General features: G+C 32.8%; 42 protein-coding genes, 1 pseudogene and 1 riboswitch (1 of these 44 only partly in view). Of the genes and pseudogenes, 7 read left to right on the top strand and 36 right to left on the bottom strand.

Annotation, left to right across the window (positions count from 1 at the left end; translation table 11 throughout):
* Positions 1–442 precede the first annotated feature (442 nt).
* The 3 genes from X926_RS02480 to X926_RS02470 all read right to left on the bottom strand — a co-directional run bounded on the left by X926_RS02480 (position 443) and on the right by X926_RS02470 (position 4,586).
* Positions 443–1,495, bottom strand: coding sequence for a glycosyltransferase family 4 protein (locus X926_RS02480; protein WP_103064849.1), 1,053 nt, complete (start codon positions 1,493–1,495; stop codon positions 443–445).
* A complete protein-coding gene (locus tag X926_RS02475) occupies positions 1,476–3,020 on the bottom strand; it encodes a radical SAM protein (RefSeq protein ID WP_255408795.1) in 1,545 nt (514 codons plus the stop codon). Before X926_RS02475 ends, X926_RS02480 begins: the two co-directional genes overlap by 20 nt.
* Before the next feature lie 66 nt (positions 3,021–3,086).
* The gene (locus X926_RS02470) at positions 3,087–4,586 is read right to left on the bottom strand and encodes a radical SAM protein (protein ID WP_123821463.1); all 1,500 of its coding nucleotides are present in this window, start codon (positions 4,584–4,586) and stop codon (positions 3,087–3,089) included.
* A gap of 351 nt (positions 4,587–4,937) precedes the next feature.
* On the opposite strand from X926_RS02470, the gene X926_RS02465 reads away from it, so the two are divergent.
* Positions 4,938–5,270, top strand: a complete 333-nt coding sequence (locus X926_RS02465; RefSeq protein WP_158245177.1) for a transposase — start codon at positions 4,938–4,940, stop codon at positions 5,268–5,270.
* Between the two features lie 253 nt (positions 5,271–5,523).
* On the opposite strand, the gene X926_RS02460 is transcribed toward X926_RS02465, so the two are convergent.
* Together X926_RS02460 and X926_RS02455 are read right to left on the bottom strand one after the other, a co-directional pair.
* Positions 5,524–5,736, bottom strand: a complete 213-nt coding sequence (locus X926_RS02460) for a hypothetical protein (protein ID WP_103064845.1) — start codon at positions 5,734–5,736, stop codon at positions 5,524–5,526.
* 648 nt (positions 5,737–6,384) lie between these two features.
* Positions 6,385–6,813 (bottom strand): annotated as a pseudogene (locus tag X926_RS02455) (transposase); the annotation flags it as partial.
* A gap of 142 nt (positions 6,814–6,955) precedes the next feature.
* On the opposite strand from X926_RS02455, the gene X926_RS02450 reads away from it, so the two are divergent.
* Both X926_RS02450 and X926_RS02445 read left to right on the top strand, forming a co-directional pair.
* Entirely contained in the window at positions 6,956–7,285 is a 330-nt protein-coding gene (locus tag X926_RS02450; RefSeq protein ID WP_103064844.1) for a transposase, read from the top strand.
* Between the two features lie 210 nt (positions 7,286–7,495).
* Positions 7,496–8,266: a transposase gene (locus tag X926_RS02445; protein ID WP_123821461.1), complete on the top strand. Its 771-nt coding sequence runs from the start codon at positions 7,496–7,498 to the stop codon at positions 8,264–8,266.
* Between the two features lie 147 nt (positions 8,267–8,413).
* Here the strand turns inward: X926_RS02445 and X926_RS02440 are convergent, their stop codons facing one another.
* Positions 8,414–9,631: a hypothetical protein gene (locus X926_RS02440; RefSeq protein WP_103064842.1), complete on the bottom strand. Its 1,218-nt coding sequence runs from the start codon at positions 9,629–9,631 to the stop codon at positions 8,414–8,416.
* Between the two features lie 512 nt (positions 9,632–10,143).
* On the opposite strand from X926_RS02440, the gene X926_RS02435 reads away from it, so the two are divergent.
* Genes X926_RS02435 through X926_RS02425 form a run of 3 tightly spaced genes read left to right on the top strand, consistent with a single transcriptional unit; the run spans position 10,144 to position 15,321 of the window.
* Complete coding sequence (locus X926_RS02435) at positions 10,144–10,749, top strand: TetR/AcrR family transcriptional regulator (RefSeq protein ID WP_012209551.1); 606 nt, start codon at positions 10,144–10,146, stop codon at positions 10,747–10,749.
* Positions 10,746–12,107, top strand: coding sequence for a D-alanyl-D-alanine carboxypeptidase/D-alanyl-D-alanine-endopeptidase (locus X926_RS02430; protein ID WP_103064841.1), 1,362 nt, complete (start codon positions 10,746–10,748; stop codon positions 12,105–12,107). Before X926_RS02435 ends, X926_RS02430 begins: the two co-directional genes overlap by 4 nt.
* 22 nt (positions 12,108–12,129) lie before the next feature.
* A complete protein-coding gene (locus X926_RS02425; protein WP_103064840.1) occupies positions 12,130–15,321 on the top strand; it encodes a S41 family peptidase in 3,192 nt (1,063 codons plus the stop codon).
* 64 nt (positions 15,322–15,385) lie between these two features.
* On the opposite strand, the gene X926_RS02420 is transcribed toward X926_RS02425, so the two are convergent.
* The 7 genes from X926_RS02420 to X926_RS02390 all read right to left on the bottom strand — a co-directional run bounded on the left by X926_RS02420 (position 15,386) and on the right by X926_RS02390 (position 22,373).
* A complete protein-coding gene (locus X926_RS02420; RefSeq protein ID WP_012209554.1) occupies positions 15,386–16,609 on the bottom strand; it encodes a 6-phosphofructokinase in 1,224 nt (407 codons plus the stop codon).
* Between the two features lie 47 nt (positions 16,610–16,656).
* The gene (gene cas6 / locus X926_RS02415) at positions 16,657–17,442 is read right to left on the bottom strand and encodes a CRISPR-associated endoribonuclease Cas6 (RefSeq protein ID WP_103064839.1); all 786 of its coding nucleotides are present in this window, start codon (positions 17,440–17,442) and stop codon (positions 16,657–16,659) included.
* 83 nt (positions 17,443–17,525) lie between these two features.
* A complete protein-coding gene (locus tag X926_RS02410) occupies positions 17,526–18,626 on the bottom strand; it encodes an ABC transporter ATP-binding protein (protein WP_103064838.1) in 1,101 nt (366 codons plus the stop codon).
* 141 nt (positions 18,627–18,767) lie between these two features.
* Complete coding sequence (locus tag X926_RS02405) at positions 18,768–19,022, bottom strand: type II toxin-antitoxin system Phd/YefM family antitoxin (protein ID WP_012209557.1); 255 nt, start codon at positions 19,020–19,022, stop codon at positions 18,768–18,770.
* Positions 19,023–19,138: 116 nt separating this feature from the next.
* Positions 19,139–20,485: a radical SAM protein gene (locus X926_RS02400; RefSeq protein ID WP_012209558.1), complete on the bottom strand. Its 1,347-nt coding sequence runs from the start codon at positions 20,483–20,485 to the stop codon at positions 19,139–19,141.
* Between the two features lie 14 nt (positions 20,486–20,499).
* The gene (locus X926_RS02395; RefSeq protein ID WP_233186658.1) at positions 20,500–21,300 is read right to left on the bottom strand and encodes a type III pantothenate kinase; all 801 of its coding nucleotides are present in this window, start codon (positions 21,298–21,300) and stop codon (positions 20,500–20,502) included.
* Between the two features lie 38 nt (positions 21,301–21,338).
* Complete coding sequence (locus X926_RS02390) at positions 21,339–22,373, bottom strand: L-threonylcarbamoyladenylate synthase (protein WP_103064837.1); 1,035 nt, start codon at positions 22,371–22,373, stop codon at positions 21,339–21,341.
* 247 nt (positions 22,374–22,620) lie between these two features.
* Between X926_RS02390 and X926_RS02385 the strand changes: the two genes are divergently transcribed.
* On the top strand, positions 22,621–22,971 hold the full coding sequence (locus X926_RS02385; protein WP_012209561.1) for a hypothetical protein: 351 nt from the start codon (positions 22,621–22,623) through the stop codon (positions 22,969–22,971).
* 7 nt (positions 22,972–22,978) lie between these two features.
* Here the strand turns inward: X926_RS02385 and purD are convergent, their stop codons facing one another.
* From purD to ispG, 23 genes are all read right to left on the bottom strand, one after another.
* Positions 22,979–24,241 (bottom strand): phosphoribosylamine--glycine ligase, encoded by a 1,263-nt coding sequence (gene purD / locus X926_RS02380; RefSeq protein ID WP_103064836.1) that lies wholly within the window; start codon positions 24,239–24,241, stop codon positions 22,979–22,981.
* 67 nt (positions 24,242–24,308) lie between these two features.
* The gene (locus X926_RS02375) at positions 24,309–25,952 is read right to left on the bottom strand and encodes a sensor domain-containing diguanylate cyclase (RefSeq protein WP_103064835.1); all 1,644 of its coding nucleotides are present in this window, start codon (positions 25,950–25,952) and stop codon (positions 24,309–24,311) included.
* Positions 25,953–26,015: 63 nt separating this feature from the next.
* Positions 26,016–27,542, bottom strand: a complete 1,527-nt coding sequence (gene purH, locus X926_RS02370; protein WP_103064834.1) for a bifunctional phosphoribosylaminoimidazolecarboxamide formyltransferase/IMP cyclohydrolase — start codon at positions 27,540–27,542, stop codon at positions 26,016–26,018.
* A gap of 194 nt (positions 27,543–27,736) precedes the next feature.
* Positions 27,737–28,318 (bottom strand): phosphoribosylglycinamide formyltransferase, encoded by a 582-nt coding sequence (gene purN / locus X926_RS02365; protein WP_103064833.1) that lies wholly within the window; start codon positions 28,316–28,318, stop codon positions 27,737–27,739.
* A gap of 25 nt (positions 28,319–28,343) precedes the next feature.
* Entirely contained in the window at positions 28,344–29,315 is a 972-nt protein-coding gene (gene purM, locus X926_RS02360) for a phosphoribosylformylglycinamidine cyclo-ligase (protein ID WP_103064832.1), read from the bottom strand.
* A 238-nt stretch (positions 29,316–29,553) separates the two neighbouring features.
* Positions 29,554–30,918: an amidophosphoribosyltransferase gene (gene purF / locus X926_RS02355; RefSeq protein WP_199171159.1), complete on the bottom strand. Its 1,365-nt coding sequence runs from the start codon at positions 30,916–30,918 to the stop codon at positions 29,554–29,556.
* 4 nt (positions 30,919–30,922) lie between these two features.
* A complete protein-coding gene (purL, locus tag X926_RS02350; RefSeq protein WP_103064831.1) occupies positions 30,923–33,106 on the bottom strand; it encodes a phosphoribosylformylglycinamidine synthase subunit PurL in 2,184 nt (727 codons plus the stop codon).
* A complete protein-coding gene (gene purQ, locus X926_RS02345) occupies positions 33,084–33,758 on the bottom strand; it encodes a phosphoribosylformylglycinamidine synthase subunit PurQ (protein ID WP_103064853.1) in 675 nt (224 codons plus the stop codon). Before purQ ends, purL begins: the two co-directional genes overlap by 23 nt.
* 14 nt (positions 33,759–33,772) lie before the next feature.
* A complete protein-coding gene (gene purS, locus X926_RS02340; RefSeq protein WP_103064830.1) occupies positions 33,773–34,045 on the bottom strand; it encodes a phosphoribosylformylglycinamidine synthase subunit PurS in 273 nt (90 codons plus the stop codon).
* On the bottom strand, positions 34,042–34,758 hold the full coding sequence (purC, locus tag X926_RS02335) for a phosphoribosylaminoimidazolesuccinocarboxamide synthase (protein ID WP_103064829.1): 717 nt from the start codon (positions 34,756–34,758) through the stop codon (positions 34,042–34,044). The genes purS and purC overlap by 4 nt, the downstream gene beginning before the upstream one ends.
* Positions 34,748–35,167, bottom strand: a complete 420-nt coding sequence (locus X926_RS02330) for an AIR carboxylase family protein (protein ID WP_103064828.1) — start codon at positions 35,165–35,167, stop codon at positions 34,748–34,750. The genes purC and X926_RS02330 overlap by 11 nt, the downstream gene beginning before the upstream one ends.
* Positions 35,168–35,248: 81 nt before the next feature.
* Positions 35,249–35,350: riboswitch (purine riboswitch) on the bottom strand.
* A gap of 81 nt (positions 35,351–35,431) precedes the next feature.
* On the bottom strand, positions 35,432–35,884 hold the full coding sequence (locus X926_RS02325; RefSeq protein WP_103064827.1) for an arsenate reductase ArsC: 453 nt from the start codon (positions 35,882–35,884) through the stop codon (positions 35,432–35,434).
* Complete coding sequence (gene fliJ / locus X926_RS02320) at positions 35,877–36,329, bottom strand: flagellar export protein FliJ (RefSeq protein ID WP_012209736.1); 453 nt, start codon at positions 36,327–36,329, stop codon at positions 35,877–35,879. Before fliJ ends, X926_RS02325 begins: the two co-directional genes overlap by 8 nt.
* A gap of 28 nt (positions 36,330–36,357) precedes the next feature.
* Entirely contained in the window at positions 36,358–37,995 is a 1,638-nt protein-coding gene (locus X926_RS02315; RefSeq protein ID WP_103064826.1) for a sigma-54-dependent Fis family transcriptional regulator, read from the bottom strand.
* A 29-nt stretch (positions 37,996–38,024) separates the two neighbouring features.
* Positions 38,025–38,987 carry a 4Fe-4S cluster-binding domain-containing protein gene (locus X926_RS02310; protein ID WP_103064825.1) on the bottom strand — a complete coding sequence of 321 codons (963 nt, stop codon included), beginning with the start codon at positions 38,985–38,987 and terminating at the stop codon, positions 38,025–38,027.
* Positions 38,988–39,037: 50 nt separating this feature from the next.
* On the bottom strand, positions 39,038–39,907 hold the full coding sequence (locus X926_RS02305) for a radical SAM protein (protein ID WP_233186657.1): 870 nt from the start codon (positions 39,905–39,907) through the stop codon (positions 39,038–39,040).
* Positions 39,891–40,652 (bottom strand): ribonuclease III, encoded by a 762-nt coding sequence (gene rnc, locus X926_RS02300; protein WP_012209731.1) that lies wholly within the window; start codon positions 40,650–40,652, stop codon positions 39,891–39,893. The genes X926_RS02305 and rnc overlap by 17 nt, the downstream gene beginning before the upstream one ends.
* Positions 40,649–42,574: a transketolase gene (locus X926_RS02295; protein WP_369973668.1), complete on the bottom strand. Its 1,926-nt coding sequence runs from the start codon at positions 42,572–42,574 to the stop codon at positions 40,649–40,651. Before X926_RS02295 ends, rnc begins: the two co-directional genes overlap by 4 nt.
* 2 nt (positions 42,575–42,576) lie before the next feature.
* Complete coding sequence (locus X926_RS02290; protein ID WP_233186661.1) at positions 42,577–42,726, bottom strand: DUF2905 domain-containing protein; 150 nt, start codon at positions 42,724–42,726, stop codon at positions 42,577–42,579.
* Positions 42,727–42,960: 234 nt separating this feature from the next.
* Positions 42,961–43,788 (bottom strand): regulatory iron-sulfur-containing complex subunit RicT, encoded by an 828-nt coding sequence (locus X926_RS02285; RefSeq protein WP_199171157.1) that lies wholly within the window; start codon positions 43,786–43,788, stop codon positions 42,961–42,963.
* Between the two features lie 23 nt (positions 43,789–43,811).
* Positions 43,812–44,852 carry a hypothetical protein gene (locus X926_RS02280; RefSeq protein WP_103064821.1) on the bottom strand — a complete coding sequence of 347 codons (1,041 nt, stop codon included), beginning with the start codon at positions 44,850–44,852 and terminating at the stop codon, positions 43,812–43,814.
* 23 nt (positions 44,853–44,875) lie between these two features.
* Positions 44,876–45,346 carry a YaaR family protein gene (locus X926_RS02275; RefSeq protein ID WP_012209726.1) on the bottom strand — a complete coding sequence of 157 codons (471 nt, stop codon included), beginning with the start codon at positions 45,344–45,346 and terminating at the stop codon, positions 44,876–44,878.
* A gap of 17 nt (positions 45,347–45,363) precedes the next feature.
* Positions 45,364–45,443: the 3' portion of a flavodoxin-dependent (E)-4-hydroxy-3-methylbut-2-enyl-diphosphate synthase gene (ispG, locus tag X926_RS02270; protein WP_103064820.1), read on the bottom strand. Its footprint extends 970 nt past the window's final position; only the last 80 of its 1,050 coding nucleotides appear in the window; its start codon lies off the right edge, out of view; its stop codon occupies positions 45,364–45,366.

Raw genomic sequence — 45,443 nt, 5'->3', positions numbered from 1 at the left:
AGAACCTGTTGTATCCAAAACATACAATGAAAGCATAAATTGAACAATGTTGCTTGCTGCCATAGTAAAAGCACTGCTAAACCAATAGAACATATAATTCCTGTTGTGAAATAATTCTTTCAACTTTTAGACCTCCTAAAAAGTGCGTGTATAAGCAATTGAGTAACTTTTTATATCCCATCGGATCTTAAAAAGAGACTCACCTTTTTAGAAAGGTCTATTTTTACAAACCGAAGGGATAGCCGACTTTCGAATATTTGCTATTAGTATACATAATATATTCATATTCAGCATAGAACCACCCCTTTTTCGGTTTTTATTCAAACTTAGATATATTATACAACGTTTTTCCCTATGAACTTATTTCAGATGTTATTTCCTTATTTTTTCTGTAGCAACTCTTTTCGGCACAAGAAAACCTTACATATTGTACTCTTTGCAATTAACTCTGCTCAAGTACTTCAACCAAATTGGTAGTTTCAAATCGTTTGGAATTTTGTAAAGCCTTTTCTTTATAATATGAGTATTTACTTGGATCATATAATAGCAATTTTACTTTTTCTAACCATTCTTGAATATCTTCGGGATTTTCTACAGTCATTTGTTCATTGCCAGCTGCTTCTGGTATACCTCCAATATGACTAGCTAAAATCGGTATTGAATTTATATTAGCTTCTACTATTCCTCTTCCAAAACCTTCCTTACACAAAGAAGGGAGGAGATAAATTTTGCCAGTTTCATATATCTTTTTTATATCTTGTTGTCTTTGTTTTAATGTAATATTAGGAATGCTATCAATTTCTTGTTGATATTTCAAAGGTGCAGGTCCCCAAGTTTCATAAATAACAAACTCTTCATTTTTGAAAATCTTGGCAAGAGATAATATTATTTCTATGCCCTTAACTTTGATAGGATTAAAAAAAAGTATTCGCTTTTTTTTATATTTTACAGATAAAGATTTATATTTTTGTTGAGGAAATAAAGGATAAACAACTGTTGTTTTTGATTGAAGCTCACTAGGTAAACGGTTACGAATGTCATTTGAAATGCATATAATTCTTGAAACAGTATTTGACCGAAGTACATCGAACTCATTATTTGAAATTATCATATTTTCTGAAGAAAAGTGACTGTGAAAAAAATAAATAATTTTACATCCTTTTTCTACCGCATATCTACTTAATTCATATAATCCGTTTAATTGAGAAAATATAATATCTGGTTTATATTTATTAATAAGTGGCAAAGCATAATAATAAAAATTTTCTCTATTAGGGGAAAAGCATCTTCCAAAGACATCATTCACTTCTTCGTATTTTCCTTTTATAATTTTTTCATATTGCTTAGTATACAAATAATACCTTTCATTACAATTAATAGTTAACACATTGTAGCCCAACATCGCCAAAAACTCCAAAAAATCATTCATTGTTTCTTCTGCGCCCGATAATTGATAAGGAGGGAAACTGTTTGAATTACAAAATAGGATTTTCATTTTTGTATTTAATAGCTCCTTTAGCAACAGCAAATTCAATCATTCTTCCTACATATTCATAAATGCTTTCTAAACAACAAGTATAATTATTGATACATAAAATTCTATCGCAAAGATCTTGTATAATGCCTCTATTTTCCGCCACCTCGTTAAAAATCTTAGCAAATTTTTCTGTATTTATCTTGTCCAATAAAGTGGCAACTTCATTTTTATGAATCACATAATCAATTTGAGAAAATAAAAGTTGTATTGCTAGCGTCTTACCATTCACCCTAAAATTTTCTAAGGAACTATTCAAAAAGCTATAAGGAATAAAATTCAAAAAAATAGCATGTTTGTATTCGAGATTATTACTTAAAATCACTCCTTTCTCACATAAGTTCTCATTGAATTTTGTACCTAAGAAAGGTGTTGCAAAGTAACGAGAATAAATAAACAAAGATTTTTTCTTTTTATATTTTTTTAAGGATTCGTAAGTCTCAAAAAGAGTTTTCATTGTTTCTCCATCATAAAAACACATAATTAGAAACTCAATCATTTCAAATTCTTTTTCACTCAACAAATTATAAGCTTCAATAAAAGCTGTTTTTTTATTTTTTTTATTCATATTATTATATAAATCCTCATTTTGAGTTTCAAAGCCTAATTCAAATCCTTTACAACCACATTTTTTCATTCTTTCTAAAAGATGCCTATTTTTGCAAATGATTTCAGGCCTTGATAAACATATCCAATTGAACTTTAGCCTTTCTTTCTCAATTAGCCAAAGGAATTCATCCATCCATGTATCGCTAAATAATAAGTTATCATCATAAAAGTGATAATCAGAAATGTTATATTTTTCAATTTCTTTCTTAATTTCGTTAAACACTAAATGTGGTGATCTATACCTAACCGTCGTACCCCAAGTTAGATGGGTGGAACAAAAATCACATTTATACAGGCAACCTCTGGAAGCTATGATTGGTAAAGCATGTGAAGCTTTATTAATGTGGATATTCTCATTGTATCGTGTTAAATCAAAAATTTCCCAATTAGGAATTCCATATTTGTCAACATCATCTGAAAGATATATACATTTTTTTATATTTTCTCTTTCAGCTTGATCATATTTGGAGTTCATAACGATATTAGGAGGGTACTCCAGATTTTTGCATTCAAAAAAGACTTTTTTCAGTATTATTTCTAATGCTTCCTCGCCTTCACCGATGACGGAAAAATCGGCGCCACATTTTATAAACAGTTCAGGATCGACACTTACATGATTCCCACCACAAATAATTATTGGAGAAATATTCTTTTTGATTTTTTGAATAATATCTAAAGATTGAACTACTTGCATTGTTTTTACTGTTATAGCTAATGCATCTGGTCTTATTTCACAAATTCTTTTTGAAATTTCATCAGTAGATAATTCGTCAGGCAACGCATCAAGCAAAAAGCACTTTACTGAATTGCCAAAAACTTTATTAATATAAGAAAATAACATCGCTATCCCTAAGTGTGGAGGTTTATAAGTTTCCATTCCTTCAAATGGTGGTCTAACAAAAACCATTTTAATTTTTCTCAATTTATGTTCCCTTCCTTAAAATCAATTATAATTAATATGTCGGTAATATTTTTTGATCTTATTATCTAATAATTTACATAACTTACTTTTTTTAAATTCATCATATGAACACACCCCAAATTTTTCGCTCATTGTTAAAAAGTATTCAAATACCGCATACTCTATATGTATAAAGAAAAATAGATCTAATCTATTTTCTCCAGAATTAGGTTCTTTTTCGCTTATTGAAAGTACGAGTGAACTAAGAGATACATCATATTCATTTTGAAACTGACACATAGCATGATATAAACTCGATACGTCACTATTTACGAATTTAGGCACACTTTTACCATGTATGCTACCTTCATAAAATTGATGATATTTATTATAATAAGTAGTACCATAAAAAGGTATTAATGTTTGATATAAATTTTCTCTTGTATCATAATTGCAAAGATTGTTATTTTTCAAAAAATCAAACGAAATTCGAATATCTCTAAGAGATTCCAATGCCTCAAACATGATTATAAAAACGCTTATGTCAATATTACAACTTCTTAGAATATCAATAGCTTTTTGGTTTATTTTGTTATCAGTTTGTTTATTATAACGCTTCAAGACCTCGTTGCTATTTGATTCTATACCTAAACTAATATGAAGCTTCCCACTATTTGCCAGCTCTATTATAGTTGTTTTATTATTAACTATTTGATCACTTCTCGTTTGAAAACTAATTTCTATGTTCGGATATAGTTTCCTTAGTTCTTCAATTATTCTTTTAGCTCTTAATGGATTTACAAAAAAATTATCATCAATAAAACTCACACATCTATATTTTAATTTTCCAAACTCTAACTTACATTCAGCCAAAACGTTTTCTACAGAGCGTGCTAACCAATAATTGCTTTTACAATTTACACAATAAGAGCAATTATAAGGACAACCTCGACTTGAACAAATCGTTAAAACCTTTTGTGAAACATCTATTAATTTTTTATTGTTAAAATCATAAATTATATCCTCTCTATTTCCAAATGGGATTTTATCTAAGTCAAATTTTACATTGTAGGTTGAATTCTCTTTAATAATATTATGATTATCTCTATAAATTAATCCCGGTGTTTTATACATACGCGAAGTACCAAAATTGATGACAAAAAACAAAAAAGAATATTCACCTAATCCCCTTATAGCAAAATCAACTTTTGGAAAATCTTTTAAAATTTTATCTCCCGCTAGAGAGGCGTGATGTCCTCCTACAATTATTATATTATTCCGATCTTTTAATTGATCGATAAATAATGCTGTTTGATCAAAAATTAATGAATAACTTGATATTCCTATGATATCATAAGCTTTTAGATCATATTTCATTATTAGTTTCTCTGTAGTTAGTTCAGTAGCTGAAAAATCAAATAAATCACAATGAATTCTATTTCTCTCACACAAAGCCTTAATATACCCTATACCTAAAGGGAAAGTAGGTTTTAGTGAAATAATTCTTCCTTTCTCAGGTGGAAGAAGTAGGGCAATTTTCATGCTCTGCAAGGTACTAAAATTGCTAATAGAATTCCATCTCCTTTCTTAATTAAAATTATTATCTTCAAAAATTCTAAAACACTCATTTTAACCGTCTTTTAATACCTTCAATATTAAAAAATTGCCTCCTTTGAGCACAATTTGTTCGATACCACATCCGGTTCTCTTCCAAAAAGTGTTGGTAGAAAAAATGAAATATGAACAAATGATTAAATAATCTGGTATCATTTAGAAGAAGGATACAAAAAAGGACAAAATACTTGCTATTAAAACATCCTAACAACCTTACTGAGAAAGATAAAGTTAGACTCAATGAGACGCCCCGAAGGGGGTTCAAGGAAAAACAACATCTTGACACAGTTCAAGCATACGGATTGGTACTTGAGTTTAAAAAAGATATTCGATTACAAGAAACCTTCTTATGCAGCTAAGTATTTTAAACGATGGTATGAAAAGGTAATGAAATCAAATATACCCGAAATGATTAAAGCTGCTAACACTCTCTTAAATCACATAGAAGGTATCTTGTTGCACATAAAAACGAATATCTCAAACGGTAAAATAGAAGGTATGAACTCTAAACTTAGAGGATTTACTAAAAGGGCTTTTGGTTTTAAAACATTAAAGAATTTAAAAATCACTATCTTTATTGCCCTTGGTAAACTTAATTTAACTCCAGCTTAATTACCCACTATTTTCGTGATAGAACCATAAAAATATCTTAATTACATGAAAAATAATATTCTTATTAAAGGATGAGAAGGTGATTCGTTTAATTTCTTTCAACCATTATAAAGAATTGATAAATCGATACTGTGCACGAGAAATAAAACTATTAACTTTATTGCCTTGGTTAGCCTTTCTTTAACCTGCTTTCTCTTTGCAGAAGCTTTAAAAAAATTTACCTACAGGATTCGGCACCGGGACATCATAATAACTAACTTACTCTGTAAGTTCTCCCCATAGCTATCATTAAATCTTCTCCTAAGTCAGAGATTTTTAAATTTTCATAATCCTTAGGTATTAAAGAAAGAATCAGATTATCACATATGATACCCAACTCTTTTGCCAACTTTATCCTTTGCTCTTTGGTTAATTCTATTTCTCCTTTCTTAATTTCTTTAACTAATTCTTTTCTTTTACTTAGCATCACTTTTTACCTCCTTGTATAATATGTTTAATACTGCCTTTAGAAACTCTAAAATGCTCATTACATCATGGTTTTAAAAATCAATTTTTTCCCAAAATATCTCCTTTCTCCTTCTGCACTTTTACTCAGTATTTGAAACTCTTTTTTACTAATTCTCTGAAAAGCGAGACATCTTATCCTATTCTCTAACCCTCATAAAAACCACCTCCCCTTTTCAAAATTTTTCTATTTCTAAAGTGTCTATAATATGTTTATAGTGTCTTCCGAAATTCTAAAACATGCATTGTAACCGACTTTTAATACCTTCAATATTTGATTTTTACATCCTAGGTGTATAATTTGTTTGATAGGATATCTTTGTTTTTTGGTAATAATATTATACAATTGTCATTAATAATGAGATGAAAGCTTATACATTAATAAAAAATCTTTTGTACTTATTTTGTTTTTTGTTCTTATTTTAACTTACTTTATCATTTATTAACCATCAATTTGATTTTTTCTGAAATGGGTATTATAACATTTGGTAATATTATAACATTTCGGTAATAATATGTCAAATACTTTTGGCTCCTTGTCAAATATGGTTGATGGAACAGACTGAAGAGATGATGAAAAAGGTAATACAGCTTTTTTTGTTGAATAATTTCAGCTCAGAAAGGATAACTGTTTACAATATGTTGTTCCTTCTGTGATGAAATTTGGTAGTTTTATGAATCTTTCTGGCATCACTCCTAATAGAACTTTTTTGGTATATCTCAAAACTTCCTTGAATCCAAAACTTATTCTTTTTATTAATTTTATGTGTGTATGACGTCCTTCTACTTTAGCCGTCGTTGTTCTATTAACGAAATATTGGAGTATTTCTTTTTCCCACCTTATATATGTTTTGGCCCATCTCCATACCTGAGGATCTTCACTTTCTTCCATCATCCCTATCAATATGTGTAATCTTCTTTTCCCTTCTTCATATGTTTCTGCTTTATACATCCATTTCAACATTAGTAGGTATCTATAATACTCTTTTAGATATGGATGTTCCTTCAATGTCTTGTATAATCTCTTTACCTTTTTCTTCTCTTTTAAGTTCGTTTAAAAGTTTGTTCGCTACCCACCTTCCGCCTATAAATCCGATACTTGATTGACCTTTCAAGGCCGTATTAGAAGGATGATTGTAAAAGGCGGATCCTCAAACAATACTAAAGCGAGGTGAAAAAATATGTATTTTGTTGGTATTGACGTTTCTAAAAACTCTTTTCATTACTACGTCCAGAATTCAGATAGGACCAAAATCGATAGTGGTAAATTCAAACAGAATATGAGTGGTTTCACCACTTTCGACAAAATTCTTAAAAAGTTCAACAAAAGAGAGATTATAATTGGTATGGAATCCACTTCTATTTACCATCAACATTTGTTTTCTTATTTACTTAAACACGATTATGATGTCCATATCATTAATCCCCTTTTGTTGAAAGAATTCAGAAAAAGTGAAACTCTTCGCCATTCTAAAAACGACAATATTGATTCCAAGCTGATCTCCATTTAGGTAAAAAGAAACGCCCCGAAGGAGGTTCAAGGAAAATATCCAGACAAGATTCCTTCTTCTAAGGAGATAGATAATTTCACTCAATACTCTCGCGAGATCATTAACCTTTCTGAGGAGATTTCAAGGGTTAAGAATGAAATCAAACGTTATGTCTACCTTTTGTTCCCTGAATTGGAATCTTTTCAATCTAATATCTTTATCAAGAGTTTAATGAATTTATTGTATAACTTCCCTTCTGCAAGGAAGATCGCTACAACCAACAAAAAACAGCTTATTGATGCGATGAAGATAGATAATCAATTGTATTTCGATGAAAATAAGTTGGACCAAATCATTGAACTTTCTAAAAATTCAATAGCAAGTGGCAACGATGCGCATGAGTTAGCTCTTCAAAAAAGAATAGAATTGTTGTTCAAACTTGAATCAGATCAAAAGCTCTTCAAAGAAAAATTGAAAGAAACTTTGAACAATTCATCAAACGATGTAATTAAAAACCAGGTAGAATTAATACAATCTCTTGATGGTTTCAATGAAACAGCTTTAAATATTGTAGCAGAAACAGGAGATATTAACCGATTCTATTCTGCTTCTGCCCTGGTGGCTTTCGTTGGCATCGATCCTCGTACAGAGGAATCAGGTCAAATGAAAAAAGGCTGGTTCATCAATAGAAAAGGTAACAGATACCTAAGAAAAGCTGTTTACATCGCTGCCATCGTTGCTATTCAAAACAATGAATACTTCAAGAATTATTACATGAAACTACGTACTCGAGGTAAATCACATACTGTTGCTGTGTTAGCCGTAGCGGGAAAATTGTTGAGAATAATATATTCACTGGTAAAGAGTGGGAAAAAATATGATCCTAACTATCATTACAAATTACAAAATCAAGAAATGAGCGTTCATAACAATTATACAGCAAAAAAAATCAAAAAGAGAAATAGTAACCTGAACAAACAACAACCGCTACTTTCAACCTAGAAGTACAACTGAATAAGGATTTTTTAAATAAAAAATATTTAAAATTTTTTTAATTAAATAGGGGACTATCATACTTGACTTTTAACTTAAAACCCGTGTTAGATCATAATTAAGTGTCATCGAAATAGGGTATTGGTTAGATAGTATTTATGTCTTTGAACTTGATTTGCTTTTTGTTAGTTGAATGTTGTATAATTTATCCACAAGAATATTTATTTCCTTGAACCCCCTTCGGGGTGTTTCTTTTCTCAATTTTACCATGTTTAAACTTTCGTATGTTTTCTTTAGTTGAGATTTAGTTTTTTCGCTAACAGTATTGCTTTCAAGCAACCGTTGGTATGGAGTCTTAGGTTTCTCGTATTCTTTTTTTATTGTTTTACCCGTGTCGTTCTTTACTTTGTTTTTTAGTTTAAAGCTAGCTATGAAGAAGTTATCTAGTAAGTCTGCTCTGTTGTAAATCTCGTTGAGCAGACTTACCTCTTCTTCACTCTCATACCTGAAATACCCCACCAATTTTCTTACCTTATCCCCGTTCTTTTGTTCCACGTGAGCGTTATCGTTTTTCTTGTAAGGTCTACTTCTTGAAAGTTTAACTTCGTTATTCCCTTTTACCTTTTCAAAAAGCACTTTAAGTATAGTTTTATCGTTATCAGGATGATAATGTATAATGTCAACAGGCAGCTTCGTATGAGCAAGAAGATCCATATTCTCAACGCTCCTTTGATTTTTACCAAGCCCTGCAGCTCTTGATATCCATTGTGAATAAAGATCCGTATATACAGCTGTCACAGCAAAGGGCCCTGCACTAGATCCTCCATTATGTTCTACGAAATCAACTTCAATATATCCTACCTCTTCAAAGGCATATCTTCCAAAGTTTGCTGAAATTGGTACCTTTTGATATATGAACGCATTACCTTTATGCTTCTTTGTAGATACCTTAGGAAATCTACTTACCATTCTTTTCAATGTACCTAAGGATACCTTCTTTGCTTCTTCTGTCTTTGAAAGTTCATACAATGAAAATCTGTTATTCTTTTTCAATTCCTCGATGTATACTTCCAACATCGGATGAAGTTTTTCAGCACAAATACATCCAGATAATCCCCAACATTTCCACAATATCACTTCATGAATAGATTCATACTTCTTCTTTGGTCCTCTTCTCTTTTTTGAATTCTTTTGAGTATCTTTTTCTTGAAACAGATACCTATTCTTATACCTTTCAAACCTTTTTACAGCTGTAGCTCTTTTTACTTTTGTTAGTTCACAATACTTTGAAATAATCTCTGACTTCTCTTTTTTACTTGATTTCAAATATTTTTCTATCAACCTTTTGGTTAGTTCCATATCGAATGCCTCCATTTTTCCCTTGTCTCCTTTCAAAAAGAGTCAAGGATATGATATCATTTCAAAGACATCGAATTATGATCTAACCAATCTTTTTCACGGACATCTAATATGATCTAATGCGAAACCTTTGTCAATACCCAGTATTTGTGCTATAATTTTGTTACTCATGATATCACTCCTCTTTCTCTTTTTATTTTTTGTTATTTTGTTCTATGAGGAGTGATATCTTTTTTTTCCCTTTTCCAAGTATTTCATCAACCATTTTTATTATACAGCCATTTAAAAGTTTCTTCTTATGCTCAAAGAATGTTATAATATTAATTGATACCCAAAGTTGAAATTAAAAGGGCAAAAAAGTAAAGAAGGTGAAATACAAATGGAAAGGGCACTTAATGTTAAAGTTGATGTTGTTTCAGATAGAGCTATAAGAGAAGAGTTAAAAGATGAAATATTAAAAGAAGCTATATTAATATGAAAAGAGATTACACTCTTATTTTACAAATTTTATAAGTTGGAGAAGATGTATGGCTAAAAGGCAAAAAACTTCAAAAAAAAATACAAAATATAAAATTGAAGTATTAATCGATTTGGCAAAGGGGGAACTACTCAATCACGGCATCACTAACTTCAATTATGAAAAGGTTATCTACGATGCCAAACTCAGCAAATCGACTGTTTATAAAAAGTTTGGAAAAAAAGATGAATTCATAATTTTTGTTATTAAGAGTTTATTGGACGATTTCTTCACCCCTTTTAAGAAATACGTTGATGATTTTAACACTTTCCAAGAAGTGCTTGAGTATCTCTCAAACTTAAACTTCGATGTTCAATCTCTGATGAAAGAGTACCCCATAGATGATCTTTTTGAACACCCTGAGATCACTTCCATTATAAATGATTACTACTATCAACGTTTTGGTAAGGTAATCATAGAAAAGATTGCTGAGTTTCAAAATGCTGGACAAATAAGAAAGGATATCGAAGCTAAATACATCTTAGAATTTCTTACTTCTGTTACCAAAGGAATGGGTATGATGCTCAAAGATCATGATTTCAAAGAAGTCATAGGTAATTATACAAAGTTAATCGAAACCGCCTTAGCTTATAAAATAAATTCTGAAAAGGAGTGAATAATATTAAATCCAAAAATCAGTTAAGATCCAGTAATTTTTTGACCGTCTTGAGTCTCACAATCTTTATTTTAGTTTTTTTTAATGTTAGTACAGTTGTCATAGCTGCTCCAATTTCGAGTAGGGTTCCAATTGCTAGAGATAACGAAGATTCCTCAAAAATACAAATAATAGAACCGTCTAAAATTGCTGAACCTGTGCCCAAATCTGTTCCCACAATCCCACCTTCGAAAACAATAACTAATCAAATACAAAATGAATTAATTTCAAAATTTGAAAGTTTTCAAGGATTTGTTGGGTTTGAATTGAGAGATCTTGGCACCAATGAAGTTCTTTTCAACTACAATTCAGATAAATTATTCATCCCTGCCTCAAACACAAAATTAATTACCGCCCTCGTTGCCTTGGAAAGTCTGGGGGATAATTACAAATTCGAAACTAAAATATACCATACAGGGGAAATATCACCTAATTTCAGAGGAAATCTGTATATAAAAGGATTTGGAGACCCTGTTTTAACTTCCTTACAATATAAAGAAATACTAAAAAGGGCAACGGTGGATAGAGGAATAGAAACGATATACGGCGATATAATTTTCGATTATTCTTTCATGACCGAAGAAGGTTTTGGTAGAGGCTGGATGTGGGATGACCCCCAGCCACAAATCGCTGCAATTAATATTTGGCAAACAAGCTATGAATCTTTTAAATATAAAACAAATCATGAAATAAAAGATTATATAAACTTCCTTACAACATTGTATTTGCAAGAAATAGGTGTTGAATTTTGGGGAGAAATAAGGTATGAAGAAGCGCCTTCTGACGCAAATCTGCTATATACTAATTATTCTCCACCCTTAACAGATATTATACAACAAATGTTGGAGACTAGCGACAACCAGATAGCCGAACAGATTTTTAGAAATCTTGGCGCTATTTATGGCAATGGGAAAATAGAAGATTCTGAAAATCACTTCCAAAAAGTAATCAAAGAAACCTTAGGATACGACCCAACCGATTATGTAATTAAAGATGGTTGTGGATTATCAATGTACAACTTAATTTCACCAAAGATGCTAGCAGACTCATTATTTTATCTATATTCAAAGTATCAATCTAAATTTTTCAATTACTTGGCGTCACCCTACGAAGACAGTACTCTTGAAAAACGTTTCAACTTTGAAATTTATGCAAAAACCGGAACTTTGTATTACGATTCTGCCATCAGTGGAATTTTCAAATCAAAAAGTGGAAAATATTATATTTTTAGCTTAATGGAAAACAACTTTTCTTTTGATGTTCAAAAGGTGAAAGAGTTTGAAAATTCAATAATCAACTATCTATATGAAAACTTATAATAACAAAAGGGGGAAAGAATTCATGAGCGAAGAGTTCAACGGTTACTACAGATTTCCGACCATTTACAACGATCAAATAGCCTTTGTTGCAGAAGATGACATCTGGGTAGTTCCTTCTTCAGGGGGAATAGCCAGAAGGTTAACCACAAATGTTGGAGAAATCTCTGATCTAACTTTTTCTGAAGATGGAAAATGGATAGCTTTTACTGGAAGAGATGAAGGAGTACCTGACGTATATATAATTCCTTCAATTGGGGGAGTACCAATTAGGTTAACATATCTAGGCGCAAACAGCAAGGTACTATGTTGGCATAATGGGAAGATAATCTTTTCATCAAATTATGTTCAACCGTTTAAAAGGATTACATCTCTATGGGAAGTAGACGTTGAAGATAAGAGAAAATTAAAACAATTAGATTTTGGTATATGCACTGAAATCTCGTTTGGGAAAGAAAAAGGTGTTGTTTTAGGAAGAAAAACAGGAGACCCAGCTCGATGGAAAAAGTACAGAGGTGGAACAGCGGGTGAATTACTGATAGACTTGGAAGGAAACTACAACTTCAGAAAATTGATCGACTTAAAATCCAACTTTGCCAACCCAATATGGATCCAAGACCGGATTTATTTTATCTCTGACCATGACGATGTTGCTAACATATACTCCTGCACAGTTGAAGGAAAAGACCTAAAAAAGCACACATATCACAATGATTTTTATGTTAGAAATCCAAAATCTGATGGAAAAAATATTGTATACCATGCCGGTTCGGATATTTATATTTTGAATTTATCAAATAACGTATCAGAAAAGGTAAATATAAAATACTACAGTACCTTACCACAAAGAAACAGAAAATTCGTTGACCCAACACAGTATTTTGAAGGTTTCTCTATTTCTAAAGATGCTGAGAATTTAATAACTACTCATAGAGGCAAAAGCTTTTATTACAATAACTGGTACGGTCCCGTTAAACAACTTGGAAAAGAAAACGGTGTCAGATATAGGCTTACCACATACCTAAATCTAAAAGATGAAGAAAAGGCAGTAACAATCAGTGATGAAAATAATTATGAACATATCGAGGTGTATGATCTAAAAACTGGCAATTTAATCGATAAAATCGAAGAATATGACTTAGGAAGGGTTATGAATATCGTTGCCTCTCCGAAAGATGAAGAAATTTTATTAACCAATCAAAGAAACGAACTCATTTTGATTGATTTGAGAAACCATAAGAAGATTGATGTGGATAAAAGTACCTTTGGTCCCATTAATGGATATTCTTTCTCTCCAGATGGTAGGTGGATTGCTTATTCAAAGTTTATAAACAATAAACAGGCAGCTATTATGATATTCGATAAGGAAAAAGAAGAGGTACACCAAGTTACAAAACCTATTCTATTTGATGTAGACCCTGTCTTTGATCCGGAAGGAAAATATCTTTATTTTCTATCTTATAGAATATTCAACCCAATTGAAGATAGATTTCAAATGAATTTAGCTTTCGTAAAAGGAACAAAGCCTTATCTTATAACACTAAAAAAAGATATTTGCTCTCCATTTCAGGAAATAATCAAAGAAGAAGAAGAGAAAGAGAAAAAAGAAGAAGAAATAAAAGTTGATATTGATTTTGATAACATCGCTGATAGAATTATACCCTTCCCGGTTAGTGAAGAAAGATATGTAAATATACAAGCTGCTAAAGAGAAGGTTTTTTACGCTATTTCTCCTGTAAGTGGTGTACTGGAAGATGAAGAAGATATGCTCAGCGAGAAACATGAAAAATTAACCTTGAAATACTACGATCTCACAGAAAAAGAAGAAAAAACTTATCTTGAGGGAATTTCAGATTTTCAAATTTCCGAGGACAAAGAAAAAATCGCAATTCTGATAGACGATGAACTAAGAATTCTTAAAACTACCAATCCTCCCTCCCCAGAACAAGAAAAAGAATGTGAAAATAAGTATACAAGAAAGTGCGGCTGGATAGATTTTCACAGAATCAATGTGGAAGTTCAACCACTGTTAGAATGGAGACAAATGCTTTGTGAAGCTTGGCGCCTACAAAAGTTCTATTTTTGGAACAAGGACAAACTAGACGAAATTGAATGGGATAAGATATTAGAAAAGTATTATCCTCTAGTTGAAAGAATAGCAACAAGAACAGAATTTTCTGATTTAATATGGGAAATGCAAGGAGAATTAAAATCATCACACGCCTACGAAATGGGAGGAGAATACAAACCTAAACCAGTTTATAAAATTGGATATTTAGGGGCAGATTTGATATTCGATGAAGATAGAAATCTATACAAAATTAGTCACATCATCAAGGGAGACATATGGGACGAAAAAAATAAACCACCATTACTTGGGCCAGGGGTCGAGGTAAAAGAGGGAGATTATCTATTAGCGATAAACGGCATAGAAATAAAGGATAAAATCCCTAATGAAATTTTAGTGAATTGTAGTGGCAAAGATGTTGAAATAGTGGTATCAAGCAGCGATAATATTGAACATAAGAGAAAGTATGTTGTCAAAACGTTAAAAGATGAAACACCTCTAAGATACCGAGAATGGGTAGAAAAAAACAAGAAATATGTTCATGAAAAAACTGATTCACGGATTGGATACATTCACATCCCAGATATGGGATACACTGGATATGTAGAATTTCACAGAAACTTCTTAAGCGAAGTCAGATATGATGGACTCATAATCGATGTAAGAGTCAACAGTGGTGGTTTTGTATCTTCAATGATTTTGGATAAATTGAATAGAAAGTTTATCGGATATGATCTTTCACCATATAGAGAAGCCCAAGCTTATCAATATGACAGTGTAAGAGGCCCAATGGTTGCTATAACGAACGAGTTTGCTGGTTCAGATGGGGATATTTTTAGTCACTCCTTCAAATTAATGAAACTAGGGAAACTTATAGGTAAGAGAACGTGGGGGGGAGTGATTGGAATCTGGCCCAGAAATCCACTTGTTGATCATACCATAACAACTCAACCAGAAATGGCCTTTTGGTTTAAAGATGTTGGATGGGATGTTGAAAATTATGGAACCGATCCGGACATTGAAATAGATATTACCCCAAAAGATTATAAAGAAAATAAAGATACGCAACTCGATATGGCTATAGAGATTGTACTAAAAGAACTGAAAGAAAATCCACCAATAGCTCCAAATGATATCAAAAAGCCATAAATTATTAAATAATACAAAAGCCGAGCGTACTGCTCGGCTTTTAGTTTAAATTAAGATCTGTTTCTTATCTCTCTTCAATTGGAAAAGATACGTATTTAGGAATACCATTTTCATAAAGCGGATAACTTTCTCCTTGGATTAAAGGTTTAGCATACTCAATAAAATTCTCATTCACACCATAACCATCAACAGAAATATATTCTTCAGGTAAATATTTGGTATTATTTGCCACTTCAAATAAGGGAACCTTCCCAAATTCTATCTTGTAAGGGTTGTTCGAAAGGCGGTTAATTGTTACCATGAATCCTGATATACCATCCAGAGCATATTCTAAGGCCTTTTCCCCTACCATAACCGCTTCAGTTTGATCAGTCTTACTAACGATGTGTCCAGCACTTCTTTGAAGATAATCCGGGATAGACACATGTACTTTCAAACCTAACCTTGTTAAAATAATGTTGGCAACAACTCTTCCTACATCTCCCAACTGCCTGTTTCCAAAACTATCGGTGTATCCCATATCAGAAACAAAAGCCCCGCTTTTATACCTAATACCTTCAGAGACAGCAATCGTACAGTAACCATTCTTACTTACTTCTTTTTGAACTTTGTCTATAAAATGATCTTCTTCAAAAATCCTTTCGGGTAGCAAAATGATATGAGGTCCAAAATCTCTATTCAACTTTGCCAACGAAGTAGCTGCGGTAAGCCAGCCTGCATGTCTCCCCATTGTCTCCATTATGAAAATTTTTGTAGAATCTTTTGCCATACTACGCGTATCTATACTTGCTTCCAACATTGAAATTGCCAAATACTTTGCTGCAGAACCATAACCGGGAGAGTGATCGGTGCCGTATAGATCGTTATCTATTGTTTTTGGAATACCTATGACTTTTAAATCATAACCAATTTTTTTTGAATACTCATCGATTTTATGGGCCGTATCCATTGAATCGTTACCACCGTTATAAAAGAAATAACTAATATTATAATCTTCAAACGTTTTAAAAAGTTTTTGAAAACCTTCTTCGTCTCCTTCTTTTAACCTATGTCTGCAAGTACCAAAGGCACTTGCAGGTGTGGTTTTCAAATTATTTATTTTATCAAAAGATTCTTTTGTTAAATCGAATAATTTCCCTTCAAGGACTCCAGTGATACCATTTATTCCCACATATATCTTATCAATTTGTGGATCCTTTAAAGCCTTACTTATCAGTCCATATGCAGAAGCATTTATGACACTTGTAACTCCCCCTGATTGTGCATATAAAATATTTTTTTTGTTCAATAATTACACCCCCGAACTTTTAATTTAAATTACAATTTACCTATATTTCAGCCTTCTTCTGCAAGTTCCAGAAAGCTTCTTTCTCTTATAGAATTCTTTTCAACAGAAAGGATCATTCCAAAACCTTGTGCATTTTTTGCTCCCAATCCTGAATTAAGCGCTAATTTCAACAATTGAGTTTCACCTTTTAAAATGAAATATCCAGTCCATCCTTTTATGATAATATCTTTGTAAAAAAGTAATTTCTCATTTTTTTCCGTTATACCGTAAGGTTCAATATAAAAATTATTGTTTTTTATTACAATACCTAATGCTGAAGCTTTTCTTTTGAGGTTTTCTTCTATCAATTTTTTAAAATCTGATGAATAGGGAGAAAAATAATGAGTATAACGATTTCCGTTTGGTAGGACGATAGTTGAATATGCTGTAATGGGCGATAAAGTTTTAACAAGCATTTCTTCATCCACTTCATTTTGAATAACTTCATACTTCCTCAAAGTAAAATAATTTTTTTCGATTCTCACGACATTTTGTTCATTTAAAGAATGTAAAACCGCCTCTACTAATTTATCAATTGGGGAAGCAAAGTAAATATTGAATAAACCTTTAAAAATCATCCTTCTATTCTCCACTTTAAAAGAGTTATAGGGGTAAATCCTTGAAAAAGTGAAAAGCTTCAACTTCTTATCTTCAGACCTTGTTCCTAAATCGTGGTACTTAGGTACAGTATCTGACATTAAATAGTAAAACAATCCTTGCAAAGGTCTATTGTAATGAACAGGAAGATCGATTTTATCGCCTTCTAGAGCTCCAAAAACTAACTTAATGACCAATAGAATCCCCCCAATATCAATAATAAGTCTTTAGATAAAACCCTTTGTGACAAACGCACAAAGGGTTTATTGATTCAAAGAAATTAAAATATGGCTTGCTCGGTCTCCTTATCGAATGCATGTATCATTTTTAAATCAATTGCGACTTCAAAATTCTGTCCAGATTCTGCTCGCGTTTGAGGACTTACCTTTGCAGTCATAGATTGTCCAGCAATCGTTAAATGGAGTAAAGTCTCACTCCCCAAAGGTTCAACAACGTCAACGAGAGCTTTTAAAATATTAGTTTCATCAGCACCTTCGAAAAAATTCTTGTCATAAATATCTTCTGGTCTAACACCAAATATAACATCCTTATCTATATAATTTTCAAGTAAAGGAGCTTTATCATCTGGTACTTTTATAGATATTCCTTCTGATTTGAACCAGATGCCGTTATTTCTTGCTACTTTTACATTCAAGAAATTCATTGGAGGTGTCCCAATAAATCCCGCAACAAAAATGTTAGCTGGGTTATTGTATACCTCAAAAGGTCCACCAACCTGTTGAATTAATCCTTCATTCATTATAACAATTTTATCAGCCATAGTCATAGCTTCCACTTGGTCATGTGTAACGTAAGCAATAGTAGCTTCCAACCTTTTTTGTAGTTTCTTAAGTTCGGCTCTCATCTGCACCCTTAGTTTTGCATCTAAGTTTGAAAGAGGTTCATCAAATAAGAAAACTTTAGGATCCCTTACTATGGCTCTACCAACTGCTACCCTCTGTCTTTGTCCCCCTGATAACTGTTTTGGTTTTCTATCTAGCAAATGATCGATCCCGAGAATTTTTGCGGCGTTTCTAACTCTCCTTTCAATTTCGTCTTTAGGGGTTTTTCTCAATTTCAATCCAAAAGCCATATTATCGTAAACAGTCATATGTGGATAAAGGGCATAATTTTGGAAAACCATCGCAATATCTCTATCCTTTGGTTCCACATCATTTACAACTTTTTGGTCTATTTTTATTGTTCCTTCAGTAATGTCTTCTAATCCCGCGATCATCCTTAAAGTAGTAGTTTTCCCACATCCTGAAGGTCCAAGTAATACAAGGAATTCCTTATCCTCTATTTCAAATTCTACATCCTTTACTGCGTGAAATCCGTTTGGATAAACCTTGTTAACCTTTTCTAATACAACTTGAGCCATTAAAGTACACCTCCATCTTTTAATTTATTCTGTCTTTAATAACACTAAAACTTGTGTTAGCGCCCCTTCGCCTCGCAGCCACCCATAAGGAAAAAAGAGTCTATGCCATACCTGCAGAGTCAACCAAAAAGAATGATGAACTCAGTAATCAAAATCTTTAAAAAAGTCCTTAATCCGATGATATTCCTCTACGTTTTCTATCTCAAAAAGAGAAATATCTCTCACTTCATCGACGAATTCCATGAGCTTAACAAATTTATCATAATCTAATAAAACAACCTTTGGTACACCATTCTTGGTAATAACAATGTCTTTGTTTTCAACTTCATCAACAACTTGAGATAATTTTGCTTTCGCTTCGGCTAAGCTATAAAAAGTAAAGTCTTTTAAATACATATCTCACACCCCTTGACTATAATTATAGTCAATTTATTCTAATTTGTCAACCCAAGGAATTTAAAGATTTTTGGGCATAATCAATTCTAATTCATTCTAATGCCAAATAATCTCATCTAATTGATATATTTGGCTTTGGTATATCTTTTTACTTCTTCAATATCGGCAATAGAAAGGCCAAAATTCGACCAATAAGGGATAATTGTGTTGTTTAGAAGCAAAGGATCTATATTTGAAGATATAGCATTTTTTTTAACAAGTTCTTCGTATTCAACCGTGCCAGGAATTGGAGTAAATTCGTTTAAATTCACCTTTATTCCGAGCGAATGGCAGAAATCAACAGCTTGTATTACATCATTCTTATTCTGAGATGGTAGATTTACCAAGACGTAAGCATAAACATCGTTCATATCAAAACCAGCATTTTTCAGACATGTAACCGCTTTTACAAGATCGTTATTAGTTACCTTAAACCCTGTCCCTTTTTGAATATTAAAATCATAGCTTTCGTATCCCAGCTTTATCGTTTTAAAATTTGCTTTTTTCAATAACAAAGCTATTTCATCATCAACACGTCGGGCATGTATACCATTGGGCAAATGATATCGAACGTCAAATTTAGAAAGGTACTTCAACAATTCTTTAATATCTTTTCTTAATAAAAACGCATCGTCAAAAAAAACGATATCTTTTACATAGGGTCTTTTTTTAAGAACATACTCTATATTATTTATTATTTTGTCTATACTTCTATATTGAAATTTCCACATCTTAGGAGTTACACAATACGTACAGTGAAAGGGACAACCTACTGAAGAAACTAGAACAACATAAGTCAAATAAGAAGCATAAAAATCGTAGGTAAGATCGATTTCTTCAAACCAGTTGAAGTTATCTAATTTTATGGTATCTTCGTTTAGTACTTCCAAAACTGTCTTTAAAGGAGACATACCTGTTCCTGGAGAAATATTGACTCCAAATTTGGAAAAATTATCTTCTGCATGCTTTGTATACAAAGTTGAATAAATTCCACCTAAAAAGATAGGAGTTGACGGGAAGAAATTTCTCAAAATTTCGATAGTTTTTTCTCCACCGTAGTACCAGTATGTTAAAGTGATTCCCACCAAAATTGCATCAACTTTGTTCTGTTTTTTTATAGCTTCTAATTTACTTTCAAACAATTTTAAAGGTAATCCATACCTTTTAAATTTTCTTGGAATATTCTTTAATATATCCGGCTTTTCAACGCCTTCGTTATAAAACTTACCAGTTCCGTACTTTTTATCTTTTGGAGGATATTTTGAAATTAAATCATCATCATGCCTGTTTAGCAGATCGATAAAAGTTACGCTGTGACCTAAATAAGTTAGTACCTCACTTATGTATAACAACCCTAAGGGCTTAAGCCAAAAATCATATGCTGCAAAATCGTAGATCCAAGGATTAACAACCAAGAAGTTCAAATCGTTGCCTCCTATCACAATTTTTTTATTTCTTTTGAATAATATAATATTCCCTTTAGTGTTAAATAAGGGTCGTAATGCTTGAAAAAAGATGTTTTACTCGAAAGGAAACTCATATCTCCACCAGTTGCTACAACGACAAAATCTTTGTTCCTTTCTCTTTTTATTTCGTCTATCAGTCTCTCTATTCCGTATAACGTTGTTTTTATTACCCCTATTTGAATATTGTCGATAGTATTTTTCCCCAAATGGTATTCAGGAATCTTTATCTCTACCTTCGGAAGTTGGGCGGTTCTAGAAAACAATGCACCTATAGCGGTCTTAAATCCAGGAATTATCGCACCACCAACAAAATTCCCTCCTTCTAAGACATCTACGGTTATAGCAGTTCCAAAATCTAGAGCAATTACGTTGTCACCATATTCTTGTTTACATGCAATAACGTTACATATTCTATCCGCTCCAACTTCTTTGGGATAATCTACTAAATATGCTATATTATTAATTTTGTTCTTCGTACCAACAAAAATAATTTCAACATTAAAATATTTTTTTAGCATCTGTTCTAAAATAAAGTTTACATTGGGAACCACAGAAGAAATGCCTGCCAAGGTTATCTTGTTTAAATCAACATTTACTCGATTTAATAAATTTGAAATAATAACAAATAAACCATCCTCCGACTCAAAGCTACTTGGTCCAATTCTCCAAGTCAAAAACTTACCATCTTCGTGTATCCCAACCATTGTATAAGAGTTACCAACATCAAATAAAAGTTCCAATTTTTTCCCCTTCCTTTCTTTAACTGAACCCACTTCTGGGTGTTCTCCTTGACCCCGTTCGGGGTGTTTATTTATTTTATCTTGTATGATGCCTTTCTTAGACGGTTCATAACCGCTATACCTATACCTTTGTCTTCTATACCTTCAATAATCATAGCATCAATTTTTTCATCGTATTTTCTAAGCATTTCAAAAAGTTTCACTGCAAATTCATAGTAATTTGATTCACTACCTATAGTGTCAAAATTAATATTATGATCTTTATAATATCCAACATGTTCTTTCAGGCAGAGAACTAAAGGATTGTTATAACTTTTCACTTCCTCTAAAACCTTTTTTACCATAGTATTTGCATCATCATGTTCAACCAAAATAACAGGGGTGTTAGGAGCGTAATGCCTGTATTTCATACCCGGAGATTTTATATAGTCCGGTTCTATTTTTCCATATACAAAATCAGGAATAATAATATCTCCAAAAATCTCTTTTAATTTCTCAGGTGGAATGGGACCTGGACGTAATATTATTGGTATCTTTCCTTGAGTTAAATCAATTATCGTCGATTCTACTCCAAACTCTACTTTACCTCCAATAATTATATAGTCAACTTTCCCAAGCATATCCTTTAAAACATGTTCCGACATTGTTGGACTAGGCTTACCTGAAATATTAGCACTTGGTGCAGCAATTGGTACTTCAGCGTACTCTATCAATTTTAAAGCTACAGGATGGGCGGGCATTCTAATAGCCAAGGTGTCTTTTCCAGCTGTCACAATATCTGGAACAACCTCCCGTTTTTTCAATACAAAAGTAATCGGACCTGGTAATAACCTTTCTATTTTTTCTAAAAGAGCATAAGAGATATAAGTATACTCTAAAAAAGATCTAACGTTTGATACATGGAGTATCAAAGGATTGTCGTAAGGTCTACCTTTAGCTTCAAAAATCTTTCTCACGGCATTTTCTGAAAGACCATTTGCCCCCAAACCGTAAACCGTTTCAGTAGGAAAAACGACTGTTTTATCTTCTTTGATTGCTTGAGCTGCTTCTTTAATTTTTTCCTCTTCGATATTTAATGGATCCACGTCGATAACTTTGGTTTCCATAATGAATTCTCCTTTTCCATTTGGCAAATAAAAATACCTTCAACTTATATTATACAAGAAAACATCAAAAAAGTGAAATAATCGATCATAATGACCTCTAATCTCTGTTAAATGTCTCTAAATACAAATATTCGACTTTTTTCTTGTAGTAAAGCTAAATGTGGTATAATTCAAAAAGTACACGTTGGATGGAGAGCGGGGGCTAAGTGCCGTTAAAAGCAAAAGAAAGAGAAAAGGTGGGTTATAAATGAATACTCAAAAGACCGTAATAGAAGAATTAATAAGTAAAATAAACAAAAAGGAAAATATGCTAGATGATTCGCTAGAGAACGATAATTTTGAAATTTTTTCTAAAACGCTAGAAGAAAGATTGGAACTACTGAAACAATTGGAACCATTTAAAAACGAACTCGCCGTAAAAAACGTCCTTGAAAAAATCTTAAAAAAAGATTCTGAGCGTTCAAAAAGTATAGAGGAGAAGATGAAAAAAATCAAAGGCGATCAATTCAACGTTCAGGTGAGTAAAAAAGCTATGAAAAAAGGATATCTCAAGATCGAGGAGTCCTTAAGTCGTCACAAAATTAACAGAAGTGGTTAAACACTCACTAGAGATCCTTTCTATAATACTTTGATTTAAAATGAATTTTTTCTGCTTCTTCGTAAACAATATTTCGTGCCTCTTCTAATGTATTTGCTTTATTTACTATCGATAATACCCTACCACCGTTGGTAAGTAAATCTTCACCATCTTTTTTAACACCAGAATAAAAGATTTTCGAAGTTATTTCAGGTTTAATTGTGATTCTTTCACCTTTCGCATAGGAAAAAGGGTAACCTTCGCTACTAAGCACAAGACAAAAAGAAAAGCCATCATAAAACTCAATATTGGTAGTGTTAACTCTCTCTTCTTCTATGTCGTTTATGATATCACTAAAATCAGATTTTAATAAATAAAGCATCGATTGGGCTTCTGGGTCTCCTAAACGCACATTGTATTCCAATACAAAGGGTTCATCCTTGACCCCGTTCAGGGTGTTTTCTTTTTTTATTATTAAACCTATGTACAAGAATCCCTTATATAATAAACCCTCTTCTTCTAAACCTTTGATAGTTGGGTTTATGATTTTTTGAAATATTATCTTTGTTAATTTTTCATCAACGTCAGGATGAGGTGTAATTGCTCCCATCCCTCCAGTATTTGGGCCTTGATCTTTTTCCAACAACTTCTTATGGTCCTTCGAAACGTTAAAAAATTTGTAATTTCGACCATCCATCAGCAAAAAAACAGAGGCTTCAAAGCCTTTTAAATATTCCTCAACAACAATTTTTCTACCAGCTTCACCGAATTTTTCTTCTTTCATAAGTTCATTAAGAGCTTGGGTAGAATCTTTATAAGAATTACATATAAAAACACCCTTACCTGCCGCTAAACCATCGGCTTTTATTACCAATGGATACGAAGCTTTTTTGGAATATTCAAGGGCATCTTTTAACTCAATAAATGTATTAAAAGATGCAGTTTGAACGTTGTGCCTTTTCATGAAACTCTTTGCGAATATCTTACTGCTTTCTAATTGGGCGGCATTTTGGCTGGGACCGATTATTTTTAAATTTGACTCCTCAAACTTATCGACTATTCCATTAGCCAAATACTCTTCCGAACCTACTATCGTTATATCTATATTGTTATTTTTAACAAAATTCAAAATTTCTTTGATAGATTCTATTTTTAAACATTCACATTTATTTTCAATTGATATACCATCATTACCAGGGGCCACAAACACTTTTTCTATATCTTTACTTTGAGATAACTTCCAAGCGATTGTGTGTTCTCTACCACCTTTGCCTACTACTAATACTTTCATTATTTTTTTCCTCCTGTTACAAAAAAAATAACCACCCTCGTTTTATGTCTACAAAAAGTAAGATCTACTAAACCATCAAATTACCTTTACCTTGATTTTTTGATAGATACATTTTTCTGTCTGCAATTTCAACGATCTCTTTATAATTATTAATTACTTCATCACAAGTACTTAATCCCGCACTAAAACTGATCTTTGGTTGAAAAACTTTTAGCGCATCATAGAGCCTTTCTATAATCTTTATACCAATCTCTGTTGAAATACCAGTAAATAAAATTACAAATTCATCTCCACCATATCTATAAACCCTGTCTTTATTTCTAACAGTATTCAATATTAATTGAGAAAATTTAACAAGAACATCATCACCAAACTTATGGCCATATTTATCGTTTATGTCCTTGAAATCATCCAAATCTATAAATACAGCACAAATTTTCTCTTCATTTTTTTCAAAATCTTCCAAATCAGAAAATAATTTTGAATGATTAAAAAGTCCCGTTAAACTATCTCTCTCGGCTTGGTCTCTAATCTCCATGAATTTTTGTGAATGCTCCAACGCCAGTGAGACTAACTGAGCGAAAACCGATAAAATGTTCAACTCCTCTTTAGACGGCCTTAAATTATTTTCTGGAGAATCCAAAGATATATACCCTATAATATTGTTTCTTTCATCTCTCAAAGCTAATAGCAATAAATCATCAGGATCCCATAAATTCTGATTATCTTCTAAATAATCTATGCTCACTTCATCCCTAGGTTGATAAGTATAAGTTTCGCTTATTTTATCAGCGTGAGGAATAAAGTAGGTATCTTTATAATTATATTTTTCATCCATAAATTTAAGAACTTCAGATATAGGAACCTCTTGACCTTTAATTTTTTCAAACATTTCTTCTTTTAGACCTCGATGTGCTATTCTTTCAACTTTATTATTCTGATAATTAAACAAACTGATAAGAACATATGCATAACCCATATTTTTCTGCATTATTTCTGCTATTTGATCGAGAATTTTTTCAGAGGATACCTTCAAGGAAAGTTGCCTGATAACCTTGCTTAAATTAACAATCACATCGTTTAATTTTCGTATTCTTTGGGTTCTCAAAATCTCATCGTTTTTATCGTTTCTCGTTTTAATTATCAGATAAAAAAGCATTAGTATCAATAAGTTCACAGAAATTATTAAGTACTTAAAAGGCGAAAACCCGAATTGTAAATACAAGTAAGAAAATGGTAAAAGACTCAAAAAGTAAAGATATTCATAAATAAACACTGAAAAATCAAAATTTTTTCTACCTTCAACTATAATGGTGTTAATAATTTTCGAAATAGTCAAAAATAAAAATATAGAAAGAGGTGGACTGAATCTATAAGAAATCAAAGCAGCCAAAGAATAGCTCGTGGAGAACACGAGAGTCCTGTATAACTTTCTACTTATTTCTTGATGTTTTGTTTTACTCAAAAGAATGACCAAAGAGGAAATTAAAATATATTGCGGCCCCAATATAAAAGCATATACAAAACCCACGGTGTTAGAGACCAACCTATTGCTGTAATTCCAATAAACCCTTATATTATCAGAAATAGCAGTTAATGCTATTACCATTAAAGCATCTAAAAGAGCAATACTTTCAAAATCTACCCTTAAAAAATAAAAAGAAAAGATTGTAATTCCTAGTAAAATAAGAGATTTTATTTTTACATTCATTTTAATCACCCATTAATAGTATACCAAAAAATGGGTGCTTTGTATACTAAAAATTTAAACAAATTATATATGTTTGAAATGTCTCATTCCCGTAAATACCATGGCTATTCCATATTTGCTACACGCCTGAATAGACTCATCATCTCTGATTGATCCTCCAGGTTGGATTATCGCTTTTATTCCATATTCTGCAGCCTTTTCTACCACATCGCTAAAAGGGAAAAAGGCATCTGAAGCTAAAACGTCCCCTCCTTTATCCTTACTTCTTTCTAGAGCTTGCGTAGCAGCCCAAATCCTGTTGGGTTGGCCAGCCCCTATGCCTGTGGTAGCCTTGTTTTTTGAAACCACTATTGCATTTGATTTTACGTGTTTTACCGCCTTCCATGCAAACAAAAGTTCTTCTTTGATTTCTTCTGATACTTTAGTTTCTGTTACAACCTCAAATTCGTTTATAACCCGTTTATCAACTTCTTGAACGAGAATCCCTCCATCAACTGATACATATTCATACGTATCAATAGGCTTAGAATTCATCTTCAAAATTCTTAAATTCTTTTTCTCTTTTAAAATATCTAAAGCCTCTTCATCGTACTCTGGAGCCATTATTATCTCAAGAAATATTTTCTTTAGCTCAAGTGCTGTTTCAACATCAATTTTCCTGTTAAAAGCAACTATTCCACCAAATATTGAAACAGGGTCGCATGAATAAGCCTTCTGGTATGCTTCTATAACACTATCTCCCAAAGCAATACCGCAAGGAGAACTGTGTTTTAAACAACAACATGCTGTATCTTCAAATTCATTCACCGCTTTCCATGCGGAATCGGCGTCTCTTAAATTGTTAAAGGATAACTCTTTCCCGTTTAATTGTTCAAATGAAGTCATAGCCCCAGAAGTTAAAGTATTTTTATAAAAAATGGCACTTTGATGAGGATTTTCACCATACCTCATTTCATAGTTTTTTTCAAATGGAACCGTTAAAAATTCTTGAAAATCATCCTTATTTGTTAATTGAGCATTTAGATAATTACTTATACAACTATCATAAAAGGCGGTCAAATTAAAAGCTTTTGAAGCTAAGTACAATCTATAATTCTCATCTAACTCTTCTGGTGTCTTTAATTTAGCGGATATTTGTTCCAAATCAGATTCATCTACTACTACAATTACATCTTTGTAATTTTTCGCCGCAGATCTTATCATTGTTGGTCCGCCTATATCTATAAATTCAATCAACTCATTCATGTCAACATCGCGTTTGTTAGCTACTTCTACAAATGGATAAAGATTAACATAAACAAGATCTATCGGTGTTATCTTTAAATTTTTTAAAGTTTCCATATCTTGGTTGTTCTCTCTTCTTGCAAGAATACCTCCATGTATAAAAGGATTCAAAGTTTTAACTCTTCCATTTAATATCTCAGGAAAATTGGTGATTTCTCCAACGGGGGTAACTTCAATGCTGTTCTCTTGAAGTTTTTTAGCGGTTCCACCCGTTGAAATAACATCAATTCCAAGTTCTTGAAGAGTTCGCGCAAAATCAACTACTTTATCTTTTTTGTAAGTACTTAACAATGCTCTTTTTATCACTCTAATGCCCCCCTATGTCATTTTATTTTATTAAATTATCTTTAAAAACTCTAAACTTACTTTAAAACTTACTTTAGCGCCCCTTCGCCCCGCAGCCCACCCATAAGGATAAAGGAATATGGCTTCGTCCCGCTCCCCACCCATATAAGAAAAGGAATCAGTGCCTTGCCTCTCAGTCTATCTAAGAGTCTATACTATTTTCTATTTTCGCAAGAATTGTTCAAGAGTTTCTCAATTACTTGGGGATAATAGTGATGCTCTAACTTATGAATTTCTTCCTCCAACTTTACAAGATCCCAATTTTTGTCTACTTTTAACTTCTTTTGTAATATGATTTTCCCAGTATCAACTTTCTCTTCTACGTAATGAATTGTTATTCCTGTATATTCTTCTTTATTATTATACGCTCTTTCTATTGAACGTAAACCAGGGTATTTCGGCAAAAGAGAAGGATGAATGTTTATTATTTTATTGGCATAATATCTAACTATATAGCCTGGTAAGATTCTCATGTATCCTGCTAGTACCATTAGATCAAAATCTAGATCTTTCAAACGATCAAAAAGATAATCATTGAACTCTTTTTTTGATTTGAAAGTGCTATAATCTATTATTTCATAATCTATTCCCAATATTTTTGCTCTTTCTACTACCTGAGCTTCCTTGTTATCCGTTATCAATTTAATTATACTAATTTTTTGAGATTTCGAAAAATATTTACATATAGCTTCAAAATTTGTCCCGTTACCTGAGGCTAAAATTACTATCTTTTTCACAGTATATCGCTCCTAAAAACGTTTTTTACTGAATGATCCTAACTTTTTGGTTTGAATCGTTTGCCCTATTCACTTCTCCAATAATGAAAAAATCTTCCTTCAAAACAGATTCCAATATTTTTGTAACTTCAGAAAGATTGTCTTCAGAAACAACATAAATCATACCGATACCCATGTTGAAGGTTTTGAACATTTCTTCATCAGAGACACCTGACTGTTTAATACTTTCAAAGACAGAAGGAATCTCCCAATTAACCTTTATCTCTGCACAACAACCATCAGGGATTATTCTGGGCAAGTTATCGATTATTCCCCCACCTGTTATATGAGCAGCACCTTTTATATAATTAAGCAACGTTAAAGTGTGTTTAACATAGATTCTTGTAGGGTTTAAAAGTTTTTCTGTGAAGGGAATTTTTCTTTCATCCAGTAATTTTCTAACCAAAGAATAGCCATTTGAATGTATCCCAGAAGAAGAAAGACCAATAAGCTTATCACCTGGCTCTACCTTTGAATAGTCAAATATATTATCTTTTTCAACTATTCCAACGGCGAAACCAGCGATGTCTTCACTCTTGTTTTTAAAAACACCCGGTAGTTCGGCTGTTTCTCCACCTAAAAGAACACACTCATATTCATCTAAAATATTTTTTAAATGTCGAATGAAAGTGACAAAATTATTCTTATTTAAGTGTGATGTAGAGAAATAATCTAAAAAAAATAAAGGCTTTGCACCCATGCAAACCAAATCGTTTAAATTCATAGCCACCAAATCTTGTGCAGCTATATCCCATCTTCCATACTTTTTTAACAATTGAAGCTTTGTACCTATTCCATCGGAAGTAGCTACTAAAAAAGGATTTTTATAATTAGATAGCTCATCTTTCAAAGGAAATATCCCAGCATAAGCACCTATATTGGAGCCAATAAAAGATCTGATTTCTTTAATTGATTCGTTAGCTTTGTCTATATCTACACCAGAGTTTTTATAAAACATGGATTACCTCCCAAATTTTGGTTATAGTGTCTTCTATGAAATTTGCTCCCCTTCGCCCAGCTGCCCACCCTTTTTATGAAGGGACCTGCGGTCCCTAAAACTGGCTGAGGGAGGGCTCCGCCCTGTGACCCTTTTTAAAAGCAGATTTTTTTATTAATTGTTTGCATGGTTTTCATGTAAGCCTTGTTTAGTCTTTGTTAGCGACCCTTCGCCCCGCTCCCCAATAATTTAAAAAATTTTAATCTTTTATAAAACAGTGAAAACAGTAATTATTTCCCTTTTCACCTAAAGAAGCAAGTAAATTCTCCAAAGTAATAAAATTAAGAGAGTCTGCATTAAGAATTTCTCTGATTTCTTCAACCGTTTTAGTTGCGCAGATTAATTCTTCTTTCGTAGGGATATCAACCCCCCAATGACACGTATTAACTACCATCGGAGAGGCTATCCCTATATGAACTTCTTTAGCTCCATTCTCCCTTAGCATCTTCACTATATGTTTCATCGTTGTTCCTCTCACGATAGAATCGTCTATTAAAATAACTCTTTTGTTATCTATTACTTCTTTAACCGGTAAAAGTTTACGTCTGACTCCCAACTTTCTTTCTTGCAGATCTGGATCGATAAAAGTTCTTCCAACATACTTGTTCCTCATTAACCCCATTTCTAACGGAATACCAGATGCTTTTGAATATCCTAAGGCAGCAGAAAAGCCGCTATCCATTACCGGAACAACTATATCAGCATCGACAGGATTCTCTTTTGCACACAACTCTCCCAACTTTTCACGCATTAAGTGTACATTATCACCAAATATATTTGAATCGGGTCTTGCGAAGTAAACGTGTTCAAAAAAGCAAAACTTATTAGGACTATTAGAAGATATTAAATGACTTTCTATCTTTCCATTTTTTATTTCAATTAATTCACCGGGCTTTATTTCTCTAATTTTAGCATTTCTAAGAGGAAAAAATTTGAAAGCACTATCTTCCGAAGCTATATAAATTCCATTTTCAGTTTCACAAATACTTAACGGTCTGTATCCGAAAGGATCTCTAAAAGCAATGATTTTATCTGTAAAAAGAAAAAGTAGTGAGTAAGAAGGAGATATATTTTCAGCAATTAACTTACCTATTTCTTCACTTTTCCAACTTGAAGGAAAGCCTTTTAGCTTCTTAACTAAAAGATGGGGAAAAAGTTCCGTATCTGAAGTTGTCATAAATATGGAGCCTTGCTCTTCGTATTTCTCTTTCATTTCAGGACCATTTTCAATTTGACCGTTGTGAGCTATGGAAAAAAATTCATTTTTATACTTTATACTAATTGGTTGAGCATTTGTGAAATTAGAGACCCCTTTCGTTGAATATCTTACGTGCCCGATCCCAAAATAACCGTTAATTTTTTTTGATACACCACCCCCGAAAACTCTATTGACTACGCCTTTGCCCTTATAAGTTGTAATTTTGGTACCATCTGACACCGAGATCCCTGCAGATTCTTGGCCTCTATGTTGAAGTGCCAAAAGACCTTCCACAATTCTGCCACTTACGTTGTACTTTTCGGCCTTTGAATATGCGGCAAACAAACCACAATTCTCCATCAACATTCTATTATTCCTCCACACTTTTCGAGATACTATCGAAATAGATACTTTTCAATTCTTTTAAATCAAAATATGCACTCCCGATATCGATACCGTCATCACTGGATTTTATTTCTCCCAATTTCTTAAAGTTGATATTAGATGATTTTGCCATATCCTCAAATGTACGGGAATCTTTACTCCTAACAGACACGATGAACCTGCCCTGATTCTCTCCAAAAAGTCCTTCTATGGAAGCATCTAAAATACCTTTAAAACCCCGATTACTCAATATACAGGACACCGCCAAAGCAGTGAGCAAACCGCCTTTTGAAACATCATGCACACTTTTTGAAATACCTTTTTCTATTAGATCTAATATAAAGTTTTGCAAATATCTTTCATACATTGGATTTACAAAGTCTATCTCTCCACCTACAAACCCTTCAAGAACTTTTAAATAAAAACTACCACCTATCTTATCAACATTGATATCTGTTTTTCCAATTAAATATACTACATCACCACAATCTTTGAACTTTAGGTTAACTATTTTTTTTATATCTTTAATTTCCCCAATCATACCAATAACTGGGGTAGGGAAAATCGATGTTTCATGATACGAATTGTAAAAACTGACGTTACCACTAACCACTGGGGTAGAAAGTTCTTTTGAAGCTTCAATCAAGCCTTCAATACTTTTTTCAAATTGCCATGATACTTCGGGATCATCAGGATCACCAAAATTAAGGTTGTCTGTGATAGCTAAAGGCTTTGCACCAACAGAGATTAGATTTCTCGCAGCTTCGTATACAACGTTCTTTGTACCCTCAAATGGATCTAAATAGGTGTAAAGTTCGTTGCTGTCAATCGTAACAGCAATAGCCTTTTGAGTTTTTTTTAACCAAAGTACAGCACTATCGGCTTGTTCTGGTATAAATATTGTATTCGTTTCAACTTTATAATCGTACTGTTGATATATCCATTTTTTACTAGATATGTTGTGGTTTGACAGTAATATCTTTAATATTTTATCTATATCCTTTATCTTTGTCTTTGGGTATTTTTTTGCTTTGTTCAATATATAAGTAGAAGGAATGGTGTTGTTCCTATAATATTCAGGGGCGTTAACTAAGATATCTATTGGAAGATCAGCAAGAACCTTGCCTTCGCTATTTTCTTTCACAACGTAATGAGGGGTAGAAATTGTTTTTCCTATAACTGCAAAATCGATCAAGTACTTATTACATACGGCTTCTACTTCTTTTTCTTTACCAGGATTAACCAAAAAAAGCATCCTCTCTTGAGACTCAGAAAGCATTATTTCCCAAGGTTCTATATCCTCCTGCCTTTTCGGTATATTATCTAAATAAAGTTCACAACCAACTCCACCCTTATAAGCCATTTCAGAAGTAGAGCTAAGAACACCAGCAGCACCCATATCTTGACAAGCTCTTACCCCTTTTATTTTCAATATCTCAAGTGTCGCTTCGATTAGATTCTTTTCGGTAAAGGGATCTCCAACTTGAACAGAGGGCCTGTCATCTTTTCCACTCAATTTTTTTGATGCAAAAGAGGCTCCATGTATTCCATCACGTCCAGTTTTAGATCCTACATATACAAGAAGTCTATTAGGACCATCAGCATGGGAAGATGCCAAATGATTTTTGTTAGCAATACCGATACACATCACGTTTACCAAAGGGTTTGTTGAATATATTTCATTGAATGAAGTCTCTCCACCAACCGTAGGAACACCGATGGAATTACCGTAATCGCTTATACCTGAAACAACACCTTCGAAAATGTTCTTCACCTTTGGATCGCAAATATTACCAAATTTTAACGAATCTAAAAGTGCTATGGGCCTTGCTCCCATAGCTAATATATCTCTAACTATCCCACCGATACCAGTGGCTGCGCCTTGATAAGGTTCTACAGCAGAAGGATGGTTGTGACTTTCAACCTTAAAAACAACAGCTTTTCCCCCAATCTGAACGTATCCTGCATTTTCGCTTTCATAAGATTCATTAATTTTTTTGAGATAATGTTTAGAATGCTTGTAACCACAATGTTCAGACCATTGAGCAGAAAAAAGATAGGTTTCAAATTCGTTGGGTATTCTCCCCAACTTTTCTTCGATGAGATCAAATTCTTCTCTTGAAATACCTAATTCCAATGCTATCTCTTTAATTGTTAATTGATTCTGCACTAGACAAATACCTCCTGATAGATTGAAAAATGTAATTACCATCCTCATTACCTAATACACTATGACAAGCTCTTTCCGGATGAGGCATTAAACCAAAGACATTGTATTCTTCATTTATTATGCCTGCTACATCGTCAAATGAACCGTTGGGATTCTCTTTATACTTTAATACAATATTTTTAGGATCAAGCTTATTATCATTGATATATCGGCCTTCTTTGTGGGCAATAGGTAAAATTAAAATCTTTTTTTGAACATCATTGATAAACGGTGTATCATAATTTACAACTTCAACTTCAACATCTTTACATATGAATCTATGAGAGGTGTTAACGGTTAATGCCCCGGGTAATATCCCTGCTTCTGTTAGTATCTGAAAACCATTACAAACCCCTAAAACCAATCCTCTTTTGTTCAATATATACTTCTCTACAGAGCTCATTACGGGAGAAAATCTTGCCAACGCCCCAACCCTTAAATAATCTCCATAGGAAAACCCTCCTGGAATAAAAACCAAATCAAAATCCAGTAATTGATTGAAATCATGCCATATGTATTTTGTATCAAAACCGTTAATCGTTAAAGCAAAATTTGCATCCCTATCACAGTTTGAACCAGGGAAAACAATAACTCCAGCAGTTAACGAATTCACATTTTTCACACTATTCACTTCCTATTCATATCTATGATTTCATAATCCTCTAAAACAGGATTGGTTAAAATTTTATATGCTATTTCTTTAGCTTTATCTTTAGCTGTTTCATAGTTATCTTCTTTTATTTCTAACTCAATAATTTTTCCAAATCTTACACTTTCAACGTTGTAATTCAACCTTCTTAAAACCTTGAAAGTAGTAGCTCCCTGTGGATCTAAAATTCCTTCCCTTAACTTTACTTTTACTTCAAACCGGAAGGTTTTCTGCTCCTCTTTAATCATCATATATCTAACCTCCCAAGTAATACTTCGTAGGCGTTTATGAGATCCCCTTTATCTTCTCTATACACATCTTTGTCAAGAGATTCCATAGTATTTGCGTCCCAAAAACGGCACGTATCAGGAGAGATCTCATCGATCAACGTAACTTTGTTATCGTTTTTACTGATTCCGAACTCTAATTTAAAATCCACCAAAATAATTCCTTTAGATTTTAAATAATCACTTAAAATATTGTTGACTTTTTTAGAAATAGAAGTGATTTCATCCAATACGTTTTCTGTGGTAATTTTCAAAAGAAGGATAGCATCTTTGGTAATCATGGGATCCCCTAACTCGTCATTTTTCAAAGAAAATTCAACTAAAGGATAATCAAACATCAATCCCTTTTTCACTCCATATCTCTTACAAAAACTACCGGCAGTGTAATTTCTAATTATAACCTCAAGAGGAATTAAATCTGTCCATTTTGCAACGAAAGAGTTTTCATCGTAATCGTTGATGTAATGGGTATTTATACCTTGATTATTCAGCATTTCAAAAAAGAACTTAGAAATTCCTTTGTTGATTTTTCCTTTGTTAAGGATTTGATCTTTTTTTAATCCGTTGAATGCTGTCACATCATCTTTGAATTCTATCAACAATTTCTTCTCATCAAACTTGTATACTTTTTTGGCTTTCCCTTCGTACAAAAGCAAAAAATTTTCATTATTTTCCATCTCTTTCACCTTCTATCAACCTTTTTGCAAAGTATGCAGCATTTTTCATCCCACTACTTCCAATTCCCATGGTTGCAACAGGCACCCCACTAGGCATCTGTACCATAGAAAGTAATGCATCTATTCCATTTAAAGGGCCTACATCTCTAGGGACGCCAACAACGGGGAGATTAGTCAATGAAGCAATTACACCAGGCAAGGCAGCAGAAAGACCGGCAACAGCTATTATGACACAATATTCGTTACTTGGAAGTTCTTCGATAAATTTTGTTAGCTCTTTCAAATTTCTGTGAGCACTAAACACCTTATAGTCGTAACTTATCTTCCATTCTTCAAAGAGGTCAATGGCTGTTTTTACAAAAATCTCATCTGATTGACTTCCAGATATCAAAAGGACTTTCTTACTCAAAGTTATCTCTCCTTTTTTAAAATGTTGAAATAAAAAATCCTACCTCTCATACAGTAGAGAGGTAGGATATTGAAATACAAAATCTCACACCCCTCTTACTGTAGTCAAACAGTTTACGGCTGTTTGGTAGAAACTGCCGAACCTTATTATCGGCATTATACAGAAAGAGGTTTTTTCTTTATTAATTTTTTTATGAATTTATTATAGCAAACAAACTTTAGCTGAAGGTTAATTCTTTGAAAAAAAGTAAATATAATAAAGTAGTTACACTCGAAAATTATCTTTTATATTAGAGTATTTATCAGTATTTTCCACGAAATCAATTATCTTTTTTTCTATTTGATCCCTTACCTTTCGAAATACTTCTAACTGTTCTTCTTCAGAACCTTTGGCAGCGGCGGGATCATCAAAGGGCCAATATAGCCTTATACTAACGCCCGGGAAAAAAGGACATTCTTTTTCTGCTTTGGAACAGACGGTTATTAGAAAACCAAACCTATCGTTCAAGTATATATCCAAACTTTTTGAGTATTGCTCGGACATAGATATTCCTTTTTCTTCCATGACTTTTATGGTCAAAGGATGAATTTCACTTGCTTCTAAACCTGCACTGTAAGCCTCAAACTTATCATTTCCGTATTTTTTCAAAAATGCCTGAGCCATCTGACTTCTTGCAGAATTTCTCGAACACAAAAACAAAACTTTGATCTTATTCATAATTCTCCTCCCTTGGTTGATGGTTTAATCTAGCAATTTCATCTAGTTCTTTTATATTCGCCCTCTTTTCCTGAATTTTAAATTCGTCAAATCTTTTATCTTTAAGTTTTTGAAGGATATCTTTTTCGTTCTTGGCCTTTAAATAATTTTGTCGGGCAATTTCTTCTTCTTGCAGTTTTTCATGTAATACTAAATGTAGTTGTGATAATTGCTCATTTAAATGATTTTTATACTCTATCATGTTTGATAATTTAGTAATCGATATGGTATCTTTTACTTCTTTTGTAAATTCATCTGAAAAGGTATCAATCTTATTGCTAATCTGTTTGATTTCGTCTTCAACTAATTGCCTTTGTTTACTTTTTTTACCCAATTCCATTCTTGCATTATCTTCTAAAATTTTTTTTAGGTCTTTCAATCGCTCTAGACGAAATTCAAACTTCAATGTTCATCCCCCTATTCACATAAAAATTTCACTTAATTCCGTATCTATCCAGCTTATAATAAAGGTTCCTAACGGTTAAGCCTAATTTTCGGGCAACTTCTGTTTTATTACCGTGACTTGCTTCAAGGATTTCCAGAATTATCTTTTTTTCGAAATCTTCTGTCATTTCCTTAAGCGTTCCTGTGACTTCTTCAACCTTTTCTATCAAATCGGGAATGTGCGTGGAAGTAACTATGGAATCGCTGTTGTCCATTGCCAACATAGCCCGGTCAATAACGTTTTCCAACTCTCTTATGTTCCCAGGCCACGAATAATTCATCAATTTCTTCAAGGCATCTTCAGTAAATCCATAAACTATTCTTCCATACTTTCTATTTAGATTATGTAATAGTTGCTGAGCAAGTTCAGGAATGTCTTCCTTTCTTTCTCTTAACGGTGGAACTTCTATATTTACTACTGAAATTTTGTATAAAAGCTCTTTAGAAAATTTACCCAAACCAGAAAGAATCTTTAAATCTTCAGTAGTTGCAAAAATGAACCTAACATCAGGAATAAAATCGTAATAATTGGTATCAAAAACATTGTCTTTAAGGAAAGCTAAAAGTTTTCTTTGCATTTCTATATCCATGAGATCAATATTTTCCAAAAAAAGGGTCCCTTCATTCGCTTGTGCCAGATAGCTATTCTCCCCAAAAAGGTATTCTTCTTGTCTTTCTCTTGGGATCAAAGAAAAGTTTAATTTGAAATACGGTCCCTCTTTCCTCGCACTTGCGTTGTGAATAGCTTGTGCTAGTACCTCTTTCCCTACTCCAAATTCGCCTATTAATAAAAGGTTGACGTCTACTGAGGCTACTTTACTTGCTTGGGCAACAACATCTTTCATAATTTCAGATTTAACGACTAAATCATCAAAGGTATGTGTGGCACTTTCTTTTTTCAACATCCTTTTTGTAGCTTCTAATTCGTTTATCAATCTTTGAATTTCGGAAATGTCATGAATAACGGCGACGCTTCCCTTAAACTCATTTTTAACAAAAAGTGGGGTAACGCTTGCTACTACTTCTTTTTTGTTCGTGGCTAATCTTTTTTTTACATTGTATATAGGTTTTTTCTCTTTTGCACATTGAATATGTAAACTTTCACCTTCTGCCAAATCTATAGTTGCAGGTTTACCAATGACCTCTCTTGGTGTTAATCCTGTGATTCTTGTGTAAGCTCTGTTGACCATAGTCACACGACCTTCTTGATCTGCGACAGAAATTGCATCTGAAGTGGAATCAATTATGGAACTCAGTAGAGCTTCCATTTCTCTTAAATTAGTGATCTCTTCAGCTAACTTTTGTAATGTAGTGATATCTCTAAAAACAGCGGCAACAGCAATAGTTTCATTATTATCATTTTTTATAGGGATACGAGAAGTTAAAATTACTTTATCCCCTAAACTCTGTAGTTTGTCGAATTCTGGTTCACCTGTTCTTAAAACAACGTGCAATCTAGTATTAGGAACATTTTCAACTACATTTTGTCCAATTATTTTTTCTTTATCAACACCTAAAACCCTACAGGCGGCATCGTTTATGTAAAAAATTCTTTCCCTTTCATCTATTGCCATTACTCCATCTTGTAACTGATCAAGAACGTACCTCATTAGTTCTATTTCTTTCATGAAATCACCCCTCGGATAGTCACCAATGTTTATTGTGACGTTGAAAAAACTTCATTATCTTCTTTTAAATTGTGAGTCTGAATCCAACCATTTTCAAACCCTAATTCATACAAATAATCGACTACTTCCTGATATTCTGATTTATATAAATATCTTGATAACTTTTCAAAATTTTTAGCCTTATAAACCGGAACATATTGGTCCATTAAGCTGACATGTATCTTTTCCGAGATTTCATACTTTAAGAATTTTAAGGCTTCTTTTGCTTGGTTTATTAAATTCGGTAATACTAGAATACGAATTATTATTCCTCTTTTTAAAATATTAGACTTTTCATCTACCAGAAAAGTTTCTCCAATTTGACGATACATCTCTTTAACAGCTAATTTGGCATTACTCCAGTAATCTTTTACCCCTGAATATCGTTTACCCACAATATTGCTAGTATACCTTATATCAGCCAAATAAATATCAACGACATCTTCCATTAACTTCAAAGTCTCTATACTTTCATAAGATGAAGAGTTCCATACTATAGGCAAGCGAAATCCCCCTTCTACTGCATATATTAAAGCATCAAAAATAAAAGGTAAGTATGGAGTTGCTGTTACCAAATCTAAATTAGCGGCCTTCATTTCATTCTGCAATTTTAAGAAAATTTCTCCCAACTCTTCAGTAGAAATCTTCTTTCCGAAACCCAACTGACTGAAATTGAAATTCTGACAGTACACACATCTCATCGTGCAATTGCTAAAGAAGACACCACCTGCACCATTTTCTCCTTTTAATACAGGCTCTTCTCCCGGATAAAGAACGTATTCGGAAATTTTTATTTCATTCCCTACCCTACAAGATCCCACATTTTTTAGCCTATTTACTTTACACTGACGAGGGCAAAGATCACATTCTTCTAAGCGTTTGATCAAATAATCACGTCTTCTATGAAGTTCACCTGATTCATATAACTTCATGTAAGAAGGTAAAATATCCATTCTACAATATACCTCCACTCATCATGCAGCCTTTTAGAAACTCTAAAACTTTATATAGCGCCTCTAGCCCCGCTCCCCACCCGACCGTTGGAGGAGAACGCACAACATTCGTAACTATAGCTAATCTGGAAATTTTCTCTTTCGGCTTTTTCTATAACTTTGCCGATAGGTTGAACAATTTTATTTACAATACCCAAAAGCTCGGTTTGTAGTTCTTCTCTATATTTCCCTTTAGGATGCATACAACCTAAGGTTAACTTTTTATGTGAAAAATCGTTTCTTACCCTTGAAAGAAAAGAAACAACTTCAGCCACTTTTGGAGGTTGATAAGAATAGAATTCAGTTCCAACCGTGGGTATAAAAACTAGAAATATAATTTCATCTATCCGATCTCCAAATTTCTTTAATTTTTCAATTGCTTTTTGTTCATGAGAAAATTCTCCTTTATTCAAACCTATGGTAATATGTGGTTTAACAACGAAATCATTATTTACAAGTAATTCGAAAGAAGTCCACATCTTATCATAATCAAATTCCCCATAAACCTCTTTTACCGTTTGCTGATCTCCAACCAGATCAAAAGATACGGTATCCGCGATCTTTTTTAAAACATGTATGTCACTTTCATCTACGTACCCTGTATGCACGTTGTATTTCAAATTGTATTTAGTTTTTAGAGTATATAGTGTATCGGCAAAATTAGTAATTGGGACCTTTCTATCTTCCAATAATCCACCACTAATTAAAAAAGAAGTGAACCCTTTTTTTACTAAATCTTCAATATCTTTTACTCTTGCCATATTATTTAGATAATGGCGGCCACAATGTTTGCAGTTCAGGTAGCAATAATTCGCTGTTAGTGAAACTGAAGATGTGTTCTTTAAAATAACGAATTCAATTTCTTTAATCAACGACATCATTTCCACCAATAGAATCCAAAAACTTCTCACAAGCAATTTTTGCTGCTAATTGTTCCGCAAATTTTTTTGAAAAGCCTTCGCCTATTCCTAGTATCTCATCATCTAATTTTACTGCTACCTTGTATCTTTTCATATGTGAGGGCCCAGAAGCACTCAATAACACATATTCAGGCAATTTTTTTGTTTTTTCTTGAGTTAATTCTTGTAACTTCGTCTTATAATCGAGAAAAATATTCCCTTCAACAGCGTTCTCGATGTACTCCTTCATGTTTTTTATAATATACTTCTTTGCCTTTTCATAACCGCAGCTAAGATAAATACAAGCAAACAAAGCCTCCATAGTATCAGATAAAATTGACTTTTTCGTTCGCCCACCTTGTTTGTCTTCACCTTTACTTAAAAAAATAAAGTCGTCTAACCTCAACTTTAAAGCAACTTCTGCTAAAATAATTTCGCTTCCTATTATAGCCCTCGCCTTTGACATTTCTCCCTCAGAAAGGTGATAATTATTGTAAAGAAACTCGGAGATAACTAACTCTAAAACGGCATCTCCGAGAAATTCTAACCTTTCATTAGAATCAAGTTTTCTTTGAATATTTTCGTTGTCAAAAACGTAGGATTTATGACACAACGCTTCAAACAACACGCTTTCTTTCACGCATGGTGGCAATAGGAGCTCCTTTTTTGCTTTTTTTACATTTTGTTCCTCTTGCAAGGTTAATTTTAAATCATCCTCATGCTTCATTTGCTCTCAATTAATCCTTTCATCTTTTTTACTAGCGATTCTACATCAAATCCATGAACCCTTAGCAAATCTTTGATTGTTCCAGACGGTGCATATTCTTTTAATCCCATAGGTTCAAAATAAGAAGGTTTCATAGAATTTTTGATCATAGCTTTTGACAGTTCATTTGACAAACCATTTTCTACGTTGTGATCTTCTAAGGTTAATACTATAGTATTGTCTACGTATTCTTTCACTTGAGTAAGGTCAAAATCTAAAGGAGTCGGTACACCAATGACTGTAATATGTATATCTTCTTCTTTCAACTTATCAGCAGCTTCCACCGCTAAATGAGCGAAGCTTCCGTATGTGAATACTGTTAGGTCTCTACCTTTTCTAAAAACATCCAACTTCCCATACTCGAAGTTATAATCGTTATTGTAATAAACGTTACCCTCTTCATCTAACAAGATTGGCAAGGAGGACCTTCCCATTGCAATCACAAAGTTGCCAGGAACTTTGGCAGCATACCTAATCGCTTTATCAGTTTGATTGGCATCACAAGGTACGATCAATTTAGTATGGTATAAACTTCTGACTATCCCAATATAATTAACTTCATGATGAGTCTTACCATCTTCTCCAACATCGATACCACAGTGGGTGACAACAGTCTTTAAATTAGTGTGATTAATATCGTTTAATCTTTGCTGATTAAATGCCTCATCCAAGCCAAATACCCCAAAATCAGCGAAAAAAGTTAATGCTCCACTAACGGACAATGCTCCTCCAATGGTGGCTGCGTTATGCTCCTCAATACCAATTTGAATATAACCTTCGGGATTGACTTTTTCAAATTTTTCCAAATTAACGGATGGTTTCAGATCACAATCGATCGCAACTACTGGAAAATTCTCCATGTTCAGTTTCGCAAGATCAGCAATAGCGTTACCAAAAGCATTACGATTGGCAACCTTTTCTCCCTTGCCATATACTATAGGTTGTCCTGTCTCAACATTTAATTCAATATTTGGATAACTTAGTTTATCCCTAGTTAAAGCCATATTTTTTCTTTTTTCAATGTACTTTTCCACATCGTTTTCTAAACCTAATTCTTCTAAAGCTTTACTTAGCTGTTCTTTAGTGAGTGCTTTACCGTGATAGGTTGGGGTGTTTTCCATAAAAGAAACGCCTTTCCCTATAATCGTCTTAGCTACAATCACAGTTGGCCTTAATGGTTCATTTTCAGCTACTTCTAAAGCCTTATTGATTTGATCAAAATTGTGTCCATCGATTTCTATAACGTTCCAGCCAGCCGCTTCATATTCTCCAACTATATTTACTGATAAGATATCTCTGGCTCTTCCGGATATTTGAATATCGTTGTAATCAAGTAACACTATTAGGTTATTTAAGCCTTCTTTTATGGCAGTTCTTCGAGCTTCTGCAATTTGCCCTTTTGAGCTTTCTCCATCACTACTAAATACGTAAACTCTATAGTCTTTTCCCCTCTTTTTCGCTGCCAAAGCCATTCCTATCCCAGCTGATAAACCTTGACCTAAATTGCCTGTTGACCACTCAACACCAGGTATTCCACGGGTAACATGCCCTTCAAATATGCTCCCAGCATATCTGAATCCTGAAATAACTTCTTCTATGTCTACAAAGCCCATCCTTGCTAAAGCCACATAGAATCCTGGTGAAGTGTGACCATGACTAACCACGATCCTGTCTCTATCTGGATTAAACGGATCATCTGGGAATATATTTGCCCTATTTAAAACCGATAAAAACATGTCAATAGAAGACATAGACCCTGCGGGGTGACCAGAATTAGCCACAGTGGTCATCTTCAATATATCTCCTCTGGCGATAACCGACAAGTTTTTTAGTTCTTTTAAATTTTTTTTCAACGAATACACCTCCAAGGAATTTACATTCATTATTAGAAAAATCTTCGAACGATAATTGATAGTAATGTGACTAATCCACTAACAATAAGCATCGTTGTAATAGGAATATATAAAACGAAATTTTCTCTTTTTATTATTATATCTCCGGGGAGTCTACCAAGTTTTATATTAAATGCAAACATCAACCCTATTATTAAGAACAAAATACCGATTGTTATGAATATAGCTGCAATTGTTCTCATATGATCATGAAAAACTACTGCGGCAGAGTAACTATTCCACTAATGAAAGGAATGCAGTAGTTTTTCTCACTCCTTTCAGGATATTTAATATCCATATTCAGCCCTTCTTTGAAATAACCTTATCCATCTTCTCACAACCTTTCCGCCTCCGTCGTTAGACGGGGGCAGTTGAACTTAAGAATCACCATTGTTGAAATAGGAAAAAGGAACTTTGATTAAGATTGGTTGATTTTCTTCTATTACTTGTAGCGAGACTTCTTTCAAGAACACGTTGACCGTTACAACTCTAGCTGGCTTTCCATCGTATTCTATTGTAGAGTTCTCATTTGGCACATTTTTAAGGACTTCTTTATAAAAATCATTTTCATATTTCAAACAACAAAGAAGCTTACCACATCTACCCGAAATTTTAGCTGTGTTAATCATCATCTGTTGGGTTTTAGCTAGCTCCATCTTTATAGAAGAAAAATCTCTCAGAAATCTGCTACAACAAGCCTCTTGTCCACATAAGCCAATTGATCCAATCTTCTTTACTTCATCCCTAGCTCCTACTTGTTTAAGTTCTATTCTTGTTTTGTACCTTTTAGCTAATATCTTTACCAATTCTCTGAAATCGATTCTAACATCGGAACCAAAGTAAATTACCAATTTTGATCTATCAAAAGTAAAATCGGCATCAAGAATCCTCATTTTTAATCCTAATTCTCTAACCATCTGTTTTGCATATTGTGCAACTTCTTCGGCTAGTTTAACATTGTCTTCTACTTGTTGTTTGTCTTCGTCTGAAACCCTTCTAATAATTGAGTTGGGTTCATAGCCTATTTCTTCAAACCTCATTGTAACAGGGCCCAACACAACCCTACCAACTTCTATTCCATTTTCTGTTTGAACCAAAACATAATCAAATATATTGATTTTTTCGATTCCTATATAATTATAGTAATATATGGGACCTAACTTTTCCAATTCTACCCCATAAACTTCAGCTTCAAGATCTATCAAAAGATTTCACTCCCATTGTATTATTATTTAATGGTTCTAATAAAGCATCTTTTAATTCTAAAAAAATGGGTAAATATTTCCATTTCAAAGTTAAAGTTAGCCAATCTCATCGTAGATACCCTATTCAAATATGATATATTATCTTTAATTTGCTCTAAATTAACAATATGTTCATTTAAGCCAAAGAAATAAACTAACGAGTTGTTCCAAAAAAATTTCCATTTGGAAGAATTCAAAAATACCATCGCATCTCTCAACAAAATAGCACCTAAAGAAGATATATTACTTAAAAAAGATAAATTTTCAACATCATTTTTTATTTGAGAAATATTTTTTATTAGATAAAAGAACTCTTTATCGTCTGAATTTATTAATATATTCCACAATTTATAATATGAAAGAGAAAACTTCAGTTTGTTGTATGGCAAATCAAGAGATAATTTAAAATTGCTTATCAATTCATCGATATTGTTGGATGAAAAGTTAAGTACCCTCTCTACCTCATCTTTAACTTTAGAAACATCGGTACTTTCATCGTTCAGAAACAATAAAACCCCCAAATCATAATGTCGGAAAAAATTGAAATAAATCGCTATTTCACCATATTTGCGATTAATATTTTCAACCAAAAGTGAAGGGATCGAAAGATCATACCTTATAAAACGACTTTTTATGGTTGGCAACAAATAATTCCATCTCGTAGTAGTTCCAAATACTAAAGCATATTCTGGAGGCTCTTCGATTAATTTGAGTGCGGCATTTGCTGCTTCTATGTTCAATCTATCAATATCCTCAAAAAAAACAACCTTCACCTTTGCAAAGTTAGGTTTATACATTAAAAACTCTTCCACATCCCTAACTTGCTCTATCTTAATATTTCCACCAGAAGGTTTAATAATTAATGTATCTAACTGATTGAAAGCTGAAACTGAATTTAATAATTCATCTCTAAAATTATTTAAAATAAAATTATCTTCTGCAACAAAACACATGGAACTTGCCTTAATTACTTCTATTTTCGATTGAATTTTTTCTATTGTATCATAAAAAAATGAATCACTCAAAAAAAACACCTTCTATACAACTTTTATTTGTACAAATCTAAAATCAATCCGTTTATTTCGTCAATTTTGGACGCGTACACTAAAGTATTTTTCTCTCTTTTTAAAATCATATCAGTCAATTCCATGAGTTTGCCATCAACTACTTCGGCTACCATATGTAGTTGCGGTGTTGAATTTTTAAAATCAAGATCGTTTTTTATCACATACCAATGTTTCTCCAATCTTTTAAGGAAATCTTTGATAGCATTCCTATATCCTCGTAAATTAGATTGGGTGGGAGATTTTACAAAGTTGTTTCCCAGTTTAAGAATATTGTCAATCAAACTCCTTAACTCACTTTCAGAAATTTTTATATTTGTGTCAACTAATACATCAAAAAATCCTTCTTTTTCTTTCACCTCAGAAACAGTAACATCTTGATCGTTAGATTTTTTTATCTTCTTTTTTTTCATCTCTTTATCCATTTTTTTTCCGGTAATGGGATCTATCTCCATAGTATTCCCTTCTTTAATTAAGAATTCTGAATTTCTTCTATAATCTCAAAAAGTTTCTCTCTTATCTCACTTCTCTTAAAAGTACCGAAAAGTTCCC

It is taken from the genome of Petrotoga sp. HWHPT.55.6.3 (genome assembly GCF_002895495.1).
Classification (GTDB): domain Bacteria; phylum Thermotogota; class Thermotogae; order Petrotogales; family Petrotogaceae; genus Petrotoga; species Petrotoga mobilis.
The sequence above is the reverse complement of the archived record's forward strand: the minus strand, read 5'-3'. Positions and strand labels throughout refer to the sequence as shown.

What these genes read in the sequence shown, in the direction of transcription:
- X926_RS02480 (WP_103064849.1), bottom strand. Translation starts at nt 1,495, where the DNA reads ATGAAAATCCTATTTTGTAATTCAAACAGTTTCCCTCCTTATCAATTA.
- X926_RS02475 (WP_255408795.1), bottom strand. Translation starts at nt 3,020, where the DNA reads ATGGAAACTTATAAACCTCCACACTTAGGGATAGCGATGTTATTTTCT.
- X926_RS02470 (WP_123821463.1), bottom strand. Translation starts at nt 4,586, where the DNA reads ATGAAAATTGCCCTACTTCTTCCACCTGAGAAAGGAAGAATTATTTCA.
- X926_RS02460 (WP_103064845.1), bottom strand. Translation starts at nt 5,736, where the DNA reads ATGCTAAGTAAAAGAAAAGAATTAGTTAAAGAAATTAAGAAAGGAGAA.
- X926_RS02450 (WP_103064844.1), top strand. Translation starts at nt 6,956, where the DNA reads ATGTATTTTGTTGGTATTGACGTTTCTAAAAACTCTTTTCATTACTAC.
- X926_RS02445 (WP_123821461.1), top strand. Translation starts at nt 7,496, where the DNA reads ATGAATTTATTGTATAACTTCCCTTCTGCAAGGAAGATCGCTACAACC.
- X926_RS02440 (WP_103064842.1), bottom strand. Translation starts at nt 9,631, where the DNA reads ATGGAGGCATTCGATATGGAACTAACCAAAAGGTTGATAGAAAAATAT.
- X926_RS02435 (WP_012209551.1), top strand. Translation starts at nt 10,144, where the DNA reads ATGGCTAAAAGGCAAAAAACTTCAAAAAAAAATACAAAATATAAAATT.
- X926_RS02425 (WP_103064840.1), top strand. Translation starts at nt 12,130, where the DNA reads ATGAGCGAAGAGTTCAACGGTTACTACAGATTTCCGACCATTTACAAC.
- X926_RS02410 (WP_103064838.1), bottom strand. Translation starts at nt 18,626, where the DNA reads ATGGCTCAAGTTGTATTAGAAAAGGTTAACAAGGTTTATCCAAACGGA.
- X926_RS02405 (WP_012209557.1), bottom strand. Translation starts at nt 19,022, where the DNA reads ATGTATTTAAAAGACTTTACTTTTTATAGCTTAGCCGAAGCGAAAGCA.
- X926_RS02390 (WP_103064837.1), bottom strand. Translation starts at nt 22,373, where the DNA reads ATGGAAACCAAAGTTATCGACGTGGATCCATTAAATATCGAAGAGGAA.
- X926_RS02385 (WP_012209561.1), top strand. Translation starts at nt 22,621, where the DNA reads ATGAATACTCAAAAGACCGTAATAGAAGAATTAATAAGTAAAATAAAC.
- purD (WP_103064836.1), bottom strand. Translation starts at nt 24,241, where the DNA reads ATGAAAGTATTAGTAGTAGGCAAAGGTGGTAGAGAACACACAATCGCT.
- X926_RS02375 (WP_103064835.1), bottom strand. Translation starts at nt 25,952, where the DNA reads ATGAATGTAAAAATAAAATCTCTTATTTTACTAGGAATTACAATCTTT.
- purM (WP_103064832.1), bottom strand. Translation starts at nt 29,315, where the DNA reads ATGTTTTATAAAAACTCTGGTGTAGATATAGACAAAGCTAACGAATCA.
- purF (WP_199171159.1), bottom strand. Translation starts at nt 30,918, where the DNA reads ATGTTGATGGAGAATTGTGGTTTGTTTGCCGCATATTCAAAGGCCGAA.
- purS (WP_103064830.1), bottom strand. Translation starts at nt 34,045, where the DNA reads ATGATGATTAAAGAGGAGCAGAAAACCTTCCGGTTTGAAGTAAAAGTA.
- purC (WP_103064829.1), bottom strand. Translation starts at nt 34,758, where the DNA reads ATGGAAAATAATGAAAATTTTTTGCTTTTGTACGAAGGGAAAGCCAAA.
- X926_RS02325 (WP_103064827.1), bottom strand. Translation starts at nt 35,884, where the DNA reads ATGAATAAGATCAAAGTTTTGTTTTTGTGTTCGAGAAATTCTGCAAGA.
- X926_RS02315 (WP_103064826.1), bottom strand. Translation starts at nt 37,995, where the DNA reads ATGAAAGAAATAGAACTAATGAGGTACGTTCTTGATCAGTTACAAGAT.
- X926_RS02310 (WP_103064825.1), bottom strand. Translation starts at nt 38,987, where the DNA reads ATGGATATTTTACCTTCTTACATGAAGTTATATGAATCAGGTGAACTT.
- X926_RS02305 (WP_233186657.1), bottom strand. Translation starts at nt 39,907, where the DNA reads ATGATGTCGTTGATTAAAGAAATTGAATTCGTTATTTTAAAGAACACA.
- rnc (WP_012209731.1), bottom strand. Translation starts at nt 40,652, where the DNA reads ATGAAGCATGAGGATGATTTAAAATTAACCTTGCAAGAGGAACAAAAT.
- X926_RS02295 (WP_369973668.1), bottom strand. Translation starts at nt 42,574, where the DNA reads ATGAATGTAAATTCCTTGGAGGTGTATTCGTTGAAAAAAAATTTAAAA.
- X926_RS02290 (WP_233186661.1), bottom strand. Translation starts at nt 42,726, where the DNA reads ATGTTTGCATTTAATATAAAACTTGGTAGACTCCCCGGAGATATAATA.
- X926_RS02275 (WP_012209726.1), bottom strand. Translation starts at nt 45,346, where the DNA reads ATGGAGATAGATCCCATTACCGGAAAAAAAATGGATAAAGAGATGAAA.